Here is a 57671-nt window from a genome sequence, read left to right on the forward strand (position 1 = left end):
GGACGGCACGCCTTCAGGCTTGTCGTTGGTGGTGTGGACTCTCAAGCGTGAGGTAAGGGCATTTGGTGAATGCCTTGGCATGCAGAGGCGATGAAGGACGTGGCACGCTGCGATAAGCGTCGGGGAGCTGTGAGCAAGCTTTGATCCGACGATTTCCGAATGGGGAAACCCACCCTCACCATTTAATTTCGCTGCCGACTTGTCGGCATCGAAGGTTAAATGGGAAGGGTATCACCGAAGTGAATAAAATAGCTTTGGTGAAGCGAACCCGGGGAACTGAAACATCTCAGTACCCGGAGGAAAGGACATCAACAGAGACTCCCGTAGTAGTGGCGAGCGAACCGGGACCAGGCCAATGCCTTTGATTCAACTAGCAGAAGCTTCTGGAAAGGAGCGCCATAGTGGGTGACAGCCCCGTATGCGAAAGTGATGTCAAAGGATTTGAGTAGGGCGGGACACGTGAAATCCTGTCTGAACGTAGGGGGACCACCCTCTAAGCCTAAGTACTCCTGCATGACCGATAGTGAACTAGTACCGTGAGGGAAAGGTGAAAAGCACCCCGATGAGGGGAGTGAAACAGTACCTGAAACCGAATGCCTACAAGCAGTAGGAGGGCCCTTGAGGCCTGACTGCGTACCTCTTGCATAATGGGTCAGTGACTTAGTGTATCAAGCAAGCTTAAGCCGATAGGTGTAGGCGCAGCGAAAGCGAGTCTGAATAGGGCGAATGAGTTTGATGCATTAGACCCGAAACCCGGTGATCTAGGCATGACCAGGCTGAAGGTGCGGTAACACGCACTGGAGGGCCGAACCGTTCAATGTTGAAAAATTGTCGGATGAGTTGTGTTTAGGGGTGAAAGGCCAATCAAACCGGGAAATAGCTGGTTCTCCGCGAAATCTATTGAGGTAGAGCGTCGGATGAATACCTTGGGGGGTAGAGCACTGGATGGATGCGGGGGTCGCGAGATCTACCAATTCTAACCAAACTCCGAATACCCAAGAGTAATATCCGGCAGACAGACGGCGGGTGCTAAGGTCCGTCGTCAAAAGGGAAACAGCCCTGACCTACAGCTAAGGTCCCCAAGTCACGTCTAAGTGGGAAAGCATGTGGGAATCCCAAAACAACCAGGAGGTTGGCTTAGAAGCAGCCATCCTTTAAAGAAAGCGTAACAGCTCACTGGTCTAAATAAGGGTTCCTGCGGCGAAAATGTAACGGGGCTCAAGACGTGCACCGAAGCTTAGGGTGTGTAGCAATACACGCGGTAGCGGAGCGTTCCGTAGGCTGATGAAGCGGTCTGGTAATGGACCGTGGAGGTATCGGAAGTGCGAATGCTGACATGAGTAGCGATAAAGAGGGTGAGATGCCCTCTCGCCGAAATCCCAAGGGTTCCTGCTTAAAGCTAATCTGAGCAGGGTAAGCCGGCCCCTAAGACGAGCCCGAAGGGGGTAGTCGATGGGAACCACGTTAATATTCGTGGGCCTGGTGGTGTGTGACGGTTTGCGTAAGTTGTCTGTCCTTATTGGATTGGTCAGGCTTCGAAGCAGATCCAGGAAATAGCCCCACCGTATAGACCGTACCCTAAACCGACACAGGTGGGATGGTAGAGTATACCAAGGCGCTTGAGAGAAGTCTCCTGAAGGAACTCGGCAAATTGCCTCCGTACCTTCGGAAGAAGGAGGCCCCACATTTGGGCAACCATTTGTGGGGGGCACAGGCCAGGGGGTAGCGACTGTTTAGCAAAAACACAGCACTCTGCTAAGTCGGCTTCAAGACGACGTATAGGGTGTGACGCCTGCCCGGTGCCTGAAGGTTAAGTGGAGGGGTGCAAGCTCCGAAACGAAGCCCAGGTAAACGGCGGCCGTAACTATAACGGTCCTAAGGTAGCGAAATTCCTTGTCGGGTAAGTTCCGACCTGCACGAATGGCGTAACGACTTCCCCACTGTCTCCAGGAGATGCTCAGCGAAATTGAATTCTCCGTGAAGATGCGGAGTACCCGCGGTTAGACGGAAAGACCCCGTGCACCTTTACTGCAGCTTCAGAGTGGCATTAGGAAAGAACTGTGTAGCATAGGTGGGAGGCTTTGAAGCGTTGGCGCCAGCTGACGTGGAGCCATAGGTGAAATACCACCCTGTTGTTTTCTGATGTCTAACCTCGATCCATGAAACTGGATCAGGGACCCTCTGTGGCGGGTAGTTTGACTGGGGCGGTCGCCTCCTAAAGAGTAACGGAGGCGCGCGATGGTAGGCTCAGGACGGTTGGAAACCGTCTGCGAGAGTGCAATGGCATAAGCCTGCCTGACTGCGAGACTGACGAGTCGAGCAGAGACGAAAGTCGGTCATAGTGATCCGGTGGTCCCGAGTGGAAGGGCCATCGCTCAACGGATAAAAGGTACGCCGGGGATAACAGGCTGATGATTCCCAAGAGCTCATATCGACGGAATCGTTTGGCACCTCGATGTCGGCTCATCACATCCTGGGGCTGGAGCAGGTCCCAAGGGTTTGGCTGTTCGCCAATTAAAGTGGTACGTGAGCTGGGTTCAGAACGTCGTGAGACAGTTTGGTCCCTATCTGCCGTGGGCGTCGAAATTTGAGAGGAGTTGACCCTAGTACGAGAGGACCGGGTTGAACATACCTCTGGTGTACCTGTCGTGGCGCCAGCCGCGCAGCAGGGTAGCTATGTATGGACGGGATAACCGCTGAAAGCATCTAAGCGGGAAGCCTCCCTCAAGATAAGATTTCTTAGAGCCGTGGAAGACCACCACGTTGATAGATCGGATGTAGAAGTGCGGTAACGCATGGAGCTAACCGATACTAATTGCTCTATTCGCGCTTGAAGAGTCCCACCATCAACGACAATCCTGTCAGGATTGTCCGCGATAAGTGGATGATTGATCAGACAGTATTGCACGGACATCGATTGAAACCCTTTTTGACCTACGCCGGCTTCATTGCTTGGTGACCATGGCGTCAGTGACCCACCCGATCCCATCTCGAACTCGGCCGTGAAACCTGACAGCGCCGATGGTACTTTGGCTTAAGCCACGGAAGAGTAGGACGTCGCCAGGCATTGCAGCCGGCGTAAGGTCGAAAAGAAACCCATTCACAAAGTTAGAGGCCGGCAGCGATGCCGGCCTTTTGCTGTTTTTGCGGCCCCAAACGGCGCCGCGCTCTGGTTGACGCGGGATGGAGCAGCCCGGTAGCTCGTCAGGCTCATAACCTGAAGGTCGTAGGTTCAAATCCTACTCCCGCAACCAGTAACCCCTTTGATTTCCATGATAAAGTTCCCCTCGGGGGAAATCTGGAAGCACGCCTCTGCATCATCGGTTAGCACACCCTACGCAGACGGATTTAATTTCATTACAATCCGGAAGCACCACGCCGAGGCGGCGCGAGAAGCGGCCAACGACCGCCGGTCAGCGGCCGAGGTAAGCAAACCTGTCAGGTGCGTGCTGCAGCAAGAATCTGCGAATCCGCTCGCGCTCCTCCGGCGCGCATCGAGCCATCAGGGCACGAAGTTCACCATCAATCGCCTCACTCGGAGCGCCGAGTTCTTCTGCTTTTTCGTACCAGCTGTGACCAGCGGCTAGATTACCGGCCTCCATATGCAGCGCGCCCAAGAGCGTGCATGGTCGGTAGCTGCTTCGTTCCAGCGCATGCGCTTCGAATGCAAGCGCCATCGCCTCTTCGTGCCGCGCCAGATCTCGCATCGCTCCACCGCGCGTGGTTGTGAGCGCTGATCGCAGTTTCGATTCCAGATTTGGCCTTTTCAACGCAGCCGCGGTCAGATCTAGCGATCGCCTCGGTTCTCCTGCCTTCCGCCAGTGGCCGCTGGCATTCACCGCCGTCCAAGGGTCTTGGCTTCGTTCCCATTCTTCGGTGAAGGCTTTCGCTTCGGCAGTGTGCCATGCGTGACTGACCGCATCGGTCCAGCAATAATCGGCCTCGGTTCTCAGCCATGCTACGTCGCTCGGTGAGAGCCGCCGCCCGGCAGCAAGCTCCGAAAGCAGCCTCATGATGCGACGGTACTGATCGGCATCAACATTTCCGATTCCGAAACGATTCCGGAGCTCTTTGGACTCGCGCCGCCGACGAAATACAGGGTCATTTTCGCGCTCGGCAAAATATTGTTTAACTGTCGCGGCTCTGCTTTCCGCAGCCTGCGCAAGGGCCACTGCGTCGTCTGCCGCCTTTTGCTCGGCACGTTCGATCCGCTCTCTACGCTCGGCCTCGGCTTGCTCCGAAAACTCTGACCAATCCCGCTGGCTGATCACGCAAGCGCGAATAGCTTCCAGGCCCCTTTCTGCAAGAAACTGTAGCGTTGCTGCCGAGGGTGACTCGCCGGCTTCGATCTTGCAGAGAATCCCATTAAGCCGTGCGCCAACTTGCCGCGCACCTGGAAGGTCGTCGACCAGATACCGAGCGGCCAAACCGAGATTAGTATTTTGATCGATCATGCTTAAGGCCGGAGTGTGATGGTGCCGACTAACGCCACGGCTATCGAGGCCCAATATGCCTCTATGTCGTTGTGAATATCTTAATCTCAGGCTCGTCGTCGCCCACGAGCTCCGCCAAATTCCGACTGGATTCCAGAGCATCGATCGCTGCCTGGCGGTCAGCTCCGTGGAAGCTTCGGAACAATTTTCACAGCCGTTGCGCCACGGCTTCGCGGCCGACCGGCCTCGAAAAAGACAGAGGATCCAAGAGCGTCACTCAGGTCAGCGAGGCGCGTGCAGATGACGCCGACCGAAGGCCCTGTGGCAAGCTGCGGGCTACCCTTCACCCGCCGCCCCCCGTAGTCGACACCTTCGGCATCGAGTTGAACGGGGATAATCTCTGCACGGGCTACGCCGCCATCAATGACGTCAAGTTCGGCAATCACCGACTGCCACGCTTCCGGGCCATAGGCGCCGTGAGGCTTTTCGGATTGGAAGATAAAGGACGAGAGGCCGTGGAAGAGCGGCGCCCCACGGTAATATTCGATGCCCTGCAATTCAGGCACGCCGTGGGCAACGAATGTGACGGCGCCGGCATCGATCGCTCGGCGGGCGAGGTCGCGCTGCGAAGCCGGCGTATCGGACTTGCGCGGCTCCCAATAATGGCTGTGCAGATAGGCAATCACTGTCGCCCCGCTGGCTGCGGCAATGCGGATGGCGGCTAGATAACGTTCGACGTCGCTTCCGACCAGCGCTCCGTCTGCTCCGCGGCGCAGCTCGTTGACGCCCGGCCTTGTGTCGGTGGCAGCCGCACCATCGCGGATTGCACCCGCCGCCGCCGCGACAAGCGCCACCCGGGCGCGCGCCTGCAACAAGCCGGGAGCGCTCGCTGCAGCGAGGTTGCGGCCGCTTCCGGCATAGACGAGATTTCGGGTCTCCAGCGCGTCAATGGTCGACAATATCCCGCCGCTGCCCAGGTCCCAGGCGTGATTGTTCGACGTTGCGACGATATTGACCCCGATTTTCAGGAGGCAATCGATAACCGTAGGATCGGCGACGTGCAGCACCTCGCTATCGGCAGGCCGCGTCGATTCCCCTGCGAGTGGGCCGGCAATTACCGTTTCAAGATCGGTGAAAACGGCGTCGCGCCCTTTGAACAGGTGCCCGAACGCCTCGAGCTCGCTCCAGCCAAGCTTGCGCAGGTCGGTTTTGATAAGTGATTGGCCGAGCAGGCTGATCCGCAGAGGCCGCTTCCCGGCTCCGGCCAGAACCGGCAGAAGGACGACGGAAACGCCAGCGCCGATGAGGTGTCTGCGGGTAGGCGTGAGCCGGTAGGCTGATGACATGAGTACCGTTCCTCCGCTTCACTCCATACCAAGTGCGTGCAAAGCAGGGCAATGTCATGCACTTTCGGTATGAGCGCATTTGCGACCGTCATAATATTTTTTGGGGGAACAGTTGGCCCTAAGCCAGTGACCGAATCGCAATTTGGGGGGACAATATGACCATCGCATCCGCTCGTTTCATCCGGCGCCGACAGGCCGCGAGGTTTGCCGCCATCGCCGGCATCAGCCTCGCCGCGCTTGCATGGCCTGCGCTCGCTCATGCTCAAGACGCAGAGGATGAGGCGGCAACAGATGCAGCTGGCAGCGGCGAGATCATTGTCACCGGGTCGCGCATCGGGCGCAAGGATGCAGACTCGGTCGGTCCTATTCTGACATTGACGTCGGAAGACATCACCAAGTCGGGCAGTTCGTCGATCGGTGACCTGCTGCAAAAGCTGCCGTCGGCAGGTGTCAGCCTTAATTCCAACGGCACGCAGGGAACCTCCTACGGCGCCAGTTCGATCAACCTGCGCTATCTGGGCGGCGCCGAGGGCAGCGGCAACCGGGTCCTTGTGCTCGTTGACGGGCACCGCTGGGTCGATGGCGTCGGCCAGCGTGGCTTCCGTGACTTCGTCGATCTCAACACGCTGCCGCAGGGAATGATCGACGGTATTGAAATCCTGAAGGACGGTGCGTCCGCCATTTATGGCGCCGACGCAATCGCGGGGGTGGTAAATATCAAGACCGTCCAACCGTTCGACGGGCTGCGAGGATCTGTTCGTGCGGGCGTGACCAGCCACGGCGACGGCGCCGAACTCGGGGGCAAATTGACCGTCGGCAAGACATGGGACCGGGCTTCGGTCATCCTGTCGGGCAGCTATTTTCGGTCGCGGCCCATCCGTACCGACGCACGCGAGCTGACCACGCAGACTTTGGTGCCGGCGACTTCGGTTGGCACCAATCCCAACGGTCTGTTCATCCTGCCGGGCCTGTCGAACAACGCCTATTTCGGCACCGCGACCGGCTTCGCCAATTCTTCAAACCCGATCATCCTCAATAGCGGCGCGACGATCGGCGCCGGGGCGCTCGCCGACAATGCATTTCATGTCGGAGCGCTGCCAGGCGATTATTACAACACGCAGGCGCAGGGCATCTATTCGGCGGGTCCCTCGGAACGTTACGGCTTTTATGGCCGCTTCGACTATGAGCTTTCGGACAATGTTTCGATCAAACTGGACGGCGTTTACAACCGCCGCAAGTCGAACCAGCTCTTCTCGCCAGTCCTGCTCGATATCGGTGGCTCATCGGGAACCGTGCGCGGATTTTCGATCCCGAACAATCAGGCCTTTAATCCGTTTGGCACTGCTAACGGGGTACCGACCGCCAACGCCATCGGCTTCGCTGCGAACAGCGCCTGGCGCATTCGCAAGGTCATGACCGACGTCGGCAACCGCAACAATCTGCAGGACGTTGAAACGATCCGGGTGTCGGCAGGTCTCGACGGAAGTTTCATGATCGGCGACGGCGAATGGCGCTGGGACGTCTTCGGATCCTATTCGAAAAATGCCATCCACACGACCGCCGAGAATGGTATCAACTACGACAATCTGTTCTTAGGCCTCGGCTCGCCCGCGACCTGCGCAGCGAATGCCGGCTGCGTGCCGATCAACCTGTTCGCGCCGATGACGGACGCACAGGCGGCCTATATCCGCTTCACGACGCGCGAATATAACCGCACCGAGCTCTACAATGCCGCATTCAACGTGACGGGCAATCTGTTCGACCTGCCCGCCGGACCGGTGGCGCTAGCGGTCGGCTACGAATATCGTCAGAACCGCGGCTTCGATGCGCCCGATCCGGTGGTCAACGCACCCTCGCTCTACCTCGCCTCCCAATATGCGAAGACGACCGGGCAAACCCGGACCGCGACCGTTGGCAGCTACGACCTCCATGAAGCCTATGCCGAACTCAATGTTCCGGTTTTCCGCAACCAGCCATTTGCCGAGAGCCTCGAGCTCAGCCTCGCCGGGCGCTATTCGGATTACTCGACGGTCGGCAACAAGGTTACCTTGAAGGCAGGCGTCGGCTACCGTCCTATCGAGGACATATTGTTCCGCGGCACTTACTCGCAGGGCTTTCGCGCGCCTTCGATCCTCGAACTATATCAGGGTGCCCGCCAGACAAGCTTCCAGGGGACAGACCCGTGCAACGGCGGCGCATCTGCGAACCCCGGCCTGCCAGGCTGCGCCGGCGTGCCGACCGGATATAACCAAGCCAATTACAACCTCAATGGCCTGATCCCGGGCGTCATCAGCGGCAACCCCGGCCTCAAGCCGGAAACAGCCGACACGTTCAGCGCAGGCATCGCTATCTCGCCGCGCGCGGTGCGCGGCCTGTCGCTGACCGTCGATTACTACAAGATCAAGATCAAGGACGCGATCGCCTCGCAGTCGGCGACCCAGATCCTTCAGCTTTGCGCCGTTCGCGGCGGAATATTCTGCGACCTCGTCAGCCGCGACAGCGGGACCGGCGCGATCCTCGAACTGCTGCAGGGCGCCCAGAACCTCAACTCGATCACCACCGATGGGGTCGACGCCACGCTGCGCTATGATTTCAGCACCAGCATCGGCCGCATCTCGGCGGTCGTCGATGCGTCCTATCTCCATTCGTTCAAGACCACCGCGCCCAACCCCGCGGGAGGCGACCCCATCGTCGACGAGCGCGCCGGCCGCGGCGATGCTCCGCGATCAACCTATCCGCACTGGAAGGGGCAGGCGTCGCTCGGCTGGACCGGCGACACGGTGGATGCGACCTTGCGCGCGCGCTACATTGGCCCGACGAGCGATGTGGTCAACGCGGTCAAGGACGACCGGACCCGGTCGATCATCTACACCGACGTCGAACTCGGCTTCAACATCGGCGACGATACGGCGCGCTTCGCGATCGGCGTGAACAATCTGTTCGACAAGGCGCCGCCTGCTTCTTACGCCAATGCGCCCATCAACTACGACATCTACACCTATGACGCGCGTGGCCGCTTCCTCTACGCCAGCTTCTCGGTGAAGATGTAAACCGATGCGCCGCGCCGGAACCGGCGCGGCCATCACGGAATCAGCGATGCGGGGCGGTTCGACGATGTCAGGCAAGACGCAAAAGTGGCTCGACCGGGTCGAGCGCTGGGGCAATGCCCTGCCCGACCCGGTCTTCATCTTCCTTGGTCTGATCGCGCTGCTGGTCGCCGTATCGGCGGCTGCGGCAAGCTGGGGCTGGAGCGCGGTCAATCCGGTGAATGGCGAAATACTGGTCACCAAAAGTCTGCTTTCGGCGGAAAATATCGGCAAGCTGCTGACCGCCATGCCCGACACCATGGCCAGCTTTCCTCCCTTGGGGCTGATCCTTGTCGTCATGCTGGGGGCCGCCGTCGCCGAGCGATCGGGACTGTTCACCGCCCTGATGACGCGCGCGATGCGCGGCGTGCCAAGCCGCTTTCTCAGCCCGGCGATTTTTCTGATCGGCCTGTTGTCGCATCAGGCCGCCGATGCCGCCTATGTCGTATTGATTCCGCTATCGGCGATCATCTTTGCCGCCGCCGGGCGGCATCCGCTGGCGGGCATTGCGATCGCCTATGCCGGGATATCGGGCGCTTTCGCCGCCAACCTGGTGCCAGGTCAGTTTGACGTTCTGATGCTCGGGATCACGAAAACGGCGACCGCGCTGCTCGTCCCCGATCATATGCTCAACCCGCTCGGCAATTGGTATTTCACCGCCGCGCTCGGATTGCTGCTCGTGCCGATCACCTGGTTCGTCAACGACCGGATCGTCGAGCCCCGGCTCGGTGTGTGGCGCGATCCGCCGCCCGAGGGTGAGATCGACGATCATGCCGATCCCGTGTTGCAGCGCCGCGGCCTGCGCCGCGCGGGCTTCGCTGCTTTCGCGGTGATTGCCCTATTCGCAGCCTTCCTCTTCTGGCCCGGCTATACGCCGCTGGTCGATGCAGGGGCATTGGGGCCGGCCCGGTTCGAACCATTTTACGCCTCGCTCGTGGCAGGCTTCATGCTGCTCTTCCTCGTCAGCGGCTGGGCTTACGGCGCCGCGGTCGGCACCGTCACCTCGCACCGCGACGTGGTCAAGATGATGACCGACGGCCTTGCGACCATGACTCCGTTTCTCGTCATCGCATTCTTCGCCGCGCATTTCATCGCGATGTTCGCCTGGTCGAACCTTGGTCCGGTGCTCGCGATCAACGGCGCCGACTGGCTGCGCGCCCAGCATCTTGCGACCCCGGTGATGCTGATTCTACTGCTGCTAATGTCGTCGATTTTCGATCTCGTCATCGGTTCGGCCTCGGCGAAATGGAGCGCGATGGCGCCGATTGTCGTCCCGATGCTGATGCTGCTCGGCGTCTCGCCGGAAATGACCACGGCCGCCTACCGGATGGGCGATTCGATCTTCAACATCGTGACACCCGTTGCATCGAACTTCGTCCTCGTCCTTGTCCTTGCACAGCGCTGGCGCCGCGATTTCGGGGTCGGGTCGCTAATCGCGCTGATGCTGCCCTTCTCGATGGCAATTGGACTGACCGGACTTTGCCTTGTCGGATTCTGGACCGGGCTCGAACTGCCGGTCGGCCCCGGTGCACCGGCAACCTATATGATGCCTGCGCGGTGACCGCGGCCATGACCGCCCAGGTGATCGCCAACGTCATGGTGCCGATGCGCGATGGCGTGCATCTCGCGACCGACATCTATCTACCCGCAGGCGCCAAAGACAAGGCCGTGCCGGTGCTGCTCGAACGCACGCCCTATGACAAGTCTGGCACGAACCACGCCGATTTCTCGGTCGCCGATCCGGTGCCGCGGTCGAAGCCCGTGATTGCCGCCGATTTCGCAGCGCACGGATACGCCTTCGTGTTGCAGGATTGCCGCGGGCGCTATGGCTCGCAGGGCGTGTTCCGCAAATATATGTCGGAGGCGGAGGACGGCGCCGACACGATCGCCTGGATCATGCAGCAGCCGTGGTGCAACGGCCGGATCGGCACGCTCGGCCTGTCCTATGGCGCGCATGTGCAGGCCGCACTCGCGACGCTCGATCCGCCGGGCCTCGCGGCGATGTTCCTCGATTCGGGCGGATTTTCGAGCGCCTACCACAGCGGCATCCGACAAGGGGGCGCCTATGAACTCAAGCAACTGACCTGGGCGCTCAAGCATGCGCTGCTTGCGCCGGAAACGCTGGCTGATCCCGCGCGGCGCGCGGCGCTCGAGGCATCCGACATTCGCGAATGGATCGGCGTCGAGAAATGGCGCCCCGGCCACTCGCCGATCGCGGCGGCGCCGGAATATGAGGATTTCGTCCTCGAACAATGGGACGAGGATCGTTTCACCGACTTCTGGAAACAGCGGGGCCTTTATGCGCGCGGCTGGTACGAGGACTTCGCCGACGTGCCCATGGTGCACATGTCGAGTTGGTATGATCCTTACGCGCTGACCGCTGTGGAGAATTTCGTCGCTCTGTCGAAGCTCAAGCGCGGCCCCGTAAAGTTGATTCTCGGGCCGTGGACGCATGGGAAGCGCTCGCTTACCTATTCGGGGGATGCCGACTTTGGGCCGCAGTCGACCCTCGACCATCTGTTTGGTGATTATGGCGCGCTGCGAAAGGCGTGGTTCGACCGTCATATGAAGGCTAGCGCTATCGACCCGCTGCCCGAACCGGTTTACTTCTTCATAATGGGCGGCGGCACCGGCCGGCGCCTCCCGAGCGGGCGGCTCGACCATGGGGGACGTTGGAGCACCGCCGCTTCCTGGCCGCTGCCGACGATGCGCCTGACGCCATTCTATTTGCATCCCGACGCCGCGCTGCGCGAAGCGGCACCAGCCGGTTCCCACACGTCGAGCTTCATTCACGACCCCTATCATCCGGTGCCGACAATCGGCGGCGCGATCGCATCGGGAGCCCCGGTGATGGAAGCAGGGGGATTCGACCAACGCGAAGGACCCGATTTCTTCGGCGCGCGCGAACCCTGGTCCCCGCTTGCCGATCGGACGGATGTGCTGGTGTTTGAAACCGATCCGCTGGGTAGCGACGTCGAACTGACCGGTCAGGCGGTTGCCGAACTCTTCGTAAGCTCGACAGCCCTCGATACCGACGTCATGATCAAAATTGTTGATGTTTATCCGGTGAGCGCCGACTATCCGGAGGGCTATGCGCTCAATATCGCGCATGGCCTGTTGAGAATGCGCTTCCGAGACTCCTTTGAAGTGCCAGAAGTGATGGAGCCCGGAAAGGTTTATCGCGTGCTGATCGCCTCGTTCCCGATGAGCAATTGTTTCGCGGTCGGGCATCGCATCCGTATCGAGATCGCGGGGAGCAATTTTCCCCATTTCGACATCAACCCGGGCACCGACTGGCGCGTCGAAGGACTTGCCCCCATCGTGGCAGTTAATAGCGTCCATGTGGGCGGCGACTGTGCCTCGCGCATACTGCTGCCTGTCGTCGTAGCCGGTACCGATTGACGATGCGAAAGCCGCTCGCACCCGCCGGCGTCGAGCCCGACAAGGATGTCAGCTTCCGCGCGCTGCGCGTTTTTGCCGAGATAATGCGCACCGGATCGGCGACCGCCGCTGGCAAGCAATTGTCCCTGTCCCAGCCCGCGGTCAGCCGCCTGATAGCGCAGCTTGAAGCCCAGGTTGGCTTCGATCTCTTCTATCGCGATCGCGGTAAGCTGGTACCGACCGCCGATGGCACCAAGCTGATCCAGGAAGTCGAGCTTTCGCTCTCAAGCCTCGACCGATTCAACAGTCTGGTGCGTGACATTGCGGGCTATTCGGCGGGTACCGTCCGGATTGTCGCGCCGCCGAGCTTTGCCGAAGGCGTGCTGCCCGACATCGTCTCCCGCTTTCGGGAGCGCTTTCCGGGCGTCGAGTTCAGCATCGATTCGCGCAGCGTCGAAACCGCGCGGACGATGATCGCGATGCGTTATGTTGATTGCGGTTTCGTCAAGCTGCCGACCGACGAAAGCGATCTAGCGATCGAGCAGATAGTTTCGAGCGGATCGGTTTGCGTGATGCGCGGCGATCATCCGCTTGCCGGACGCGGCGAAATCACGCCGTCCGACATCGGCCGGCATCCTTTAATTCTGCTCGGCGCGGGGCGCCACTGGCGCACGCAGGTCGATGCCGCGTTCGCCGCCTTTGGCCTCCGCCCTACAGTGGCGATCGAAACGCACACGCACGGTTCAGCCTGCGCGCTTGCCGCACGCGGGAACGGGATGGCGATACTGAACGAATTGCTCGTTAAGCCCTATCTTCACCATCCGCTGGTCGCCCGACCCTTTGATCCGCCAATCGAGCATGAATATGCCTTTGCCGTGTCGAACGTGTCGCGGCCTTCGCGGCTGACGCTGGAATTTCAGAAGGAGGTGCGGGCCTATTTTGCGGCAAGGATGTTGTGAGTGGCACTCTTGGCCTGAGACGGCGGCGGGTACGCGGGGCATGGAGGCGCTTGTTCTTTCGCTCCAGCGCATGGGCTTCGAATGCAATCGCCATCGCCTCTTCGTGCCGCGCCAGATCGCGAATCGCTCCACCGCGCGTGGTTGTGAGCGCCGATCGAAGTGTCGATTCCAGGTCAGACCTGTTCAGCGCGGCCGCGGTCAGATCTAGCGCTCGCCTCAGTTCTCAGCCAACCTAGATCGCTGGGTGAGAGCCGCCGCCCGGCAGCACGGTGCGGTCGTCTCGCGGGGCCTATTGCAGCGCAAACGGGTCGGCAGATATTTCCGTCGCAGCCGGGGGGACCTTAGCGAACCGCAGCGAACCGCTTCCGTCTAGCTTGGGGAACTGCGACCGCGTTCGACGGACCGCAAAGCGACTATGCAGACTTCGAACAGAATCTTTAATGATGTTCATACTGTTTGAGCGCAGTCGCGCGATCATAGGGGGTCAATTCGTCGATGCGATGCTGTTCTATTTTCTCCAGCCAGTTGGGGTCGGCGAGGAGGACGCGACCGAGCGCGACGAGGTCGAATTCACCGCGTTCGAACATCGCAACCAGATCTTTCAAACGCCCCAGCATCGGCGAGGAAATCCCTTCGACGAAATCCTGCATCAGGTCGCGGTCCATGCCGATCGACCCCACGGTGATTGTCTGTCGTCAGAACATTTGGCGCAGATCGCGGCGTTGATTAGCGGAGCGCGGGCCTCGTCCTGGGGTTGATATTAAGCGGCGAGCTTGCGGTGCTGCAAGCGTCGGTGTTCGATGGTCTTCCGTTTGATCCTTTCGCGCTGTTGGATGATGGCGTCTGCCCTGCCGAAGTAGGTGTCGGCGGGCGTCACATTGCCGAGGCTTTCGTGATATCGGCGGTGATTATAGTGGTCGATGAAGGCCTCGATCCGGGTCTCCAGATCGCCGGGCAGGAAGTAATTTTCCAGCAGGATCCGGTTCTTGAGGGTCTGGCGCCAGCGCTCGATCTTGCCTTGGGTCTGGGGATGCATCGGGGCGCCGCGGACATGGCTCATACCGTTGGCACCGATCCATTGGGCCAGCTCCTCGGCGATGTAGCTCGTGCCCATAGCACATTGGGAAGCAGCCTTTCGAAGGGCCGCGATGCCTTGATGGAGACAAGGGCGCGTAGCGCCCGCCGGCTTCATCAAGGCAGTCATGACCTGCCAGCAGGTCTCTAAAGAGAAGTTGTCGACACAACCCTTTGGAGGCTGACCGATCATGACCAAGCTGTATTCTACGCCACCCGACGCCGTCCTGGTAGCCATCGATATGTCGAAGCACCGCCAGGAGGTTCTCCTCGAACGACCGGAGGGCGGCCGCCGACGCCGTATGACCGTCATGGCAACGAAGGCGGACTATGACCGGCTGGCGGACGATCTGACGACCATCGGTAGGCCCGTGATCGTCGGCTTTGAAGCAACCGGCAACTATCACCGCACGTTGGCGCATCGATTGCTGTCCGCCGGGTGCGAACTGCGCCTGATTTCGTCGGTCGCCTTGGCCCGGACACGCGAAGCGCTGCACAATGGCTGGGACAAGAATGATTCCAAGGACGCGCAAGTCATCCTGCACATGCTGAAGATCGGCGCGACCCAGCGCTATGTCGATCCGCTGGCGGCAGGGATCAACGATCTGCAGGAGATGTCGAAGACGCATGAAGCCATATCGAAGGCGAAGACCCAGACCTGGCATCGGATCCTCACGCATTATCTGCCACTGTATTTTCCGGAGATCGAGCGTTTCGCCGGCAACAGCCGGTCCGACTGGTTCCTGGCGTTGATCGAACGCTTCCCGACGCCGGGCAGCATCACCTCGATCGGACGCGAGGCGTTCACCGAACAGGCCTGGCCGCTGATCGGTCGCAAGGTCTCCAAGGCCCGGGTGGTCAACGATATTTACGAGACCGCCTGTGCATCGATCGCGCTGCCGATCGACGAAGATTCCACGGCGGTCGCCATGTTCCGCATGGTCATCGCCCAGGCACGCACCCTGATTCAGCAGCGTAACGAGATCGAGCGGATCGCCCATGACGCGCTGGCGACGAACAGCGATTATCAGCTCCTGCGCATGATCCCCGGTATCGGTCCGATCAACGCCCTGACGATCCTGGCCGAGGCCGGCGATCTGCGCCGGTTCAGCCACCATCGCCAGTTCCTCAAGTTCTGCGGCCTCGACCTCGCTACCTACCAGTCAGGGATATTTCGGGGGCGGACGAAGCTATCAAAGTACGGCAATGCCCGGCTGCGACGCACCTTCTGGATGGCAACGCAGGTCGCGATCCGACAACCCAACAACAGCTTCCGTGACAAGCTCTCCCGCTATGTCGATGGCCATGCCGACGACCCCGATCGCCGCCGCAAGGCGATGACCGCTCTCACCGCCAAGATGGCGCGCGTCGTGCACGCCGTCATCAAGACGGGAACCGAGTACCGCCCGTTCGTCGAACGGGCGGACACCAGATGGAAGGACCCCTCTCTGCTGTGCCGTGAGGGCGCTACGGCGACCCTGTAGATAATGTTCGGGCCTTCCATCTGGCATGCGTATCTCATCTTAAGGACGGTGAGGACCACGATCCCGATGATCGATGGATTCTATGTTTGCTATGGCCGAGAGCGCCTTCCTTGACGATGGAAGCCATCTGGATCATAAAATCATCAGCGCCGATCACATTCGGCGCAACGAGATCTGCTGGCCTGTTCCCGCCGCTGCTTCCCAACATAGGACGTTATCGCTGAGCAGCCTGGGCTTTTGCACGACCCTGGCCGACGAACAGCCCGAGGCTTCAAGCGCCAGTTCCAGCGTGTCGGTGACGTCCCCGGCGCGCATGGTGGTGCAAAGCTTCCAGGCGATGACATAGCGGGAGAAGTCGTCGAGCACGGTCGACAGATACACCCAGCCCCAACCGATGATTTTGAAGTAGGTGAAGTCGGTCTGCCACATCTCGTTCGGCCGCGTCGTCTTGGTGTGGAACGCATCGGCCGCCTTGATCACGATGAAGGCCGGGCTGGTGATCAGGTCATGGGCTTTCAGAAGCCGGTAAACCGTCGATTCCGACACGAAGTAGCGCTTCTCGTCGGTAAAGCGCACAGCCAACTCGCGGGGCGATAGCTCGGACTCGTCCAGCGCCATCTCGACGATCTGCTGCTGGATATCGTTGCCGATGCGATTCCACACCCGGCTCGGCGCCGATGGCCGATCCTCTAGCGCCTCCGGCCCGCCTTCGAGGTAGCGGTCATACCATCGATAGAAGGTCCGGCGGGGGATGCCGAGCTGGTCCAGCGTCCGCTTGGCGGGCAGATGCGACTGCTCGACGATCCTGATGATCTCGAGCTTCTCAGATGCGGGATACCTCATTCTTCGTCGCCCCCATCCGCGATCATGCTTTTTTTGAGCAGACGGTTTTCCAGCGTCAGGTCGGCCACGCATTCCTTCAGGGCACGGGTTTCGCGGCGCAGATCGTGCACCTCGCCGGTGGTCGCAGCTCGGGCGGTATCGCCGGCCAGACGACGCTTGCCCGCTTCCATGAACTCCTTCGACCAGGTGTAATACAGGCTCTGGGCGATGCCTTCCTTGCGGCACAGCTCGGCGATGCTGTCTTCGCCGCGCAGCCCCTCCAGCACGATCCTGATTTTGTCCTCTGCAGAGAAGTGCCGGCACGTCGCACGCCGTATGTCCTTCACCACCCGCTCAGCTGGGGCCTTCGGCGCCGATTTTTTCAAGGAGGATTTGGGCTTCATCTTCGTTCCTTCGTCACTACGACGAAGCCCAAATCCTCCTTAAATCACAACCTCAAATCTGTGCCATTGGCGCTGACGGCGGACAGTCCGCAGGCGCCATTCGCCAACCTGCCGACCTCAATCGAGCAGAATGCCATCTGGATCTCGCGCTGCATCGCCAAGATGGAAAATGAAGAGTTCGATATCTTCGAACCACGGGAAGCTGCGGAACGCGAATGGACCGCTGCGACCGCGAATATCCATGGCCAGACACTGATGGCCGAAGGCGACAAGGTCAATTCATGGATGATGGGCGCCAATCGCGACGACAAGGGTGCACGCGTGCTGATCTATTTCGGCGGCGCCAACCTATATTATGACGCGCTCGATCAGTCGGCGGCCGAGGGTTTCCCGGAGTTGGAGTTCAGAAGTCGCGCCTAGGCGGCGCGGGCAAATTTGAAAAAGTATTCGGCGGTGGCGAGATGGAACGCTCCGTGAGGCAGTCACGCATTGGCCGCTTGGAGTTGATTGAAGCTATCGGCGATCGCCCGCCAACGCTCGACGTCCAAGATGTCGCGCGTCATGGCCGAGACATGCACCCGCTCAGCGATGAACTGTGGCCTGCGCGCCCACGTGCTCCTTCTCGGCGTGGAGCGCACAGGCCTACAGTTCATACTCGGGCGACATCACTCGCAACCGATGCCGTCGCCATCGCGATCGAGCCGCGGCGCATAGCCGGGATCGCCGATGCGAACAGGAGCAGCGCCAGCCGCGCGTGCTTCCCGGCAATTGCGAAAGGGCCGACTTCCGAAGGCCCGTTGCGGTTCGTCCGAGACAAAGCGCTGCGGCTGGAGCGCAAAGGGCTCGCGCTCGGCATAAGAGGCGCTGGGATCGTAATTGGCTGGCGCCTGGCCAACAAGAGCCTGGGGTGCCTCGTATGCGCTGCGCTTCGGATCTTCACTCGACAGCTTGCCGGCAACGAACGCAAACAGCGCCACGAGCGCAATCGTTCCTATGTTGCTGTTGCCCCTCTTGCCCATGTCGGAAGACTGCCACGAAGGGGTTAAAGAGTCGATTCAGCCGAAGAGCCGCCTTCAGACAGCGTAGGCGAAGGTCCCGACTGCGGCGGTCGCGAGCGCCAGGCCGATAGCGACGGTGGCGCGATCCTTCATGGGCAGCGATGCCCCTGCCAATAGCGGTCCCACTTGGCAGCATATCCGTTCCGCACCATTGCGCACGAAAGATCCCCCGACTTCGGCGAAACGCAAAAGGCCGCTGTCCGGTTTCCCCCGGCGCCGCCCGCGGAGCGGCAGTGCATCGTCGGGCCGCTGACTTTCACATGGCCGGTTCGCAACTTGCCCTGCGGCGTGCCAACGAGCTCGGCGAGATGATCGCGGGCGGCAACGGGGTCGGCGGCCGGGCAGGGGTGGCCGGGACGGCATGAGCCGTCCATTTCGCGCGCCGCGATGCCCGACAGGCGAATGTGCGGCCCTTCGGCGCACCAGATCGGCCCGTCGCCATCCCAAACGGCCGTGGGCGTGCAATCGAAGGATTGGCCCGCAGGAACGACCGCGGCCGCGAGAACAAGCGCAATTATCATTTCGGCTCGCATCCTTCCGGCCAAGGCTCGTCAATGCCCCAGACATCGCACACGCCATGGCTTTGGGGCTTCACCTCGGTCGATATCACCATGCGGCTGCTCTCGTCCACGATCTCCACGAGCAAGGCCGCAAGCATGCCGGCAGCATAATCGTCGCTCCGTTGGGGCTCAGGGCGACCGCGACCATTCTTGCCCTGCCGCCTTGTCTTGATATTAATTCAGACGCTGTCCCGCAGTTGCTGGCGATCGATCCGGCGCATGTCAGGGCTCGACCAGGCCGGCGCGGCTGTTCCCGGCCTCCGGAGCTCACGCCGTTGACCGCGAACGCTGAAACATCCAATTCCGGTTCCGGTTGTCGTTGCCAATCGACCATATAATCCTGAATAAAAACCCGCACTTCGAAATCAATGAGGTGTGTGACCGGGTTCCGCTACGCATGTCCAGGCGAAAGCTAAAGGTAGCGGTATGCGCCCCGACGTGTATTTCCCTAGCTCGGTCGCTTTTTACGTGGATCCATGTTGCCAATAATAATTGAATTATAAGTTGGAAACGGCTTTCCGCAAAACATACTTTTCTCATGCGACTCATCTCGGTCGCAATGCTGAAAAGGAATGTGACATGAACACGCATGACGACATCATCGACCTCGGCGCCGCCCAGGACGAAACCCATGGCGCGCTGCCGGCGGGCCAGCCGGACGTGCAGCCTGGCGATCGCTTCATCCTTGGCGGTATCAGCGCCGACGATTGATCGATGCGTGGCGTGCGGTCTCGGCACTGCACGCCACTTTCGCTCGGATACTTTCTCATGGGAAAGCCTGCCTCCGCCGCAACGTACTGGTGCCGAACGGGCAATGGTTTCATATTTCTGGATTTGGCTTCAGATCGCTATTTCACACTTGAACCAAGCGCAGCGGATCGGTTCTCTCTCATCATTCATCGTGGACAGGAGGCCGCAGACGAAGATTGGCTTGCTGCTCGAGGATTGCACAATCTGGCCCGGCCGGTGGATCAAATATTCCCCGAAGCAATCGCACCGACGTCAAGCTATTTGGATTCTCCAGGCGCGGAGAAGGCGTCCGCAGTCGATACCATACGCGCCATATACGCCCTGGCCCTAGCGCGGCGGCATGTTCGAAAGCTTCGGCTGGGACAGATTTTGAGCACCTTCCCCCAAATCGAGCCGTTGCCGACAGAGGAGCAACGCTCGGCCGGGCGCAGCGCGGCGGCCGCGTTTAAGCGCGCAAGGCGCTATTTTTCCGGTGTGGACGAATGTCTTGGCTGCGGCGTTGCAATGCGCCGAGTGCTGGCCGGAAAGGGCTGCGACGCCCGGTTGGTGGTCGGCGTGACCTTGCCATTTGCTGCGCACTGCTGGGTCCAGCTCGGCTCGGCGGTGCTGACAGATCCGCTTGATGTCGTGCTTCCCTACACCCCCATTTTGATCGCCTGATGGCAGCCTATTTTCGCCTTGAAGTTCCCAGACGTTCGGATCGCAACGGCGGCAATAAGGCCGAGGTGGACCGGTCGGCACTCCTGCTCCACGGCGCTCGGCTTTGGTGCGACGAACATCCGCTGGAAGTTGGCGGAGATGGATATCTGATCGGTCATCTGTTCGAGCGAGGTGCCACGAGCCGGGTGCTCGACCTGTGCGAGGCGGCGGCCGAAAAAATCCTCGCATCTGGCGGCCGATCGCTCGCTACCGACTATTGGGGCGGTTATGTCGCAATCCTGGCGCGACCTGATGGACATATTGCCGTTTTTCGCGATCCTTCAGGATTGCTGCCCGTCTATTACCGCGAAGATGATCGATGCTTGATCGTGTCGAGCGATGCTGCGGAGCTCGGCAGACGCGGCGGGGTCGATTATCCTGCAATGCTGAGGTTCCTGGCCAGCGCCGGCGCGCCGAGCAGGGAAACCTGCCTCGAAGATGTCCGGCTACTGCTTCCCGGAGAAGGGCTGATAGTCGCCGGAGGCTCCCATCAGCTGGAAAGCTGGTGGTCCCCTTGGGATTGGACGCAGGTCAGACACAGATCATATGCTGCAGCCGCCAAAGAGCTTCGCGCCGTCGCGCTCGACTGCATTGGAAGCTGGACGTCCTGCTTTGACTCGATACTCGTCGGCGTGTCTGGAGGTCTCGATTCCTCTATCGTCGCCCGCGCCGCCGCTCACCGCGCAGTGGCACTTCATTGCCTCACGATGGTCGAAGACGACGCTATTGGAGATGAGCGTCGCTATGCTTCCATTCTCACTACGGCACTCGGCATTCCATTGCTCGAAGCGCATTACAACCTCAGTGCGGTCGATATCGGCCGCGCCGTGGCTCCGCACCATCCATGGCCCCATGCCCCTTTCTACATGCAGGCGATCGAGGCGGTGCATGACGGACTCTGCCGCGAGCAGAAAATCGATGCATTTTTTTCGGGTAATGGGGGAGACAATATCTTCTGTTCGATCCGCAGTGCCGCGCCGTTCGTCGATCGCTTCATGGCGCAGGGGCCGCGCCATGGGCTCTTCGACACGCTGCGCGACTTGAGCGATTTGACGGGCGCGAGCGGCACGACCATCCTTCGACATGCCTGGAACCGCTATCGCGATGCCGCTCGTCCCCCGTCCCTTCATCGTGACTATTCGGGACTCTCCGCTGCTGCGATTGCCGAATTGGAGCATTCCCCTCCCTCGCACCCCTGGATGCAGGCGCCCGAAGGCACCCTTCCCGGCAAGGCGGCGCACGTCAGACTGCTGGCTCGCGCGCAGCGCAGCATTGAACTCTATCCCCGCCGTACCCATCCGGAGCATGTCCCGCCCCTGCTTTCGCAGCCCATCGTCGAGACATGCCTGTCCATCCCGACATGGCAGTGGGTGGCTGGAGGCAGGGATCGGTCCGTTGCGCGAGCTGCCTTCAGATCCGTCGTGCCAGCCGAACTTCTGCGCCGCACCTCGAAAGGCGGACCGGGCGGCTTCATGCATCGTATCTATCAGGCAAACGCCGAACGCGCTGGCGACCTGCTTCGCAACGGCCTGCTCGCGCGCGCAGGCCTGCTCGACTTGTCGATATTGGAAGCGGCATCCCGGCCGACAGCGCAAGGCTTCGAAAAGGCGCAGCGTGTACTCGAGCTTTGCGCGGCAGAAAGCTGGGCCCGTTGGTGGAGCGATGCCGCCCGGTCATGACGGCTCGGGCTGCAGGGCGCTGGGCGGTCGCGAGCAATCCCGCAATTGCGCTGCCATCGTTGACCAGCGGTCATATGTGCTAATGGGGGCCATGTTCGGATCGCGTCGCCCGCGAAGCCAGAAATCGAACCAGGCCATATTCTCGCGCATCGCGCGCAGCCGGTTCGATGGGATGTGAAACAAATGCGTTTCGTCGGTGGCAATATCCTCGCCGGGATAGAGGCTGATCTGGGCCGGCACCTCCGCATCGCGAAGCGCGGTATAGAAATCGATCGCTCCCGCAAAGGGAGACGCCATTTGCTGCAACACGGGCGCGCAGACCTTCTCTGCGCGAAGCGACGGCGACAGCTGACGATAGGAAGCGAGATGGCGGCCCGACGGCGGGCCGCCGAAAATGGCGTGATACCCCTCTTTCGGATCGGCATAGGATGCCGGCTCAAGATAATTGCCGTCCCCGCTGGATGCCGCTCCAAATATGGTCGATTGGGTCACAGCGACATTCACCATCTGCGATCCGCGGCTGTAACCCGCGATCCCAATCCGTTCGCGATCGATAATGCCTTTGCCGACCAATTCGTGGATCATGTCCTCGAAACTATAGACCCCGTTGAGCCAGATCAGTTCGCGGAGCCGCGACGGCCCGAGTACACCCGGGCCGCCGGACCATTCCATATAGGCATTCCAGAGCTCTGCCTGCTGCCGCGCCGAAGGATCATTCTGAAGGATGACAAGAAAACCGCGCTCGGCGAACAATTGGGCGGGATAATTCCATTGCAAGTCCGGGCTGGCGAAGCGCTCGTCGGCGTCGCTGCCATGCGTGATGAGGATCGCTGGATAGGCCTTCCCTTGCTGATAATCGCGCGGCCAGACTATGAAACCCGTCGACCGATAGCCTAGCCGGTTCGTCCATTCATGCGCGGTCACGCGGAGCGGCGCTATTGACTCATGAACAGACGAGAGCGAGGCGAGCGCCCGCACCTCCCCGGATTCCGGAGCGACATGCACCAACCGCGGGGCTTGATTGAGGGATTCTTCTACGCAAACACCCCACGCGAGGTCCTGGCGGAAATCGCAAGCGGTTAGGCTACCTGCGACGAGGAGTGGCTTGACCTTCCGGCTGCCGAGCAGAACCAGCCCATAGCGTGGGTGCGGTATCGTCCGCACGCCAAGCACCGCCTTGCGCCCGTCGTTCGCCAGCCAATTGCCTGCCGCACGCGGATCGCCAATATAATAGGGTTGTGGGCCATAATGGATTTTGCGGCCATCCGGGCGCGTCTCCGTGAGGTCGAGCTCGCGGCCAAAGCCTTCGCTCGCGAGCACGCCGCCATGCGGACCGCTGACCAGGCCGATCGACGGGAAACCCGGTTCCTGCTCCGCGGGATGGCTTGATCCTGTTGCAAAGCTCCAAATGAAGGTCCCGGTGCCACCCGAACGCTCCGCATCGCCTTGCTCCAATTGGTAGCGGGGGCCCTCGCGCGTCCACTGCACATTCGCACCATAGTAGAAAGCGAGACGATCTTGAGCTGGCCGCGATGCCACCAGCCACTCTTCGCCCGCGGCCGATCTCAGTCGCAATTCCACTGTTGCCTTTACCGGCGCGCGCCGCCGGTAGCGCTGTGCGACGACCGTAGCGTCGATCGACATGGCGAGCGGTTCGGGACGCGGCCTGAGCGTCGCATACCAAAGCCATCGTCCGTCAGGAGACCAGTCGTGATATAATATGCCGATCCGGCGCGGTGCGCCGCTTCGTACGGCGAAGAGCCCGCCTTCCGTCTGCCCGACGGTAACGACGGCCTCTCGCTTGAGCAGCAGCGTGAGCGTCCCGCGCGCGTCCAGCTTATAGAGTTGAAGCCCATCTCCGCGATCGATCAGGAGGCTCCAGCCTCGGCCATCCGGCAGACGTCTGAGCTGTTCGGCGCTTGGCGCCCGCAAAATTTCGCGGGACCTGTGCGAGTCGAGATCGTACAGATGAAGGATCGAGACGCTTTTATCGGTTTCGATATCCGCTCGCCGCTCGAGATAGGCGAGCGACCTGCCATCGCTCGCCAATCTCAGATCGAAATCGGTCGGTACGATCGCGATATTCTCGATCGTCCATCGACGGCCTTCCGTGGCTTCGATCGGACTGCCAGTGCCGAGGATCGCCACGAAGGCAAGCGCCGACGCACGCGCCTTACCAGTCATGTCGGACCGTCACGCTCAAAAAGCGTCCAATAGCCGACCCGTTGGTTGTGTCGAACGGCGTGTCGAACGGCGACGTCGTGAAAATCGGCGCGGGCTTGCTGTTGAACAGATTCTGCGCGCTCAACGCGATTTCCGTCCCCTTGGCCAGCTTTATGCGGCCGGTGAGATCGATCGTCGTCGATCCCTTTATCTGGATAAAAGCCGGACGGCGGTTGTCGGTGACGGCGCCGCTGTGGTTGAGGAAGGCGGAGAGCGAAAAGTTATTACCGCTCAGCGTCAGCCCGCCGCGTGCCCGGAAATGCGCCGGATGGAAGATTGTCCCGGCAAGGTCGGTTACCGGCAGGCCAGTGAGAAGCTGCTGGCTGCTATCGAGCCAAGTAGCACCGGCATTCAGACTTAGCTGACGGTTGCTGCCCAGCGCGGCGTCGTATCGCACGGCCACATCGACCCCACGATATTTTTGCCGTGCGACATTGCGGTCGCGCGCATCGAGGAAGGCCACAACGCGCGCGGGATCGTAGGGCGCGCCCGTTATGTTCTGGAGCCCGCCATCGGCGCCATCGAAGATGGTGTCCAGCAGTGCCGGTGCCGGATTGCGAGTCACGAGATCGGCATAGATGGGGTTGTCGAGAACCCCGGCACCCGAAGCCAGCGGCGGCGCGACCCGATCCTTGTAGTCGATCCGGAAATAGCTCGCGGTTAGCGCGAGCCCCGACAGTGGCCGCACGGTTGCGCTGAAAGTCCAGTTTTCCGATCGCTCGGGCCCGAGCCGATCATTTGCGCCAAGCGCGTAAGCAATGGTTGAACCGGCAGGAAAGCCTTGGCCGAAGCCGCCAACCGGGACGAGCAGTGCCGAATAGCCCGAGTATTGCTGATAGAGCGTCGGGAGTTTGAAGGATCTGCCCCACGACACCCCGAGCCGGAGCTGCTTTATCGGATCATAGACGAAACCAAGCTTCGGAGTGACGATGTCTCCGGAGTCGGAATAATCCTCGTAGCGCAGCGCCGCGGTGATCGAAGCGCGGTAGGCGAGCGCGATATGCTGGTCGGGACTCGTCAGAGGAAGCAGCAACTCGCCATAGGCGAAGTGATTGCGGCGCGAGCGGGCAAAGCTGCGCGTGCCGATCTTCGATGAGAAGCGATTGATCCGATAGCCTCCACCCAGCGCAAGGCGCGCGGCGCCCGCGGGGAGGTCGAATAGCCGACCCTCGAGCCCGGCCTCAACGGCGATGTTCCGGTTGAAGAAATGTCGTGCGGTCGCGCTGCTCGGCGCACCGCCGCTGTAATTCTGACTGAGGCCGTCGGTCGTGTCGGTTCCGAAAAATGCTCCGACATTGAGTTTCCAACTCCCCGACAGGTCAGCGGACAGGGTTGGGGCGAAACCGAATGTCTCAAACTCGGTGCGCGCTTCGAGCCCCGCGTTGCGGAGTGGCTGGGCCACTGTGAAGCCCGTGGCCGATTTCATTCTTCCGCGCTTGTAGATGAGGTCGGCTGCCAAGGTCACACCGCCTCCGAGCGACTGGTGCCCGCTCAAGAGAAGCGCGTGCCTGCTCAAGTCGGGATATAGCGTGGAATGGGGATTATTCGCGCCGGCATAGCTGCGATCCTTCGCCCGGATCGCGGTACCGCGCGAATAATCATAAGCCGCGATGATGCCGCCCTCCGACCAGGCCGAGCCGCCAAGAAGATTATATTGCTGCTGGAAATTGCCGCCGTCGGTCGAAGCCCCGAGCCGCACGCTGGTCGACACGCCATCATAGTCTCGCTTGAGCAGAATATTGACCACCCCGGCCACCGCGTCGGCGCCATATATCGCGGATGCGCCATCCGCCATGATCTCGACGCGATCTACAGCGGCGATCGGAATGGCGCTGACGTCAATGACCGAGTTTACGCTGCTATAGGCAAAGCGCTTGCCGTTGATCAGCGTCAGCGTGGCATTGGGACCGATCCCGCGCAGGTTGAAGGTCGATGCGCCATTGGCGTTGACATTCTCATTGGCCGCGCCCTGCGTATTGCCGATCCCCGGATTCTGCCCACCGCCGAAATTCTGAGGCAAGCTGCGCGCAACCTCTCCGAGATCGGCATGCCCGGCATTGCGGATATCCTCGGCGCTGATGTCGATCACTGGCGCTGCGGCGGGCGCGCCGGCGATGCGCGAACCGGTGACGACAATCGCAGCGGGCTCGCTCGTGGGGGCTGCCGGCGCTCCGGCGGAGCTCAGGATGATCACCGACCCCTCCTCGAAGCGGGCGGTGAGGCCGCTGCCGGCGAGAAGCGCCTCGATCGCTTCGCGAAGCGTCAGTTCGCCGCGCAGGGCAGGCGCCGTCTTCCCCGCGATGCTAGGCGCGCTCACATAAAGCTCGATATCGGCGAGCAGAGCGACGCGGCGCAGCGCATCGCCGAGGTCCTGCGCCGGTAGATCATAGGACTGGCGTGGCGCCTGCATCGCCTGCGCGGCTTGCGGCGACAGGCAGGCGGCGGTCCCGGCAAGCAGGACGCCCAGCGAACGGATTCTGATCGACATTTTCACTCCCCCAAAGGCTCGGCCGTGCATCAGGCAGGCGGTCAGTGGGGTGCGTTGACGGAAGAAGCCGAGCGACCTTAGCCGCGCGATGAAAAAATTATCGGCGGCTGAGGTGGATGGCGTCCGCCTGGCTGTCGACCGCTAGGTCGAGCAGCATTGCGATCCGTTCGGCAAACGCCTCGGTCTCACTGATGTGGAAGCGGCCCGACACCTCGCGTGCGGCTATCGCGCTATCGTCGATGACGATTGGGACCGCCGCATAGCGATTGGCCTCGGCGACGAGCGCGCCGAGCCTGATCGACCGATAGTCCGCCCAGCCCGCGGGCCAGCCGGCCGGAATGACCGTCGCCGGCGCCGCGACAGGCGCGAGCCGCTTGCCCGGCCCATAGGCAAGCGCGCTTCCCGCCTCGACTCGCTTCGCCTCTCCGCTATCCCCATCCGCGCGCACCTCGGCCGCGCCGCGGCGCAGCGATGCGACGACGGTCCCCTCCGCGTCGAGACTGAGATCGATCTCGGCATCATTGGCTATCGCCCCGCCGCGCCCCGCCTCGATCTTCAGCGGGACATCGCCCCGCACGACCGAAAGCCGCACCCGTCCCCTGACCAGACGAACGCTGCGTGCGTCCTTCGCGAAGGCGACGTCGAGCCGGCTGTCGGTGTCGAGCGTCACGCTCGAGCCGTCGGCGAGCTGAAAGGTCCGGATCTCGCCGCGCTGCGTCTCGATGGGTTCGGCGGCGAACGCCCTCGCTGCGCCGCCAGGCTGGCCGGGAAGCGGGGCGCCTGCGGCTCCGATCGCGATGATCAGGAGCGCGAGCGCGGTGGCGGCAGCGCCCCATGCGAACCAGCCGCGAACCCGGCCGCGCCGCGCCTCGGCATGCGCCGTTCCGTGGCGCGGTGACGTCTTGAGGATCGCGAGCGCGGCCATGCGCTTCTCGGCGCGCCGATAGGCTTCACGATGCTCGGCCGATGCCTGCAGCCACGCATCGAACTCGTCGCGGAGTGCATCTCCATCACCGCCGCGCAGTTTAACGAGCCAGGCCCGTGCGACTTCATCGACCGTGTAATCATGGCCGCCGGGTCCGCTCATTGTTCGCCGTCCACCACCTTTGCGATCAGACCGAGTGCTTTCATCATATGATATTCAACCGTCGCGATGCTGATGCCGAGCTGCTCATGTATCTCGCGATAGGAGAACTCGTCCACCCGGTGCATGAGAAAGACACGGCGTGTCTTCGGCGGCATGGCGTCAACCGCTTGCTCATAAAGTCGCAGCAGATCAGCGGCTTCGAGATTCCATTCCTGGGTCGCCGGAGTTGCCGCATCGCTTTCTTCGCGCAGCGAAAAGAGGGCCGTGGGCGCAGACTTGCGGCGGCGCGCCCGGTCGATCAAGAGGTTCTGGGCAATGCGGCGCAGAAAACCGCCCGGGTTGGCGAGCCGGTCGCGCTGCGCGCTTCCTGCGGCGCGCGCAAAAACTTCCTGTACAAGATCGGGCGCTTCCTCTGCTCCCGCCTTGCGGCGCAGGAAATAAAAGAGCGACGCGCGGTGAGTACGGTACGCCGTCTCCAGATCTTGCCCGGATACGCATTGCTGTTCGGTCGGCACCGGACGATCGTCGGGATGCGCGTGGCACGCTGACGACACCGAAAAGGGATGGCGCGACGGGGCGCGGTCGCCGCAGGTACAGGAGGGCACGGCACAAAATCCCGCAGGCACGAGCGGCGCCATCCCGCCGCGGCCGGATGCCCGTCTCTCCATGCTGCGCCGCCGTTCGGTCGCGGGTGCGATCCAGGTCCGGTTCGGCCGCCGGTCCGGTCAGGGACTGGCGCATTTAATGCCTGGCGAAAGATTCCGCGCAGGAGCTGCCAGCGATGCTTCCGCGCCCCTGAATCATGTCAAGTGCGAGGGGCGCTGACAAGCAAAAGTGTCGGATGCGGTCTCGCGCATCAAGCCTGGCCGCCCTGGTGAGCGCCAAGCATCCGTGCAAAGCGCGCCGCCTCGTGCGCCCGTCTCTCATGATAGCCAAGCAGCAAATTTCGGACCGCGGCCTGCGGTTCGGCATCGGCGACTGCGGTCTCGATCCGGCGGTACTCGCTCTCTACGTCGCCGAGGATTGCCGCATCGAAGTGCCGTGAGAACTGCAGCCGGTCGCCGATCGCCGCTATGCTCGCGACGATCTCGCCGTTCGAAGTTCGTTCGGCGATGGCGAGGAACAGATCGGCGATCCGGTCGGGATAGGGCTGGTCGGCAGACACCGGCGCTGCGGCCGCATTCGGTGCCGCCGCAATCGCGGCGAGCAGGAGCACCTGATGCAGTTCGAGAAGGTCGCGAAATTCGGTCTCGGTGAGGCGATGCACATGAAAACCCTCACCCGGTCGGAAGTCGACCATGCGTTCGCCATCCAGCCGGAAGAGGCTGTCGCGCACCGGAGTCAGACTGACGCCAAGTTCATCGGCGACGCGCGCGGCTTCGATCCTCGCGCCGGCCGGCCACACACCCGTCATCAGGCGCCGTTTGACCGCCTCATAGGTCGGCTCGAACACATGCGCGGGGCTCATTGGGCGTTCCTCTGGCCGGCGGCAAAATCGGCGACGGCATCGGCCTGGTCGGGACGAAGCGCATCGACGGCGCCGACTGGACCAGGCGGATCGCCTTGCAGGAGGATGGAAGGGCACTGCCCCTCATAATTGCCAAGGTTGGGGCGGTGCTGCGCATAGCCCGCTAGCGCCGCGAGCCCGGGCGGAAAATCTCTTGCGACGTGAGGTGGGTAAGCCAGCCACAGATTTTCATAGGGCTTCAGCCATCCTAAACTGTAGCTCACGAGCACGCCGCGCCGGACGTTCTCGCTGATGTTCGCGCCAGCGCCATGCGCGGTCGATCCCAGAAAGCAGATCGCCGCCCCGGGTTCGCATTCGGCATATATGGGAGGGCCGGTATCCTCTTTGGCCATACCGCTGACGCCATGGCTTCCCGGATAGATTTCGGTCGCGCCATTGTCCCTGGTGAAGGGCGTCAGGGGCCAGAGGACATTGACCAGATATTCCTGGCTGCCGTCTGCCCCGCGCCACATGTCCTGATCGCGATGCGGAAACTGCCGCACTTCACCGGGGTGGATCTCGATCGCCTGCGTGAGGTTGAGCTGGATGCGTTCGCATCCCGTTCCAAGGATCGCCTCGACGGCGGGCAGAACGAGAGGGTCGAGCACCAGATCGGCCATGTGCCGCGAGCGCCGCAACAGGCTGCCGAACCGCTTCGTTCGCCGTCCGTAGAAGTCGCCCTGGCAAAAGGGCGTTTCGGCAAAGACCGGCTCGAGATCCTTCGCGAGGGCGTGCACAGGCGCGGGCGCGGCCCCATGCAGGATGCAATATCCGTCGCGGCGGAGCTCGCTGACGAGGCGCCCAAGGGCGGCGTGGTTGATAGCCCTTCTCATGGTGCGAGCTCCCCGCTTTCGAGTCTGAGCCCGAGCGGCGCCCATGTTCCCGTCCGCTGCAGCCCGGGAAGCGTGTCCTCATCGATCCGGATGCCGAACGCGAGGATCGGGCATGCCCCGTCGGGCCGCGCAGGGCCGAACGCGCGGCAGGACCAGCCGAAGCTGCTGATCTTCGCGAACCAGCGCGTGTCGGCGATCCCGACATATTCGCGGATGCCGCTGTGAAGGGCATGGTCCGCAAGGGCGCTGACGAGCTGATTGCGCGCGTCGAGACGCTCTGCCGCCGTTTGCGCCGGGTCGAGGCAGAAGCGGCTGACCTCCCAGATGCTCTCGTCAGAGGGCGCGCCGTCCGGACAGAGGTGCGGGTAGATGTTGCCGAGAAGATGCGGCGATGTCGTGGGCAGCAATCGCGCCGATGCACGGTGACGCAGATCGTCGGGATCGAGAAGGATAAGATATCGGGCCTGCGGATTATCGAACTGGTCGAGCTCGAAGCGGTCGTCAAGGGCAGGAAGATCCCATTTTAACCGGTCGATGAACACGTGTTTGCGGGCGGCGAACATGGCGCGCAGCGCCGCGTCGCCGGGCGCAGTTGGCGCCCGCGGGGATTGATCGGTCATGAAATGTCCTTTGTTGCTGGAAGCTCATTTCAGACCACCAATCCCGCGGGGCGGCTATTCCCATTTATGGGCAAGCCTTTTGCGATTGGACCGCCGGATCAGTCGGGGCGCCACCAGTCGTAGATGTCGGAGAAGCCAATCAGACCGTCGAACAATGCACAAAGGATCAGCATCGAGCGGCAATGGACCGAATAGCGATCGCGCGCCATCTTGAGGTGGCGCACCACCGTCTCCTCGCTGATCCCGAGAATGTCTGCGATCTCGCCCGCGGTCTTGCCGCGCGCCGACCAGAGCACGCATTCGCGCTGCCGCTCGGTGAGGATGGAACGTCCTCTCAGAGGCGCCGCGCCGACGAGCTCGCGCGCCTTCGCGATCGCGACGGCACCGATGATCTCTGCGACATGGAGCATATGGCCGGGCGTGTCGGCGCGCGGCTTCACGGCAAAAGAGCAGGATCCGCTCGCCTCGCCGGGCAGATGACGCGGAACGGTGAATCCGTCGCCGACGCCGCTCTCTCGCGCGACGCTGAGAAATTGCCGATCGCCGCGCGACAGCGGAATAAAATGGTCGACATTGCGCCATTCGAAGCCGGTGAGCGATCGCTCGCCGGCGCGCCGGATCGGGTCGGTTGAGCGGAGGTCGAGGCCGATATAAATCCGCGCCCAGGCCTCGGGATAATTATGGACAAGGATTGACGCGTTATCGCCGCCGCGTCGTTCGAAGGCGAGTGCGAAATGGTCAAAACCCATACGGTCTGCGGCTTTCGCGAGCGCCGAAAAAAGATGGTCTTCATGCCCGGCGCCTGAAATTTCCCGGGCGAGTTCCTCTGTCAAATAAAACTGCTTCACGTCGATAATCGGCCGCTGGCGCGTTCCCGACCCGGCTGCCCGCGATCCGCTCCCTGGGGTCGAGCGCCGCCGGTTCCTCTCCGGGACGCGCGAGATTGGGACAAGTCACCGACGGGTCCTGATATCGCGCGCCGGACGGCAGTCTTCGCTGCCTCGGCGCGGCGATCTATCGGTTCCAACGGTCTAACGTCCCGAGAAGTGACGTAAAGCCTGTGCAAGTAGAAGATGGGACCATTTTGACATGTCATTGGCCTGACGGCCATGCGATGCGATGTCCCCGCTGCGCGAGCTATGCAGTCAGTCGCCGGTGAGCGACCGAACCGCGCCGATAATTCCAGCGATGAAGGAGCCCGCCACGATCACCGCGGCGAGCCAGAACTCGATAGCAACGGCGCGACGCTTCCACCTGGGTTTATCGGTCATCGGAACCGCATCACGGAAAGAGGTTTGGCGCCTCAGCCGGCGGGGCCTTGCGGCTGAACCATGGCACGTCGGTCCGCTCGACGGCGAGGCGGTCTGCGGGAAATTTGGCGACCAGCGCCATCGCCTCTTCGGCAGGCGCCTGGAGCCAGGCTTCATGATCTTCGGGGTGCAGAATCACGGGCATGCGGTCGTGAATATGAAACAATTCCTCGGTCGCATCGACCATCACGCCCGTATAGCAATCGCCCCATTCATCGCTCGGACGCCAGAGACCCGCCCAGGCGGCGAGCGGCTGGTCGGTGACGCTGATCCACGTCCGCGTCATGCGTCCTTTCTCGCCTTCGGCTTCGGCGAAGGAGGTGAAGGGAATGAGGCAGCGATGCGCCGGGTTGGTAAACCAGGGACGCCAGAAGGACATCAGCTTGTCGTCGCGGGCATTGTTGACGGGTTTCGGCTTGCTCGTGGGCTTCATATGCTTGAGCCGCACCGGAAAGCCCCAGGTCATCGCCTGCAGGACGCGCTCGCCGCCGTCCTGGCGGACCACGAAACCCTGACCGCCGGGATAGACGTCGCCTGGCGAGACATTGGTGGCCTGCGGCCGGCGCGCCCTGAAATAGGATGCCACTTCGTCAACCGAGCTGTTCAGCGTCACCAGATTGCACATTGACGGCTCCAGGTCAGGGACGGCTCACGGTCAGGCTGCCCCCAGCAGAGCCCCGAAGCTCTGCTGGATCGGCGGCGCGATTCTGAAGCTATTCTTGGGGAAGCGGCGCAACATGTCCAGCGGCGGTCGCGCGCGCTCGAGCCAGTCGAAAAGATCCTCGGGGTGAACCACCGCCACATGGCGGTCCTTATAAGGTGCGAGATCGTCGTAGGCAGCGACGGTGAGCGCCGCGAAACTGCCCGGCCATTCGCGGTTCTCCGGTCGCCAGACCGCCGCGATGCCCATCAACGGTTCGCCGATCAGGCTGGCCGAATAGATTGTCTTGCCCTGCTTCACCAATCCGAAGGCATCGGCAAGCAGCAGACAGGGCCGATCGATGATCGCAGTCTCGGACTTGAGCAGCGGAATCTGGATGACATCGGGATCGCGCGAAGGCAAACCCCAGTGGAGCTCCTTCTCGCGCTCGCGCACACCGTCCCAGATCATCACGCGATGCGACCTGCCGATGCCGATGAGGGCGTCGTCGCCTTCTATATCCATCGGTCTGCCTTTCGCTGGCTAGGCGCGGAAACGGCTCAGCGCGCGCTTCCATTCGCGCTCGTCGGGCATCGGCAGCCGAATGTCGTCCTTGCCAGGCTCGACCAGGTCGAGCCGGACCGGGCGTATACGCTTGCCCGTTCGCGCCTTGCAGCGCGCGCACCAGAATTTCTCGCGGGCGCGCCTAAGATCATCGTCCCACATCTTGCGCTGGAACAGCCACCAGAGGCCATAGGGATCGAAGCTTGCGCCATGCCCGCAGCGGCAAACGGGCCTGACCGCCTGATACCAGGCCGCCGCTTCGAATAAATGTGTGGCGCGCCGCTGCCCGTCTTTGGTCCAGCCGCCCACGTCACAGCGACAGCCCGAGCTGGTCGATATGCGCGGGCTCGCCATTCTCGCCCAAGCTTTCTGCGATCGCGCGCGCCAGCTCGAATGCTGCCTCGACGCGGACATGGCGGGTGGGTGCGGTAAGGCCCACGCGCGCCCAGCCGGGCGCAGTGAGCAGTGTTTCGGCGACTCGGGCGGTATCGATTCTGTCCATGCATCAATGAGAACATAGGAAGAACATTTTGGCAAGTCCGCGTGCATGTCCGCCATGCCGACATGGTCTTCCGCCACGGCGCGGCCCCGACCGGCGCGCCGCCGCCTGCTGAGCCGACGCGCGCAAAATCCCGCAGGGGCATTCCGCCCCGACCGGACCGCGATCGCAAAGCCGCGCCCTTCAAGCCAACGAGTGGCTGATCGACGCCATGCCCACCGGGCTCATCGTCTTCTCCGGCACCGGCATCCGGGACAATCTCGTCGACAAGGCACGGGCGTTCGGCATCCCTGTCTGGGATTTTCGTATCCGGGATCCGGCATCAGGTGTCGATCTGGACATGACCGCGCTTGCCATCGGGCAAGCATGTGCCCACAGAAGAAAGGAGCGATGCGGAACGATCTCGACCATCTCCCGGCCAACAAGCAGCGCGAGCTCGAGCGCGTGAAGGCGATCATCTTCGAAGAATTCGAGGATGCATTGGCGCTCGGCACGATGAGCTGGAAGAAGAAGGGGCGGATCGACAAGATCATCCTCTACGGCAGCTATGCGCGCGGCGGCTGGGTCGACGAACCGCACACGGCGAAAGGCTATCGCTCGGACTTCGACCTGCTCATCATCGTCAGCGACAAGCGGCTCATCGACAAGGTCGATGTCTGGTCGAAGCTTGACGACCGGCTGACCCGGGAACTTCTGATCGACCGGACCCTCAAGACCCCGGTGAATTTCATCGTCCACACCCTGCAGGAAGTGAACGACGGGCTCGCGCACGGCCGCTATTTCTTCATGGACGTCGCGCGCGACGGGATTGCGCTTTACGAGGCCGACGACAAGGCCTTGCATCAGCCGAAGCCGAAGACGCCTGACCAGGCGTTGGCGATGGCGAAGGAATATTTTGAGGAGTGGTTTCCTCTGGCAATGCAGCGGTTCGAGCTGTCAGCCATGGGTCGGGAGAAGGGCTATCTTAAGCCCGCGGCATTCGACCTCCACCAGAGTACCGAGTTCTTGTACCACTGCGTCCTGTTGGTGTGCACATTCTATTCGCCCCACGTTCACAATCTCGGCTTTCTGCGGACGCAAGCTGAGCGGATCGATATGCGTCTCGTCGACGCGTGGCCGCGTGAGCTGAAGGCCGATCGCGCTCGCTTCGAGAAGCTCAAGGAAGCCTATGTGAAGGCCCGCTACTCGAAACATTATCGGATCAGCGAAGCGGACCTGCTGTGGCTTGCGGCACGTGTCGAGGAACTCGGCCGGGCTGTTCATAAAATCTGTTCGGAGCGCATTGCCGAGCTTGAGGCAAACTGTCGCGCGGCGGGATAACCTCTCCCCGATCAAATTCGTACGCCAATTGGTTGCGCCGGAAACAATGTGTTGCCTGATAGCACCACACTGCAAGATTCCGTTACGGAATCCTGAATCCGCTGGCGTTTGATGTCGGCTCGACTATTGCGCGTTCCGCGACCCAAATGGAGGGCTCCTCCATTCTCCTGCGGCGACTCCTTGGGGGTCGCCGCTTTTGCATGGAAGCTTTGCGCCTGATGTCGGTCATTGGGCTGGCCCCTCTAGGATCCCAGAAGCTGCCGTAACATTAGGCCGCAGTTGCTGAAAGGATTCCACGCCCAGTAGAAATCGCTGGAGGAACTGATCACCGTCATCGGTCACAAAGCCCGAGCACAGCCCCGAATTGCACCGTACCCGCAAATTGCTGCAAGAGGGTGTCGGGGATCGAGCCGATGGAAATGGAATTCCCAGCGAAGACCTGTCCATCATGCAATCGGCGTGACAATCCCTCCGCCAGATTATAGCTTGGTGGCATGGCGCGTATTGGCCGATCCTTTCGATGAAACGAGACGCGCTCACCCAGCCGCAACGCTTCGTCGCGTTCGTGCTCAACACCGCCATCTTCTATTTCGCCTATATCTGGGCGACCGGCCACTGGCATGTCACCGGCAACGGCGAAACGCTTTGGCTTGCCTCGGCGGTCGCCTGGTGGACGCTCGGACTGCTCTCGGCGCCTTGGTACCGCCCGCCGCGCGACGCGCTGGGCGCAGCGGTTGCCGCGCTCGCCGCCTTGTTCACGCTCGACCTGAGCACTGCGCCGGCGGCGAGCTTCGAGCTCGAACTCGCCCGCGGCGCGTCTATTGGCTATGCAGGATTGGTCGGGGTCGCGGCGCTGGTCGCCGCGCTTGTCGAGCAGAACCAGCAATCGCCGCTGCGCCGGTTCAGCTATCTGCTCGCCGAACGCCTTTCGAGCGGGCCGTTCATCTTCGGCACCGCTGCGCTAATCAGCATCTTTGGTTTTTATACCGAACCGCGTCATCTGCTGATCCTCACCACCTTGTGGTTGCTGTTCGCGCTAATCCGGCCGATCGAGTTCCTACTGATATTGTGGAATGAATGGCGCGCAGAGCGAACAATTGGCAATCTTTATAGCGCCGGGCGCATCGTCCGTGTCGACGACCCCGATATCGTTCGTGTCCAGGTCACCAGTGCGGAGGCTTGGGAAGCGGGGCTGCATGTGGCTGCCCTGGCCGGCGGCACCCACCGCTATGTTATCCCGCTCTTCTCACACATCCAAGACGAGCTGATCATGGGCACGGGCCTGATCGTCGCCGAGACTCCGACCGGCCAATTGCCGCACCTTACCGGCCTAGTCTTTACTGTGGACGATGTGACGACGCGCAAAAGGCTGATCGGCGATCTGTGCGGGCAGGGCGAGGATGCCGAACTAGTCGGGTTCGTCGTCGAAGGCTCCGATATCGCCAGCATCCGCTTTGAAGTGTCTAAGCGCACTGGCATCCAGGAAGGCTCGGTAGTGTTCTGCTCGATCGACGGCAATTCCGTATTCTACCAGGTGATCAACGCCAGCACGGCCGAAGAAAGCTTCCAGCAGAACCCACGCGGCACCCATATCGTTAACGCAGCTCAACTCGGCACATGGGCGCCCGACAAGGGTTTCCAGAAATTCGCCTGGCTGCCACGGATGAACGTGCCAGTGTTTAAGCTCGCGGAAGGGGCACAGCACCCGGTCGAGATGCACCCCGGCGAGTTCATCATCGGCGAAATCCCCGGTACTGCTATGCAAGTCAAAGCATCGCTGCCCCAGATGATTGCTTATCATACTGCCATTCTCGGCGTGACCGGCACCGGTAAGACCGAGCTTGTCCTCGACTTGATCCGCGAGGCCCATGCTCAGGGTACTAAGATATTCTGCGTCGACCTGACCGGCGAGTATCGCAAGCGCCTCTCCGATCTCGCGCCTGCAGCGATCGGGCTGCGCAAGAACAAGGCCGACGAGCTCGAGGAGAAACTGTTCGCGGTGGAAACAGGCGCGTTCAAGGCGGGCGACGAGAAAAAGCTGCTGCGCAATTTCATGGAGTCCATCCGGGAAGATGCCCGCAAGCAGGTCGACAATTTCCTGCGCGAAGCCGGTTCGGCGATCGGCTTATTCGAAGTCGCCGAGGTCACGAATACCCGGGCAACCTTGCTGGCCACCGAGCTCTTCCTTTCGGAGATCATGCTCTGGGCCCGCGCGAACCGCAAAAGCCGCCGCATCCTGATCGTGTTGGAGGAAGCGCATACGATCATCCCAGAAACGGCCGGCGCTGGCTTCGACTATGACACCCAGCACGTCGTTAACAAAATCGGCCAGATTGCGTTGCAGGGCCGCAAATACGGGGTCGGGCTGTTCATCGTCTCGCAGCGTACCGCTTTGGTGAGCAAGACCATCCTGTCCCAGTGCAATACCTTCCTGACCCATGCCCTGGTCGATCAGACCAGCCTGCAATTCCTCCTCAATATCTATGACAGCGCCTATGTTCGTAGCATTCCCAACCTGCGCTTTCTTAACTTCCTTGCCTTCGGCAAGGGCGTGCTGAGCGAGCGGCCTTTGTTGCTCAGTCGGCCGCTCGACCCGACCAAGGCCGAGGCCAGCGCCGCGCTCGACGACTTTATTCCGATCGAGGAGGCGGTGCCCATTCTCGGTGCAGCACCGTCTTTGCCGGCAGAAGTCGCGGAGGATGTCGGGCTGGCGGACGGAGGCGGCGGAAAAGCTGCCGCTACGCCGGCTGGCTAGGGGCTAATGACCGTCCTGACGTAGCCTGACTTCTTGGTGCTCCATCATCCGGTCGATCAGCACGCAATAGATTCGCGGCTTTCGCATTCGAACTGATCACAAGCAGTGAGGCAGTAACCGGCCAGTACCGTCCGTCGAGGACCATCTGAGCCAACGTCCCCTTGTGGAGAGCCAGCACTCGGACCGGAATGTCGGCTTGGCTCAGTCTAATTGCCCCGGAAAGTTTCTGCGGCGGCCAGCTTCAAGATTGCGCACCATGTTGTCGACGCTGATCGCGTAGAACTCGGCTACACCGATGGCTGCGCTTTCCTTCAACTTCCACTGGTGCTCGGTGACCACCCCTATCACGGCATTCACCAGTGCGATCACGTCGTCCGCTTCGAGCGGATAGTCGGCGTAGATACGCGCTGGCTCCTTAAAATACCTCTTGTCCAGATGAGCGAAAAACTTGTCGCGGCGCCCCATTATAGCATTGATCGTTTTGCGCCGCGATTCCAGTGCATTGAGCTGCCCCTCCAGAATTTCGACCGTCGGCTGTCCGGACTTCCAAGTGATGTTCGCGCGGTTCGTTATGCAGAAATCCAAGAACGCGAATAAGCTTCCCGCTGCCCGACGCGGTTCCTCCAGCAGTCGCGCCGTTGCAAGATGCAGGTCGGTCTCAGCCGAGAAAATCAGGGGATGAAGGACTGGCTCTATCTTCCAAAGGCGGTCTCCATGGATAGCGTGCTGCCGGAGAAGCTCGCGATAGACTGCCAACTTAGGAACCAGGCCCGGAGGCTCCGTACCTTGAACCAGCGAGACATAGCGGGAAAGCCGCTCTTCATAGTTCGCCTGAATCTTGTCCTTCACGTTCTCTCCTATCACTCGTCACTGCAGTTCGATTGTCAGGCGCCGGCGGCTGGGTTGAACCGCCCCGGGATTGCCGGAGGCCCTAACTCCTGAGAGGAAGGGCCTACGATGAGTAAGACAACGAACAAATTTGCACCTGAGGTTCGCGCACGTGCGGTCCGGATGGTCCTAGATCACTGATCTGCCCCCTTCTGAGTGGTCCAAAATTGATGATATTTTGGACGACGAAGGAGATATAGAATGCCGAGCAAGAAGCATCGCCCGGAAGAGATTATCGGCAAGCTACGTGAGGCGGAGGTTGTGCTTGCGCAGGGCGCTACGACCGCCGAGGCGTGTCGTCGGATCGCGATCAGCGAGCAGACCTATTATCGGTGGCGCAAGGAATATGGCGGCCTGAAGACCGATCAGGCGCGTCGGATGAAGGATCTGGAGAAGGAGAATGCGCGGCTTCGTCGTGCGATCTCGGACCTGACGCTGGACAAGCTGATCCTGCAGGAGGCTGCCCGGGGAAACTTCTGAGCCCCGCACGCCGCAGGCGCTGTATCGACCACATCAGAATGATGATGCCGGTGTCCGAGCGGCGGCTGTGCCGCGTGCTCGGGCAGCACCGATCGACGCAGCGCAAGGCGCCACGCGGGGCGGATGACGAAGCGGCCCTCACTGAGGATATCATCGCACTGGCCCGGCAATATGGTCGTTATGGCTATCGCCGGGTGACGGCGTTGCTACGCGATGCGGGGTGGCATGTGAACCGCAAGCGGGTTGAGCGTATCTGGCGCCGCGAAGGGCTGAAGGTGCCACAAAGGCAGCCGAAGCGCGGGCGTCTGTGGCTGAACGACGGATCGTGCATCCGGCTGCGGCCAGAATATCCCGGCCATGTCTGGTCCTACGACTTCGTCGAGGGCCGGACGCACGATGGTCGCAAATACCGGATCCTGTCGATCATCGACGAGGCGAGCCGGGAGTGCCTGGCGTTGCCGGTGGCGCGTAAGCTCAAGAGCGACGACGTGCTCGCGGCACTGGCCGAGCTGTTCGTCACGCGTGGGCCGCCGGCGCATATCCGGTCGGACAACGGCCCGGAGTTTATCGCGACGGCGGTGCAGCAATGGCTCGCCCAGATCGGCGTGAAGACGCTGTATATCACGCCCGGATCGCCATGGGAGAATGGCTATTGTGAAAGCTTCAACGGATCCCTGCGCGATGAGCTGCTCAACGGCGAGATCTTCTACTCGCTCGCGGAGGCCCGGATCCTGATCGAGGCTTGGCGGCGGCATTACAACACCGTCCGGCCGCACAGCTCGCTGGGATATCGACCACCGGCGCCGGAGGCCGTTCCATCGCCAGTGTCGCCCGCCGGTTCCGCTTCGCTCCACCTGCGGCCAACACTGGCGATGGACGCGTCAATGCACTAACAATCCCAGCGGACCACTCGGTGGGGGCCGGTCAAACTGGAACGAGACATTTTTGGTCTACCGCGTCCCCATTGAGGACAATTCCGGGCTACTGCTCCCAGTCGATTGCGAAGAGGCGGATTTCCAATGCGCGGACCGGGACGATCAGCGAGCCATCACGGGCCACCGCAAAGGGGGAGGCGCGGCTAAGGTCGGCAGCGCTCCCGATCGCTTCATCTCGGCCGCTCGGTAAGTGGTGACGTCGCAACGTGCCGAAGGGAAGCGCGGTCGGCCGTGCAGCATAGTAGAGATAGTCGCCGTCGATCGCCCAATTGCGCCAGTCGGAGGGCGCGAAGTCTTTAACGAGCAGCCGTTCCCCGGCGGTGGTCGCCGGGAGCGCCGGGGGTAAAGCATGGCTCCAGATGCCGGCGCGGCCGGGATATAGATAAAAAAGCGTGTGGCCATCGGGCGACAAGCGAAAGTCGCCTGGTCCGGGAGGGGTGACAGGAACCGCCGCTTGCGGCCTCGGGTCGGCGGCAAATGTTATGGGCAGGCGCCAAATGCGCGACTGTCCGCCGCGCCGCGACGAAAAAAAGATCGACCGGCTATCGCTCGCCCATTGCGGCCCCGAATCCTCGCTTGCATCCGCTGTGAGACGGCGCAGCTGGCTGCCATCGGCATTGACGAGATAGAGATCGCTCATTCCGTCCCGCATCGCTGCGAAGGCAATCCATTGCCCGTCCGGAGACCAGACTGGATCGCTGAGCTGCCAGCCATCGCCGTGCGTTAGCTGGCGGGCTGGCGCATCGGACCGGTCGGCGGACCAGAGCTGATCCTCGCCCGAGCGCCGCGAAACGAACAGGATTTGTCCCTGCGGGCCGATGCTCGGAAAACGGTCGCTGGGGCCAGTCGAAGCCCGGATGGACTGTAGCCGCCCATCGACCAGCCGCATCAACCTGTTGGAGTCGAGCGCCGTTTCGACGACGGCACGGTTGGCGTCGCGTGCTTGCGAAACGCGTCGATAGTCGAGAAGCCCCGACGAAATGCGCTGCGGCTGGCCCCCACGCGCGGCTATCCACCACAGGCCGGCATCGCCGCCACGGGTCGATGCGTAGAAGAGGCCATCGCCGCTACGGTCCCAGGCAAGGCCGCTTACGGTCCCGCTGTCTTGTGTCAGACGCCGCCCCTTGTCTCCGCGCGCATCGAGAGTGAAGACGTCGGCCCTGTTCGCGCCGAATTGCCGGGCGAAGGCAATCCGGCCACTCGAAGAAATCTGCGGAAAGTCGTCACCGAATGATCCGGCTGGAGGCTCTGAAAGCGAACGCGTCGCTCCGCTTTCAATGTCCATAAGGTAAAGGCGGAGAGGATCGTCGCTGTTGGCCGCATCGGTGAACAGCAGGTGACGTGGATCAGCCCATGCAAGCGCCGCAGTGCCGGCGGTAAGGCATCGACCGATCGCGCGCTCCGTTGCAGCTGCAACGGTCATGACATGGATCGTGCAGGGCTTGCGTCCACCGTCCACCGTTCGTGTGAAGGCGATTTCGGTTCCTGCGGGTGACCAGGCGGCATTGTCGTCAACCTCGGGCGCGTCGGTCAGGCGTCTCGCCTGCGCCGAGCCGAGCGACAGCATATAGAGATCGACATTGTCGGAAGACCGTGGGCGGGCGGTGACGATGACCCGGGTACCATCGTTTGACAGCGCTGGCCGACCCGAAACGACAAGCTCGGTTTCAATCGGCGAAAGGCGCGCCACGCGCGGCGCCTTCGGTCGATCGATGGCGTACCAGCCTGCCGCCCCTAGCGCGCCGATGACCAAGAGCGAGGCAATCCAGGGCCAACGCCGCTTGCGGGCGAGGGGTTGCGCCGGGCGAGCCATTTCTGAGCCAGGCTGGACCGGTGGCGGCGCCCGGCCGGCGGAGTCGAGGACCGGCTTGCTCTCGGCCTGCGGCGTTCCGCCGGTGCGGCGGCGCCCGGCAATATCTTCGAACAGCGCGGTGGTTTCCGCTTCCGGCTCGACGCCGAGGTCGCCTGCCAACCGGCTTCGAAAGTCCTGATAATGCGCGATCGCTGCAGCAGCCCGCCGCTGTCGCCGATGCCCATCCATGATCGCCCGGTGCGCCTTTTCGTCATAAGGATCGAGCGTGACGAGCCGCAGCGCCGTCGCCAAGGTCGATGCGTCGGCCGGCTGCCTTGCGTCCTGCAGATCGAGCAGGCGGCGCAGCGCCCAAATGGCGATGTTGCGCAGCCGCTGACGCTCGATCGCGACCCATTCGTCAAAAGCGGGTGCATTACGCAAGGCGAGATCGCTCAGAAAATCGCCGGTGTAGAGCGTGCAGGCTGCGTCGAGCAGCGCCGGGTCGTCGCCAGCACTTGCCACGGCAGCTTCGAAAATGGCGCTGTCAGCGCTCCAGTTTTGCCCAAGACGGATGCTGTCGACGTCGGCGGAGATCGGCGTTTCGGCATCGAAGCCGTCCAACTGTTTGCGGAGCGTCCAGAGAACCTTGCGGACATGGAGCCGGCCCTGCTCGGCATCGGCATTCTCCCACAGCAATGCGGCAAGCCGTGCGCGTGCCGCGGCGCGCTCCGGACTGCACGCCAGATAGGCGAGCAGCGCGAAACTCTTGCGCGTGGGAAGGCTGATGGGAGTCCCGTCCGGCGCGCGCAATTCGTTGCGCCCCAGGAGGGACAAAGTCCAATTCCCCATGGGACGGCACCACTCCGGAAATTTCTTGTTGTTTTGTCGAAGTAACACAGTCGTTCGTCGGATTCCACGGCAATTCCACGCGCCGGGAACGGCTGCGGCACGCCGATCTGGAACTGGCGATCCGTCGGTCCCGGCGGACGACACGAGATCGAGGAGCAAAAGAGGCATGCCGATGCAAAACCGGCGCGAACTGATGAAAATGGCAGCGGCCATGGGCGCCACCCTGGCCTGGCCTGCGCCTGTGCGTGCGGCGGACGCAGGGGTCGAGGACCGCAGCGCCTTTCCGCAAGGCGTCGCGTCGGGCGATCCGACCTGCGACAGCATATTGCTGTGGACGCGCCGCCCGCCGACCGCGGGACGCAAGGCATCGCGTTTAACGGTAGAAGTCGCGGAGACATCCGATTTCGACAATATTCTGGTATCGGGGACTCGTTCGATCGACGCCGACGGCGACTGGACGTGCCGGATACTGGTCACCGGCCTGCACTGCGATCGCACCTACTGGTACCGCTTTCGCGATGAGCATGGGCGCTTGAGCCGAACCGGTCGAACCTTTACCGCGCCGAGTCCCGACGCCGAGCGCGAGGCGCGCTTTGCCTTCGTCAGCTGCCAGAATGTCAACATGGGCTATGCGACGGCCTTCCGGCGCATGATTGCCGAGGACTGCGCGAGGCCTGCGCACGAGCAGCTGCGTTTCGTCCTCCATCTCGGCGACTTCATCTACGAAATGCTCTTCTATCCTGAGGATTTACCCGGCGGGATGCTGCAGGGCCGGCCGATGAGAGGCCATGTCCGGGTGCCCGAGGGTGAAAAAATCGGTGTCTATCATGTTCCGCGCGGAGTCGACGACTATCGCGCGATATACCGCGCCTATCTGGAGGACCCAGACATTCAGGATGCGCGGGCGCGTTGGCCGTTCATTTGCGTGTGGGACAACCATGAGTTTTCGAACCGCGGCTGGCAAAGCGTCGCCGTCTATGATCGCGCCCGGGCTGCGCAGCGGCTACGCGTTGCGGCAAACCAGGCCTGGTTTGAATATGTGCCGGCACGCGTGTCGCAGCCCGGCGAGGCCGACCCGATGCGCTTTCGGGCGCCCGCCGTTGCAGACGTACCGCTTGCAGAACCCATTCGCGATAGCGCCGCTAGGGAGCCGAATAATCAGCGCGCCATTCACAGCTTGCGGATATATCGCGACTTGCGCTGGGGCGCGCTGCTCCATCTGCTGCTCACCGACACGCGGTCCTTCCGGACGCAGCCGGTCTATGAAGCCGATTTCGCCGCTCCTTTCCGCCGCGGGATGCCTCCCTATTTCGCCCCGCAGAAGGTGGTCGAGATTCTTGACGCCGGGAAGAGTTTCGCGGGCGGGAATCCGCCCGCCGAGATTGTTTACGGCGGCATCGCGATCGCGAATCCCGCTGCCGGGATGGAAGCGGGCACCATGCTGGGCGAAGAGCAGAAGCGCTGGTTTCTCGATCGCCTTCGCGGATCGACCGCGCGATGGAAATTCTGGGGTAACTCGGTCGCGATGACCGACATTCGCGCCGACCTGGGCAATTTGCCGGCATCTCTGGCGACATCGGCCAAGCTCGACGGCTTCGCCATTACCAACACCCACGACTGGGGCGGCTATCCGACCGAACGCGCAGAGATATTAGGCGCGGCGCGAGCGGCGGGGGTGAGCAATTTCGTGTCGCTGGCGGGCGATCGACATGCCTTTTGCGCAGGGACGGTCTCGGCGTCGCTGTGCCCCGGAAAATTTGCGCCCGTCGCCGCCGAATTTGTCGTGGGATCGATCGGAACGCCCACGCTCGCCGAAGCCGCGGCGCATGCGGTTCCCGATGATCACCCGCTGCGCCCGCTCTATCTGCAAGGCGACGATGCTGCACCCGCGATTAATATGACCGTCACGCACGGCGTTGCCGCCAGCCTGCAGCTTGCCGAGGATGGCGATCGGAGCGCGGCGCTGGCGCTGCGAAATCCCGACGTGGCGCCGCATCTCGCCTTTGCCGATATGGCCGGACACGGATTTGCCACTGTTCGGGTCACCGCATCTGCGATCGACGTCGAATTCATCTGCGTCCCGGCGCCGATTACCGATGCCGACCCGGATCCCCTCTATCGCGTGACGCATCGGGTGGCCGCCTGGGCGCCGGGCGAGCGGCCCGGGGTCGGGCGTCTGGATGCAGACGGTCCCGCGCTTGCGGCACGCTTTCTCGATCTTGACCCGACAGGCCGCGAATAATCGACCTCCAACTGACAGGAATGAAGATGATGACGAAAATCGAACTGCGGCCGCTTCGAGCGGCCCTGATGCTCTGCGCGGCCATCCCCGGTGCCGTGCAGCCTGCCGCCGCGGATACGGCCTCGCCAAGCGAGCCCGCCGCGGCGGCAGATGCGGAACTTGACGCGCTGATGCTCGAAGTGTTCCGCACGACGGTCAAGGAGCAGCCGCAATCGATGACGCTGCTTGGGCTGGACAGCGGCAAAAACAGCTGGGCGAGGTCGGCGCTCGACGATCTATCGGCTGAGGCGCGGGCCGCCTCGCGTCTGCGCAGCGCGGCATTGCTTACGCGTCTGAATGCCGTCGACCGTAGGGCGCTCTCGCCGCGTCAGAGGCGCAATTATGACGCCGTCATCTTTCAGCTTCGCGTTGCGGGCGAGGGCGAGCAGCGGTTCGATTATGGTGCCGCCGCTTATCCTGCGCCCTATAGCGTCTCGCAGCTCGACGGTGCCTATCGCGACATACCTGACCTTCTCTCCGAGCAGCACCCGCTCGAGACCGAAGCCGATGCCGAGGCCTATCTTGCGCGCCTTGGTGCCTTTGCCACATCACTTGATCAGCAGAGCGCGCAGGTGCGCCGCGAAGCCGCGGAGGGCGCTGCGCCTCCGGACTTCATACTTGCGCGCACGCTTGAGCAGCTGGGCGCACTGCGAGCGGCTGATCCGGCGGCTTCGATCCTCGTGACGGCCTTCGCCAAGCGATTGGCTGCCGCCAATCTCGATGCGGCGCATGTCGGCCGTGCGGTCGAGATCGTGCAGACTTCAGTAACGCCTGCTCTCGATCGTCAGATCGCACTTATTCGGTCGCTGCAACCTGCCGCGACGCACGATGCCGGTGTCTGGCGCTTGCCCGACGGGGACGCCTATTATGACTTCGCGCTCCGCTATTTTACGACCACTGACCTGTCGGCCGAGGAAATTCATCGGATAGGTCTGCGGCAGGTTGCCGAAATTAGCTCGGAAATCGATCGGATTCTCCAATCGCAGGGTATGACGGAAGGCAGCGTCGGCGCGCGGCTGGCAAGGCTTCAGCGCCAGCCTGACCAAATCTATCCCAACGATGCGGCGGGACGGGCGCAGCTGCTCGACGATCTCAATCAGCACGCAGCTGCCATGCGAACGCAATTACCCCGCTATTTCGGCGTTCTGGCAAAGGCCCCGCTCGAAATTCGCCGTGTTCCGGAAGCGATCGAGGCGGGCGCGCCGGGCGGCTATTATTATCCGCCGGCACTCGATGGCTCGCGCGGCGGCATCTATTATATTAATTTGCGCGATACGGCCGAATGGCCACGCTGGCGTCTGCCCACGCTCAGCGTGCATGAAGGCGTTCCGGGCCATCACTGGCAGCTATCAATTGCCGCTGAAACGCCGAAGATGCCGCCGCTGCGCCAGATCATGAGCTATTCGGCCTATTCGGAGGGCTGGGGGCTTTATGCCGAGCAACTCGCCGACGAGATGGGAGCCTATCGCGACGATCCGCTCGGACGTGTCGGCTATTTGCAGAGCCAGCTATTCCGGGCGGCACGGCTCGTTGTCGATACCGGTATCCACCGGATGCGTTGGTCGCGCGAGAAGGCGATACGATATTTCATGGATACGCTGGGCGAGGCCGAGAGCAAAGCGACAACCGAGGTCGAACGCTATGCGGTTCATCCCGGCCAAGCGACTAGCTACAAGGTCGGGCATAACCGGCTAGTCGAGCTTCGATCGAAGGCCGAGCGCGCGCTCGGCGAACGTTTCGACCTCAAGGCCTTCCACGACACCATATTGCTCGCCGGTGCGATGCCGCTGGCGGCGCTGGAAACCGTTGTCGACGAATGGATCGCCGATTGCCTTCATGGAAAGAGCGCATGAAGCGGTCGATGACTCTCTTCGCCGCGTTGTGCCTCGCTCTCTGCTCCACGCTGCCGGCATGCGCATCTCAAGTAGCAAATGCACCGTCCGACATTTTCGAGGCCGTTCGCAAGCTGCGCTATCCCACCGCCATTTACGTGTTGCGCGACGATGGTGACAGCGTAGCGGCGACAGGCATGGCCGACGCCGATGCAGGCCGTCCGCTTGGGGTCGACACCCCTTTGCGGATCGCATCCAACACCAAGACGTTCACCGCAGCCACCGTCCTGCGGCTTTGGGAGCAGGGACGAATTGACCTCGACGCGCCGATTGTCGAGCTGATAGCGCCCGAATTCGACAGGCTTCTGCGTTCCGACGGCTACGATCCCGGGCGGATCACCGTTCGACACTTGCTCAGTCATAGCGCAGGGCTTTCCGACCACGGCAGCGATCCGCGCTTTGCCAAGCGCTTTCTTGCCGATCCGGCGCGGGTGTGGAAACCCATCGAACTCGTCGCGTTGATGACTGAATATGCCGACCCCCAAAGCGAGCCCGGCACCGAATTTCGCTATTCCGACGACGGCTATATCTTGCTTGGCCATATCATCGAGCGCATAACCGGACAAACGCTTGCAGCGGCGGTACGCGAGCAACTCGCTCTCAATCGCCTCGGGCTTACCGATAGCTGGTGGGAAATCATGGAAGAACCGCCGGTGGGCACTCGTCCGCGCGCGCGACAATGGCTTGGCGATCATGACGTAACGGACGTCAACGCGTCTATCGACCTTTACGGCGGCGGCGGACTGCTCATGTCCGCGCGCGACATGGCGCGTTTTTTCAAGGCGCTTTTCGAAGGCAGGGTGTTCGCGCGATCAGAAACCTTGCAAGAGATGCTGCGTCCGGGACAACACAAAGGCAGCGATCAGTACCGGTTGGGGATATTTGTCGGCCATATCGGAGGGCGCGATGTCTATTGGCACAGCGGCTTTTGGGGAACCTACGCTCTCTATGACCCGGCGACGAGAACCGCTGCTGCGGGTGTGACGACGAACCAAGAGGGGTACGGCGACTTGGTGTCCATCGTGCGCGCGAAAGTGCCCATGCGGTGATTCTGCGCGAAGATGCCGCTGCGCTGATCGGCTAGTATTCCGACCATCCGAACCTGACTATTCGTTGTACCCGTCAGATGCTCGCGAAGGTCAGCTGTCTCAAGCTGACGCCCGGAAGCCGCATGTCTGGAATCGGCCATTGATGCTCTCTGATAAGCTTTCGAATTGCTAATTCATGGTGAACTCTTGCCGGGCAGCGCCGCTTTCGGCGCGGGCCCGGCTTCCGGATTGCGGATGATCCAGCCGCGACCCTCGCGCAAGTCGAGCGTGATGATCCAGTCGTGCAAAAAGGGCATGCCCAGATTGCCGTCCATGATCATGTCGGGTGTGAACATATGCTGTGACTCGATTTCGACGCCATCGGCCACCTTGAAATGCCCCGATTGAGGTCCCTCTGCGTCAGCCTGCAAGCCGAATAGCGAGGCGTTGTGCTTCGCCACCAGCACGGTGCCCCCATTGCCCGAGTCGAGTTCCATCCAGACGGGGCCGCGCGGCGTAGGCACTTCCGCCATCACGGCGAGCGCGGTGCCCTCCACCTCGCGCTTCAAGCGGATCGGGAAGGGATGCATCCAGTGTATGCGTTCAGCAAGGCTCGCCGGAGATTCCACGATGATCTCGCCTTCGCCAAGGTTCAAGGTAATGGCCCGCCCTTCAAACATGTTGAGCGCGGCGATTCCTTCCAGTTCGGCGTCGGCAGGATTGAGCTTCCCGAGATTGATCGCGCCGAGAAGCGGCGGCCTGAAAGCGCGACCGGCGATGACGATATCCATGGCATTGCAGCGGGGACCATCGCCCCGTTGCCCAAACATCCGAAAGCCTGTCACGCGGCCCCACAGCTCGCACTTTGCTGCCGCAAGAGCATCGGGATGGAGCAGCGTCAGACCAGCGCCGGAATCGAACAGCAGCTTGCGTTCCGCCCCGCCGAACTCGGCGCGAAGCATCCAACGCGTGCGCCAGCGTTCCAGCGGTATGACCGCGTCCGGAGACGCATCTGTGCGCGGCGTGACCTGCTCTCTCGCCTGCGCGGGCGAGGAGGTGGAAATCTGAGCCAGGGCTAGCGAGGCTCCCAGTAAAAGACTGCGAAATTTCATTCTGCACCTCATCGATAAGGCCCAAGTGCCGCCATCATCATTTTCGATTGAGCGGCTCTGCCTTCAACTTTTGGGTAAGGCGGCGCGCGGTTCGCCGGCTCCGTGTCTTCGGAAAGCGCGCGAGGAAAATCTTGATGCTTCATACGAATGTCAATGCTGCTGACTGCATCAGGATCGGCCGCCGAATGCACGCCGGCTATAGGAGGGGCTTCTCGCCGTGACTTGCATCAAGGCGCGACTTCCGCGGGCTTGGCAGGGCATCAGCGGAATATGAAGGGTCGCGGTGAAACCGGACTCGCTGGCCGACGTGTGCAATTGCCCCCTCTCTCCGTAAAGTACGGCCAGCCGGTCACGAATGTTGCGAAGTCCGACCCCTGTTCCATTTTCTGGTCCGGGCAGTTCGGCTCTCCCGTCATCGCTTACGCAGATTGTCAGCATATCGTCCGCGGCACGGGCCACGATGGAAATCGTGGCACCGAGCCGCGACGAAGCCACAGCATATTTGACGGCGTTCTCGACCAGCGGCTGGAGGATGAAGCCTGGAACACTCGCGTTGCCAAGATCGGCCGGGCAGTCGATTTCGACCTTGAGCCGCTCGCCGAAACGAATGGCTTCCATGTCGAGATAGGCTTCGATCGTCGCAATCTCATCGGCAAGTGCAATAGGCGTTTTGACATCGCCGCCCAGATTGATTTGGAAAAAAGTAGCCAGTTTCATAGTCATCGCATCGGCATCGTCGGGGCGGCCCTGCACGATCAGGCTCGATATCGCGTTCAATGTGTTCAGCAGAAAATGCGGGTTGAGCTGGAAGCGTAGCGCTTCGATCCGAGCATCCTGTGCGCGGGCTTCGGCTGCCGCGGCAAGCATCTCCTGCTTCTTGGCGCGCTCGCTGATGCCAAGGGCCCAGAACAGCGTGACGTTGAGGCAGAAAGTCCAGGTGTAGAGGATGAAGACAAAACCAATTCGCCTGAAATCGATATTGGTCCAGCTTTGCCACTCGGGAAATAATGTGTCCGTGAGCCACCGATAAAGCACAAGATCGAGGGCGCTCTGAAGGGCGCCGGCGCAAAGGCAGCCGACGAGGATTGACGGCCAGCGCAGCGCCGGCGCGGCCGGCTCGAGGCGTTGCCAGAGAAAAAAGAGCGCCATGGCCAGGCTCAGCGCGGTGAGGCAGAGGGGCAGCTGGATCATGGCCTGCACCAAAAAGCCTCGCCCCATCAGTCCGGCCAGTATCGCAACCAGCGCAAAGCCGAAACCCCACAGGATCAGCGAAACCCGCGCCGCGGGCGATGCTGCGGCGCATGCGATAAAACTGCGATCCTGCATGCTTCCTCCTTGCGAACCGGCGGATCCATTGCTGCGCATGTTCTTGCCGGGTTGCGGGCAGATTGGCGGGCGGGCGAGTCGGCCCAAGCGTCAGCGGTCAGGACGCCTAGCCGATATCGCGACAAACAAGCCTCTCGTCGCGACCAAGTCCGACATTTGCAAGACAAAGATCGCTTTACAGTCCCGGCGGGCGTTTCTTCGCTTGGTACTGCCAGTTCATTTCGATCGAATGCGCAGCCGGCCCGAACGCGGCAGGGGCGGGCTTGATCGCAATCGGCTCTCGCGATGGATAAGCTCGGGGCAAGCTCGGCCTTTGACCTCATCAATGTGCAAGGAGCCGATAATGCGTAAAATTCAATGGTCGATACTGGGCAGCCTGATCGCGGCGACATTGCTCGTGCCGGCGCCGTCCTATGCCAAAAAGCAGGCGGAGGCACCGGCCTTCCAAACGGTAAAGCCTGGAGACCGGGAAATGAGCTGCGAGGCGCTGGCTGCGGAAATCAATTCGCTCGACGGGCAGCGGCAGGCGGATGCGAGTGCCAAGCAGAAGAAAAAGAAGGGTCTTGGCTTTCTCAAGATGCTCGGTGCCGCCAGCCCGATCCTCGGGGTTGCCGGTAGCGGCGGCGCGGTCGCCTCTACCGCAATGGGCGCCGCCGGGTCCGTAGCGGGCGGGATGGGCGGCTCTGGTCAAGAGGATGCCGAGGCGATGCTCCAGCGCAACCAGCGCAAGCAGCGGCTGATGGGCATATTCGACGAGAAGAAGTGCTGATCATGACATCGGTGGGGCGTCAGAGGGCACCCCGCCGATGTCTTCCGACCCTCTGCTCTCTACTGCCTATCTGCAGTTTCAATATAGTCTAGCCAAGGCTGCCAGCTCTTCGAACCTCTCACGCCCGCCCAGGTCATGATCCCGAGGATTACGCATATCCACTGCGGGGGTGAGGCCAGTTCGCCCAGCCGGACATGAGCGCAAATTGCCCCGCCAAGAAAGCCGGTGATGCAAATCGCTCCGAGCAGCGCTGTCCGCGGGACGGCATAGAGAAGGATCGAGACGGCGAGAATGGCGGCAATCTGCGGCGCTTGCGCCGCTTCAAAGCCCGTCGCTGCAAATTCCGCCGCGAGGGCGTCTGGACGAAATGCCATCACGGCGGCATCCGCCCCCAGAATCAATATAGCCGATAGGCGCAAAGCCAGTGCCAGCCGGCGGCGCGTCGCTGAAGTGATCATCGCTTTTCTCCACGGCGCGACTGTCGCGCCCTCCATGAGCAATCACAGGGGCGGGCGGTATGGCGATGGATGCGCGACAAAGCTCGACGCGCAAGCGACGACGAAATCATCCCCGTCCGAAATTCGACCAACGCGGACCTTGATGCGACCAATCCGGTCGGCCGAAACGCCAGCCTGTGCTAAGACGCGCGCCGTGAACCGGCTCCCGACTTTCCGCCTCAAACTGAAGGGTTTTGCGCTTGGCGCAGCGATGACCCTGATATTTTGGGTCATGGTACTTCTACTATGGGCCGCGCAGGACATCGCCTCGGGCAAACCGATACCCGATGCGCTGAAAGTCCTTCAGGCGATGACTTTGGGGCTGGGCGTGATATTCTGCGGAGCGCTGGCCGGGTTCATCATGCTCGCCCGGAGGCTGCCCAATCCCGCAATGACGGCTCTTGTCGCGCTTGTCACGACGGCGCTCGCCCTGCTGCATGCGCTAATCGATGCGATATTGATGCAGATATTGGGTCCGTCGATGGGAATGCGGTCGATGCCGCTGGCGGAATTGTTCAACCGCAGCCTGATGCCTTTCGTCCTCATATACGGATTTTATGCCTTGGCGCTCGGCCTGCGGCTTAGCGAGAATGCGGTTCGGGACAGCGCGAGACGCTTGGTCGAGGCGCGCAGCGCGGCTCAAGGCGCTGAACTCGCCGCCCTGCGATTCCAGCTCAACCCGCATTTCCTGTTCAATACTCTCAATTCCATTTCATCGCTCATTGTCACGAATGCGTCGGCGGAAGCTGACCGATTGACGATGCGGCTGTCCGACTTCCTGCGCCTGACCTTCGAGGCCGACCCCGAGGCCGAGGTGACGCTGGTCGAAGAATGGGCGATCGCGCAGGCCTATCTGGATATTGAAGCGGCTCGCTTTCCCGGGCGGCTGCAGGTGACGTTCGACTGCGAGAGCGCTCTTCTCGACGCGCACGTGCCGACATTTCTTTTGCAGCCGATTGTCGAAAATGCCGTCAAGCACGCGGTGCAGACTTCGCGCCGGCTGGTTACGCTCAGTGTCCGTTGCCGTCAGGTGGACGACCGGCTGCATTTGATGGTCGAGGACGATGGGGGCAGAGCGGCCGCCCTTCCATCCGAAGATAGAGAAGGGAGCGGATCGGGGCTGCGAAACGTGCGGGGCAGGATGGCGGCCTTTTATGGCGACGATGCCGCGGTCAATATCTGCGCGAGCGACAGAGGGTTCGCTGTGGAGCTGACCCTTCCGCTGCGGCGGGCAATGAAAAGGGCGACGGCGTGATGCGTATATTGCTGGTCGATGATGAACCTCTTGCTGCCGCGCGGCTGCGCGTGGCGCTCGATAAGATGGACGATGTCGAGGTTGTCGGAAGCGCCTCCGATGGCGAGGAAGCAGGGCGTCAGATCGCGCAGCTCGATCCCGATATGGTCCTCCTCGATATACAGATGCCCGAAGTCAGCGGGATGGAGCTGGCACATCGCCTGGCCGATGCGCCGCGCCGGCCCGAACTTGTGTTCGTTACGGCCTTCAACGATTTCGCAATGGAAGCTTTCAACGTCGACGCGGTCGACTATCTTCTCAAGCCAGTCAGCTTTGACAGGTTGCGAATGGCGATCGATCGCGTCCGCCGTCGCCGCGCTCTGCCGGATCCCGACGCCTTCGTGCGAGCGGATCCCGCCGGGACGGATCGGGGTGATGGGGGCCAAGCTAGCTATGACGATGGAATATGGGTCCCTGGACGGGGAGGCGCGGTGCGTGTGCCTATCGAGGCGATCGACCGGATCGAAGCGGCGCGCGATTATGTGCTGCTCAACACGGCGACCAAATGCTATATTTTGCGGGCGCGAATGACCGAAATCGAACAGCGTATCGACCCGAAGATCATGATCCGGATCCATCGCTCGCATATGGTCCGCATTGATAGTGTTGTGGGTATCGAGCGGCCCGGCAAAGGGGTGTTGCGCCTGCTTCTGAACGATGGCGCCGCGCTTCAGGTCGGATCCAACTTCCAAGCCAACGTCGTCCGGGCCCTGCGGCTTTAGCGCTTGATCTTGGTCCCGCGACAATGCTTGTCGCGGGGCGAACGGGGCTGGTCGCAGCGCGGTTTACGTCGCGGCGAAAGTAAGGCCGGTTGGGGAAATGGCGCATGTCACCCCATTCCGAAGCGGCGTTGGATTATTCACGCGTACGCTGTCCTTTTCCGTCCTGCCGCTTGTCGTCGCATACGCTTTAGCCGCGGAGCCCGGCGCCGATCCTGTCGATCGGATGATCGCGACTGAGCTCAGTTTTGCGGCCGACGCGCAGCGGATCGGCATCGCACCAGCGTTCCGCCGCCATGCCGCGCCCGATGGCATATTGATGCGGCCCGACCCGGCGCCAGCGCTCGAAGTCCTGCAAGGCAATGTCGATACGCCGGGTGTGCGTCTCGAATGGAAACCTGCAATCGCGGGCATGTCGCTCTCGGGCGACCTTGGCTTCACCACCGGACCTTATCGTCTGTTCCAGGGTGCCGAGGTCATGAACGGCGACACGCTGACCGTCTGGGTGCGTGGCGCTGATGGCCGGTGGGGCTGGCTTCTCGATCATGGGCTGCTGCCGATCAAGGCGTCTGCGCCGGCCGGTCTGCCGGGTGAGGTCGCAATTATGCGCCAAGGGCAGCCCGGCCCTCGTCGACGACCGTCGGGTGTGATCGATGCCGATGCGGCGCTGAATGCGGAAGTCATCGCGCAGGGGACTGCGGTAATTCCTGGCCATCTCGCAGACGACGGATTCGTCTTACGGCTGCAGCGAGGAAGGGTTCCAAAAGCGGCGGCCGTCGACGCCGTCGGAGATAATCTGCGCGTCTCCACAGCTCAAAGATTCGGTATGCGGGTTTCGCGCGCCGAGGATTTGGCAACCACATATGGTCGATTGACCTTCGATGGCGCGCAACCTTCGCGCAACTATGTCCGCATCTGGCGCCACGACGTGAGCGGTTGGCAATTGCTGGTCGACCTCATCAACTGATTTCCCTCCCCGGGAAAGAAGGGTGCGCAGCTTGCCGCGACGGTGATCCGCGCACCCTTCATCTGTTCCTGCTTGAATTTGCGCCGGAATTTTCATCGCTGGCTCGTCCGGATCGGTCGCAAAAGCGCGGCCTGCACCCTTCGCTTCATCCTAGCGGCACGGCGAGCGCCTCGCGCGCGTCCAGCTTCAATGCAATCGAACCGAAGGATGTTTCCAGTGAACCGTATCAATTCCGCCGCCCTTTCTCCTCGCCGCGGCAGCGCAGCAATCCGCGGCCGGGCCGCGCTTCTGCTCGGCGGCGCGCTCGTCCCCCTGATGATGGCGGCGTCTGCCCGGGCGCAGGATCAGACGGTCGTTCTGGAAGAGGGGCAGGCCCCGGTCGCGGTCGAGCTGGGCGCGGGCAACGACCGGGTCGTCGTCGACATCTCGCGCGTCAATGCCGACACCGGCGTCCTCGACCTGACCGGCCTGACGACCGGCCCGCTTACCGATGCGGGGGGGCGCGACACGGTGTGGCTCCGTGCAAATTCCAGCCAGACGCAGAATGTCGTGTTCACCGAACCGAAGGGCAATACGACGCAGCAGTTCGTGCGCGCGGATTCGGCGACGGGCACGCCATTCGACGGCGGAACGGTTTATGAAGCGTCGGGGAATGACACGGTCCTCACGCTCGAAAATCGCTCGCGCTCGCCCATTCCCAGCGATCCGTCGAAGCTTCCCGACAACGCATTTATGAACCTGCGTCACGGGCCGCTTCAATTTGCCGGTGACGGCACGATCGTGCTGACCTTTTCGGTGGCGGCGGCCGATCAGCCCAAGGAAACACAGCAGGCGATCCGCGTCCTGTCGGGGTCGACGTCGCAGGACCAGGGAGCTGGGGGCGACGGCAAGCTCTCGCTCATTATCGAGGGCGACGTTGGTGGTGGAAGCACCTTCAGGGGTCTGATCGACGTGACCAACGCCGAATCGCTGCGGCTGAGGAATAATTCGCGCGTCCAGATTCTGGAAGGCACCGCGATTGTCGGCGGCAATGCGGATATCTTTCTCGAAGCCAATACCTGGGTCAATTCGACCAATGCGGCTTTCCCGAACGTGACGCTGATCAAAAGCTCGGGCCGGGTCTTCAATTCGACGAAGATCAGCGTGGGCGGGCAATCTGGCAATTCGGATGCCTCCGGCGTCGGGGTCCGGCTGGACGACGGGAAGCTTTATAATATCCTGACCGAGAATAGCAGTGGAACGGGCGCGGCCAGTGGCGGTTTTGGCAACATCATCGGTGGCACCAGCGGCGTTCTCGCCGCCAACGGCGACAATTATATCGAAAATGTCGGCGACATCAGCGCCAATACCGGCGCCGCGGTCGAAAGCCTGCGCGGCACGATGGTGCTTCGCAATACCGTATGGAACTTCTCGAAAGGCGGCACCCGCGCCGGAACGATCACTGGCGGCATGGTCGACGGCCGCCGCATCGCCGTTCAGGGCGGCGATGGCACCGACATGGTGGTCAATTCGGGCACGATCACCGGCGACGTCGATCTCGGCAACCGCGAAGACATGTTCCTCTATAACGGCGCGACCAATGGCGTGACCGGCACGATCGAGGGCGGCGAAGGCCTCGACGGCTATGGCCGTTCCTTTGTCGCAAGTGCGACCAACACGCTGTCGAACGACATTCTCGGCAACGGCAACAGCGGCTTCGAAATGCACGGGATCGAAGCATCGGGCGCCGATACCATCGTCACCGTCGCGGCGTCGCAGACGCTCGACGCCGGGCTGATGCTCGTCGGCGATGGCTCAGTCGTCAACACGGCGAAGATCAATGCCGATGGTTTCGGCGTCTATCTGCGCGACATTGCCAACGTGACGCGCGGCATGCGCTTCACCAACAATGCCGATGTGGTCAGCACCAAGGGCGTCTATGGCCGGGCAGGCGTCACCAGCTTCCTCAACACCGCGCTGATCCGCGCGACCGACGGCGATGGCGTTTTCTTCAATGTCGGCGACCTCGGCAGCTCGGTGAAAACGCTGGAGTTCCGCAACGAGGGAACGATCGAAACGACATCGGACTATGATCATGCGTTGGGGATGCAGTTCGATGCCTCGAACTCCGATGGTCCGCTTGCCAACGTCGTGAACACGGGGACGATCCGCAACAGCGGCGCGCAAGAAACATTCTATGATTACGAGCAATACGGCGTCCGCCTCTATGACATCAGCTATGAGGTCGACAACAGCCTGCGCTTCCGTAACGAAGGATTGGTTGAAACGACCGGTCGCGGAGTGAGCGGCGTTTCGCTCGACAGTGCCCACAATGAGGTGGTGAACAGCGGTACAATCCGGGTCGACGGGATGGGTGGTAGCGGCGTCCGTATCGTATCGCGCCTCGATCCGGACCAGCCTACCGTCGTATCGTCGCTGGTCAACAGTGGCCTGATCGCCGCCAATGGCGGGGCATGGACGAATTCGGATGATGGCAACGTCCGTTTCAATGCTGCCGTTGTTATTGGGCTGAATGGCGACACCGCCAAGGGACGTGTCGTCAACAGCGGCACCATCGAGGCGATGGGCGCCGGTTCCAGTGCCGTTATCGTCGGCGGCGACGGGGCGGCAGGCGCGGCCTTCGAGCTTGAAAATGACGGAACAATTCGCGGGCACGCGGAAACATTGTTCCGCGAGGATCAGGGCGTAGCCGAGGCCTATCGCCGCCTGGCCGGCGCCATTCACACGGTGGGCACGACCGACAGCATCACCAATCGCAACCTGATTCAGGGCAATGTCGATCTGGGCGATTATGACGACCAGTTCCGCAATTATGGCAAACTCGATGGCGATCTGCGGCTTGGCGAAGGCGACGACACCTATGTGTTGGGTGGCGGCAGCAGCCTGACCGGATCGGCCTATGGCGGCGACGGGAACGATATCATCGCGGTTGATCTCACCGGCGACGTGGCGAAGCGCATCAATGCAGGCCAGTTCTTCGGGTTCGAGGCGCTGACCCGGCTGCAGGGCACCGCAGGGTCGGGCAAGGTGTCGATCTTTGGCAATATCGACTCCGATTCGCTGCAGCTTGCCAATATCGCCGTGCACGTCGATGCCGGGGACAGCGTTTCGTCGGCAAGCGGCAACAGCGGCTATACTTTCACCGGAACCGACCAGGACGAACAGATCGTCAACGCCGGAACGATTGCGGGCGGCGTGTCGATGGGCGGCGGCAACGACAGCCTCGAAAACAGCGGCACGATCGGCTGGGACGTCGATACG

At 61.9% G+C, this 57671-nt stretch carries 42 protein-coding genes, 1 tRNA gene, 2 rRNA genes and 3 pseudogenes (1 of these 48 only partly in view); 23 read left to right on the forward strand and 25 right to left on the reverse strand.

Going from position 1 to position 57671, the window contains the following annotated elements; genetic code table 11:
• Positions 1-42 precede the first annotated feature (42 nt).
• The 3 genes from AOA14_RS08485 to AOA14_RS08495 all read left to right on the forward strand — a co-directional run bounded on the left by AOA14_RS08485 (position 43) and on the right by AOA14_RS08495 (position 3254).
• Positions 43-2835: ribosomal RNA gene (locus AOA14_RS08485) — 23S ribosomal RNA — on the forward strand.
• Positions 2836-2951: 116 nt separating this feature from the next.
• Positions 2952-3066: ribosomal RNA gene (gene rrf, locus AOA14_RS08490) — 5S ribosomal RNA — on the forward strand.
• A 111-nt stretch (positions 3067-3177) separates the two neighbouring features.
• Positions 3178-3254, forward strand: a tRNA-Met gene (locus tag AOA14_RS08495).
• A gap of 159 nt (positions 3255-3413) precedes the next feature.
• Here AOA14_RS08495 and AOA14_RS08500 read toward each other — a convergent pair.
• Both AOA14_RS08500 and AOA14_RS08505 read right to left on the reverse strand, forming a co-directional pair.
• Entirely contained in the window at positions 3414-4454 is a 1041-nt protein-coding gene (locus AOA14_RS08500; RefSeq protein ID WP_202988438.1) for a hypothetical protein, read from the reverse strand.
• 158 nt (positions 4455-4612) lie between these two features.
• Positions 4613-5779, reverse strand: coding sequence for a CapA family protein (locus AOA14_RS08505; RefSeq protein WP_062901469.1), 1167 nt, complete (start codon positions 5777-5779; stop codon positions 4613-4615).
• A 155-nt stretch (positions 5780-5934) separates the two neighbouring features.
• Between AOA14_RS08505 and AOA14_RS08510 the strand changes: the two genes are divergently transcribed.
• From AOA14_RS08510 to AOA14_RS08525, 4 genes are read left to right on the forward strand one after another with little or no spacing between them, the layout of a single operon-like run.
• Positions 5935-8829 (forward strand): TonB-dependent receptor, encoded by a 2895-nt coding sequence (locus AOA14_RS08510; protein ID WP_082819865.1) that lies wholly within the window; start codon positions 5935-5937, stop codon positions 8827-8829.
• A gap of 46 nt (positions 8830-8875) precedes the next feature.
• Positions 8876-10426 (forward strand): AbgT family transporter, encoded by a 1551-nt coding sequence (locus AOA14_RS08515; protein ID WP_082820039.1) that lies wholly within the window; start codon positions 8876-8878, stop codon positions 10424-10426.
• An 8-nt stretch (positions 10427-10434) separates the two neighbouring features.
• A complete protein-coding gene (locus AOA14_RS08520; protein ID WP_062903079.1) occupies positions 10435-12267 on the forward strand; it encodes a CocE/NonD family hydrolase in 1833 nt (610 codons plus the stop codon).
• A gap of 2 nt (positions 12268-12269) precedes the next feature.
• The gene (locus AOA14_RS08525; RefSeq protein WP_062901470.1) at positions 12270-13205 is read left to right on the forward strand and encodes a LysR family transcriptional regulator; all 936 of its coding nucleotides are present in this window, start codon (positions 12270-12272) and stop codon (positions 13203-13205) included.
• A 437-nt stretch (positions 13206-13642) separates the two neighbouring features.
• On the opposite strand, the gene AOA14_RS08530 is transcribed toward AOA14_RS08525, so the two are convergent.
• Positions 13643-13870, reverse strand: a complete 228-nt coding sequence (locus AOA14_RS08530) for a hypothetical protein (protein WP_202988439.1) — start codon at positions 13868-13870, stop codon at positions 13643-13645.
• Positions 13871-13965: 95 nt separating this feature from the next.
• Positions 13966-14316, reverse strand: a pseudogene (locus tag AOA14_RS19725) (integrase core domain-containing protein); the annotation flags it as partial.
• A gap of 154 nt (positions 14317-14470) precedes the next feature.
• Between AOA14_RS19725 and AOA14_RS08540 the strand changes: the two are divergent.
• Positions 14471-15767, forward strand: a pseudogene (locus tag AOA14_RS08540) (IS110 family RNA-guided transposase).
• A 209-nt stretch (positions 15768-15976) separates the two neighbouring features.
• Here AOA14_RS08540 and AOA14_RS19220 read toward each other — a convergent pair.
• Positions 15977-16989, reverse strand: a pseudogene (locus AOA14_RS19220) (IS3 family transposase); the annotation flags it as partial.
• A gap of 66 nt (positions 16990-17055) precedes the next feature.
• On the opposite strand from AOA14_RS19220, the gene AOA14_RS08555 reads away from it, so the two are divergent.
• Entirely contained in the window at positions 17056-17409 is a 354-nt protein-coding gene (locus AOA14_RS08555) for a hypothetical protein (protein WP_062901474.1), read from the forward strand.
• A gap of 245 nt (positions 17410-17654) precedes the next feature.
• On the opposite strand, the gene AOA14_RS19225 is transcribed toward AOA14_RS08555, so the two are convergent.
• Both AOA14_RS19225 and AOA14_RS08565 read right to left on the reverse strand, forming a co-directional pair.
• Positions 17655-18008: an excalibur calcium-binding domain-containing protein gene (locus tag AOA14_RS19225; protein ID WP_202988440.1), complete on the reverse strand. Its 354-nt coding sequence runs from the start codon at positions 18006-18008 to the stop codon at positions 17655-17657.
• A gap of 128 nt (positions 18009-18136) precedes the next feature.
• On the reverse strand, positions 18137-18568 hold the full coding sequence (locus AOA14_RS08565) for a thermonuclease family protein (protein WP_062901475.1): 432 nt from the start codon (positions 18566-18568) through the stop codon (positions 18137-18139).
• 618 nt (positions 18569-19186) lie between these two features.
• Between AOA14_RS08565 and AOA14_RS20260 the strand changes: the two genes are divergently transcribed.
• The 3 genes from AOA14_RS20260 to AOA14_RS08575 are packed head-to-tail and all read left to right on the forward strand — an operon-like array spanning position 19187 to position 21735.
• Complete coding sequence (locus AOA14_RS20260; RefSeq protein WP_267960734.1) at positions 19187-19318, forward strand: hypothetical protein; 132 nt, start codon at positions 19187-19189, stop codon at positions 19316-19318.
• 57 nt (positions 19319-19375) lie between these two features.
• Positions 19376-20017 carry a lasso peptide biosynthesis B2 protein gene (locus AOA14_RS19230; RefSeq protein ID WP_202988441.1) on the forward strand — a complete coding sequence of 214 codons (642 nt, stop codon included), beginning with the start codon at positions 19376-19378 and terminating at the stop codon, positions 20015-20017.
• Entirely contained in the window at positions 20017-21735 is a 1719-nt protein-coding gene (locus AOA14_RS08575) for an asparagine synthase-related protein (protein WP_062901477.1), read from the forward strand. Before AOA14_RS19230 ends, AOA14_RS08575 begins: the two co-directional genes overlap by 1 nt.
• On the opposite strand, the gene AOA14_RS08580 is transcribed toward AOA14_RS08575, so the two are convergent.
• The 13 genes from AOA14_RS08580 to AOA14_RS08635 form a co-directional block, all read right to left on the reverse strand.
• Complete coding sequence (locus tag AOA14_RS08580; protein ID WP_062901478.1) at positions 21730-23919, reverse strand: prolyl oligopeptidase family serine peptidase; 2190 nt, start codon at positions 23917-23919, stop codon at positions 21730-21732. The two genes, AOA14_RS08575 and AOA14_RS08580, sit on opposite strands and share 6 nt — an antisense overlap.
• Positions 23909-26446, reverse strand: a complete 2538-nt coding sequence (locus AOA14_RS08585; protein WP_062901479.1) for a TonB-dependent receptor — start codon at positions 26444-26446, stop codon at positions 23909-23911. The genes AOA14_RS08580 and AOA14_RS08585 overlap by 11 nt, the downstream gene beginning before the upstream one ends.
• A 97-nt stretch (positions 26447-26543) precedes the next feature.
• Entirely contained in the window at positions 26544-27533 is a 990-nt protein-coding gene (locus tag AOA14_RS08590; RefSeq protein WP_062901480.1) for a FecR family protein, read from the reverse strand.
• Positions 27530-28171, reverse strand: a complete 642-nt coding sequence (locus tag AOA14_RS08595) for an RNA polymerase sigma factor (protein ID WP_238929757.1) — start codon at positions 28169-28171, stop codon at positions 27530-27532. Before AOA14_RS08595 ends, AOA14_RS08590 begins: the two co-directional genes overlap by 4 nt.
• A 218-nt stretch (positions 28172-28389) precedes the next feature.
• Positions 28390-29001, reverse strand: coding sequence for a GntR family transcriptional regulator (locus tag AOA14_RS08600; RefSeq protein WP_062901481.1), 612 nt, complete (start codon positions 28999-29001; stop codon positions 28390-28392).
• On the reverse strand, positions 28998-29873 hold the full coding sequence (locus tag AOA14_RS08605; protein WP_062901482.1) for a phytanoyl-CoA dioxygenase family protein: 876 nt from the start codon (positions 29871-29873) through the stop codon (positions 28998-29000). Before AOA14_RS08605 ends, AOA14_RS08600 begins: the two co-directional genes overlap by 4 nt.
• Positions 29870-30493: an acyl-homoserine-lactone synthase gene (locus tag AOA14_RS08610; protein ID WP_062901483.1), complete on the reverse strand. Its 624-nt coding sequence runs from the start codon at positions 30491-30493 to the stop codon at positions 29870-29872. Before AOA14_RS08610 ends, AOA14_RS08605 begins: the two co-directional genes overlap by 4 nt.
• A 98-nt stretch (positions 30494-30591) precedes the next feature.
• Positions 30592-31242, reverse strand: coding sequence for a helix-turn-helix transcriptional regulator (locus AOA14_RS08615; RefSeq protein ID WP_238929758.1), 651 nt, complete (start codon positions 31240-31242; stop codon positions 30592-30594).
• Between the two features lie 396 nt (positions 31243-31638).
• Positions 31639-31764, reverse strand: coding sequence for a hypothetical protein (locus tag AOA14_RS20265; RefSeq protein WP_263587900.1), 126 nt, complete (start codon positions 31762-31764; stop codon positions 31639-31641).
• Between the two features lie 10 nt (positions 31765-31774).
• Entirely contained in the window at positions 31775-32428 is a 654-nt protein-coding gene (locus tag AOA14_RS08620) for an SOS response-associated peptidase (RefSeq protein ID WP_062901485.1), read from the reverse strand.
• Positions 32429-32458: 30 nt separating this feature from the next.
• Entirely contained in the window at positions 32459-32968 is a 510-nt protein-coding gene (locus tag AOA14_RS08625; protein WP_062901486.1) for an SOS response-associated peptidase family protein, read from the reverse strand.
• A gap of 18 nt (positions 32969-32986) precedes the next feature.
• Positions 32987-33316, reverse strand: a complete 330-nt coding sequence (locus AOA14_RS08630; RefSeq protein ID WP_238929759.1) for a hypothetical protein — start codon at positions 33314-33316, stop codon at positions 32987-32989.
• Between the two features lies 1 nt (position 33317).
• On the reverse strand, positions 33318-33509 hold the full coding sequence (locus AOA14_RS08635; RefSeq protein ID WP_062901488.1) for a DUF6771 family protein: 192 nt from the start codon (positions 33507-33509) through the stop codon (positions 33318-33320).
• 387 nt (positions 33510-33896) lie between these two features.
• On the opposite strand from AOA14_RS08635, the gene AOA14_RS08640 reads away from it, so the two are divergent.
• Together AOA14_RS08640 and AOA14_RS08645 are read left to right on the forward strand one after the other, a co-directional pair.
• On the forward strand, positions 33897-34826 hold the full coding sequence (locus tag AOA14_RS08640) for a nucleotidyltransferase and HEPN domain-containing protein (protein WP_062901489.1): 930 nt from the start codon (positions 33897-33899) through the stop codon (positions 34824-34826).
• Between the two features lie 520 nt (positions 34827-35346).
• Positions 35347-37581 (forward strand): ATP-binding protein, encoded by a 2235-nt coding sequence (locus tag AOA14_RS08645; protein ID WP_062901490.1) that lies wholly within the window; start codon positions 35347-35349, stop codon positions 37579-37581.
• A gap of 201 nt (positions 37582-37782) precedes the next feature.
• On the opposite strand, the gene AOA14_RS08650 is transcribed toward AOA14_RS08645, so the two are convergent.
• A complete protein-coding gene (locus tag AOA14_RS08650) occupies positions 37783-38430 on the reverse strand; it encodes an AbiU2 domain-containing protein (protein ID WP_062901491.1) in 648 nt (215 codons plus the stop codon).
• A gap of 240 nt (positions 38431-38670) precedes the next feature.
• Between AOA14_RS08650 and AOA14_RS08660 the strand changes: the two genes are divergently transcribed.
• A protein-coding gene (locus AOA14_RS08660; protein ID WP_095387322.1) for an IS3 family transposase occupies positions 38671-39842 on the forward strand; the annotation gives its coding sequence in 2 pieces (ribosomal slippage) (positions 38671-38935 and positions 38935-39842; 1173 coding nt in all).
• A gap of 88 nt (positions 39843-39930) precedes the next feature.
• On the opposite strand, the gene AOA14_RS08665 is transcribed toward AOA14_RS08660, so the two are convergent.
• A complete protein-coding gene (locus AOA14_RS08665; protein ID WP_202988442.1) occupies positions 39931-42510 on the reverse strand; it encodes a BTAD domain-containing putative transcriptional regulator in 2580 nt (859 codons plus the stop codon).
• Between the two features lie 13 nt (positions 42511-42523).
• On the opposite strand from AOA14_RS08665, the gene AOA14_RS08670 reads away from it, so the two are divergent.
• The 3 genes from AOA14_RS08670 to AOA14_RS08680 are packed head-to-tail and all read left to right on the forward strand — an operon-like array spanning position 42524 to position 47747.
• Complete coding sequence (locus AOA14_RS08670) at positions 42524-44767, forward strand: alkaline phosphatase D family protein (protein WP_202988443.1); 2244 nt, start codon at positions 42524-42526, stop codon at positions 44765-44767.
• A 26-nt stretch (positions 44768-44793) separates the two neighbouring features.
• A complete protein-coding gene (locus AOA14_RS08675) occupies positions 44794-46659 on the forward strand; it encodes a DUF885 domain-containing protein (protein ID WP_238929760.1) in 1866 nt (621 codons plus the stop codon).
• Positions 46656-47747 (forward strand): serine hydrolase domain-containing protein, encoded by a 1092-nt coding sequence (locus tag AOA14_RS08680; protein WP_202988444.1) that lies wholly within the window; start codon positions 46656-46658, stop codon positions 47745-47747. Before AOA14_RS08675 ends, AOA14_RS08680 begins: the two co-directional genes overlap by 4 nt.
• A 173-nt stretch (positions 47748-47920) precedes the next feature.
• Here the strand turns inward: AOA14_RS08680 and AOA14_RS08685 are convergent, their stop codons facing one another.
• Both AOA14_RS08685 and AOA14_RS08690 read right to left on the reverse strand, forming a co-directional pair.
• Positions 47921-48838, reverse strand: a complete 918-nt coding sequence (locus AOA14_RS08685) for a hypothetical protein (protein ID WP_202988445.1) — start codon at positions 48836-48838, stop codon at positions 47921-47923.
• Positions 48839-49006: 168 nt separating this feature from the next.
• Positions 49007-50164: a sensor histidine kinase gene (locus AOA14_RS08690; RefSeq protein ID WP_062901496.1), complete on the reverse strand. Its 1158-nt coding sequence runs from the start codon at positions 50162-50164 to the stop codon at positions 49007-49009.
• Positions 50165-50507: 343 nt separating this feature from the next.
• Here AOA14_RS08690 and AOA14_RS08695 point away from each other — a divergent pair, with 343 nt between their 5' ends.
• Positions 50508-50933, forward strand: a complete 426-nt coding sequence (locus tag AOA14_RS08695; protein WP_202988446.1) for a hypothetical protein — start codon at positions 50508-50510, stop codon at positions 50931-50933.
• A 59-nt stretch (positions 50934-50992) separates the two neighbouring features.
• Here the strand turns inward: AOA14_RS08695 and AOA14_RS08700 are convergent, their stop codons facing one another.
• Entirely contained in the window at positions 50993-51391 is a 399-nt protein-coding gene (locus tag AOA14_RS08700; RefSeq protein ID WP_082820044.1) for a DoxX family protein, read from the reverse strand.
• Between the two features lie 193 nt (positions 51392-51584).
• Between AOA14_RS08700 and AOA14_RS08705 the strand changes: the two genes are divergently transcribed.
• From AOA14_RS08705 to AOA14_RS08720, 4 genes are all read left to right on the forward strand, one after another.
• Entirely contained in the window at positions 51585-52685 is a 1101-nt protein-coding gene (locus tag AOA14_RS08705) for a sensor histidine kinase (RefSeq protein ID WP_062901498.1), read from the forward strand.
• Between the two features lie 8 nt (positions 52686-52693).
• Positions 52694-53446: a LytR/AlgR family response regulator transcription factor gene (locus tag AOA14_RS08710; protein ID WP_202988447.1), complete on the forward strand. Its 753-nt coding sequence runs from the start codon at positions 52694-52696 to the stop codon at positions 53444-53446.
• A 97-nt stretch (positions 53447-53543) separates the two neighbouring features.
• Positions 53544-54410 (forward strand): hypothetical protein, encoded by an 867-nt coding sequence (locus AOA14_RS08715; RefSeq protein WP_062901500.1) that lies wholly within the window; start codon positions 53544-53546, stop codon positions 54408-54410.
• A gap of 216 nt (positions 54411-54626) precedes the next feature.
• Positions 54627-57671: the 5' portion of an autotransporter outer membrane beta-barrel domain-containing protein gene (locus AOA14_RS08720; RefSeq protein ID WP_202988448.1), read on the forward strand. Its footprint extends 4203 nt past the window's final position; 3045 of the gene's 7248 nt are visible here — the first part of the coding sequence; it begins with the start codon at positions 54627-54629; the stop codon falls past the right edge of the window.

Source organism: Sphingopyxis terrae subsp. terrae NBRC 15098 (genome assembly GCF_001610975.1).
Taxonomy (GTDB): domain Bacteria; phylum Pseudomonadota; class Alphaproteobacteria; order Sphingomonadales; family Sphingomonadaceae; genus Sphingopyxis; species Sphingopyxis terrae_A.

What these genes read in the sequence shown, in the direction of transcription:
- AOA14_RS08500 (WP_202988438.1), bottom strand. Translation starts at nt 4,454, where the DNA reads ATGATCGATCAAAATACTAATCTCGGTTTGGCCGCTCGGTATCTGGTC.
- AOA14_RS08505 (WP_062901469.1), bottom strand. Translation starts at nt 5,779, where the DNA reads ATGTCATCAGCCTACCGGCTCACGCCTACCCGCAGACACCTCATCGGC.
- AOA14_RS08510 (WP_082819865.1), top strand. Translation starts at nt 5,935, where the DNA reads ATGACCATCGCATCCGCTCGTTTCATCCGGCGCCGACAGGCCGCGAGG.
- AOA14_RS08515 (WP_082820039.1), top strand. Translation starts at nt 8,876, where the DNA reads ATGCGGGGCGGTTCGACGATGTCAGGCAAGACGCAAAAGTGGCTCGAC.
- AOA14_RS08520 (WP_062903079.1), top strand. Translation starts at nt 10,435, where the DNA reads ATGACCGCCCAGGTGATCGCCAACGTCATGGTGCCGATGCGCGATGGC.
- AOA14_RS08525 (WP_062901470.1), top strand. Translation starts at nt 12,270, where the DNA reads ATGCGAAAGCCGCTCGCACCCGCCGGCGTCGAGCCCGACAAGGATGTC.
- AOA14_RS08530 (WP_202988439.1), bottom strand. Translation starts at nt 13,870, where the DNA reads ATGGACCGCGACCTGATGCAGGATTTCGTCGAAGGGATTTCCTCGCCG.
- AOA14_RS19225 (WP_202988440.1), bottom strand. Translation starts at nt 18,008, where the DNA reads ATGGGCAAGAGGGGCAACAGCAACATAGGAACGATTGCGCTCGTGGCG.
- AOA14_RS08565 (WP_062901475.1), bottom strand. Translation starts at nt 18,568, where the DNA reads ATGATAATTGCGCTTGTTCTCGCGGCCGCGGTCGTTCCTGCGGGCCAA.
- AOA14_RS20260 (WP_267960734.1), top strand. Translation starts at nt 19,187, where the DNA reads ATGAACACGCATGACGACATCATCGACCTCGGCGCCGCCCAGGACGAA.
- AOA14_RS19230 (WP_202988441.1), top strand. Translation starts at nt 19,376, where the DNA reads ATGGGAAAGCCTGCCTCCGCCGCAACGTACTGGTGCCGAACGGGCAAT.
- AOA14_RS08575 (WP_062901477.1), top strand. Translation starts at nt 20,017, where the DNA reads ATGGCAGCCTATTTTCGCCTTGAAGTTCCCAGACGTTCGGATCGCAAC.
- AOA14_RS08580 (WP_062901478.1), bottom strand. Translation starts at nt 23,919, where the DNA reads ATGACTGGTAAGGCGCGTGCGTCGGCGCTTGCCTTCGTGGCGATCCTC.
- AOA14_RS08585 (WP_062901479.1), bottom strand. Translation starts at nt 26,446, where the DNA reads ATGTCGATCAGAATCCGTTCGCTGGGCGTCCTGCTTGCCGGGACCGCC.
- AOA14_RS08590 (WP_062901480.1), bottom strand. Translation starts at nt 27,533, where the DNA reads ATGAGCGGACCCGGCGGCCATGATTACACGGTCGATGAAGTCGCACGG.
- AOA14_RS08595 (WP_238929757.1), bottom strand. Translation starts at nt 28,171, where the DNA reads ATGGCGCCGCTCGTGCCTGCGGGATTTTGTGCCGTGCCCTCCTGTACC.
- AOA14_RS08600 (WP_062901481.1), bottom strand. Translation starts at nt 29,001, where the DNA reads ATGAGCCCCGCGCATGTGTTCGAGCCGACCTATGAGGCGGTCAAACGG.
- AOA14_RS08605 (WP_062901482.1), bottom strand. Translation starts at nt 29,873, where the DNA reads ATGAGAAGGGCTATCAACCACGCCGCCCTTGGGCGCCTCGTCAGCGAG.
- AOA14_RS08610 (WP_062901483.1), bottom strand. Translation starts at nt 30,493, where the DNA reads ATGACCGATCAATCCCCGCGGGCGCCAACTGCGCCCGGCGACGCGGCG.
- AOA14_RS08615 (WP_238929758.1), bottom strand. Translation starts at nt 31,242, where the DNA reads ATGGGTTTTGACCATTTCGCACTCGCCTTCGAACGACGCGGCGGCGAT.
- AOA14_RS20265 (WP_263587900.1), bottom strand. Translation starts at nt 31,764, where the DNA reads ATGACCGATAAACCCAGGTGGAAGCGTCGCGCCGTTGCTATCGAGTTC.
- AOA14_RS08620 (WP_062901485.1), bottom strand. Translation starts at nt 32,428, where the DNA reads ATGTGCAATCTGGTGACGCTGAACAGCTCGGTTGACGAAGTGGCATCC.
- AOA14_RS08625 (WP_062901486.1), bottom strand. Translation starts at nt 32,968, where the DNA reads ATGGATATAGAAGGCGACGACGCCCTCATCGGCATCGGCAGGTCGCAT.
- AOA14_RS08635 (WP_062901488.1), bottom strand. Translation starts at nt 33,509, where the DNA reads ATGGACAGAATCGATACCGCCCGAGTCGCCGAAACACTGCTCACTGCG.
- AOA14_RS08640 (WP_062901489.1), top strand. Translation starts at nt 33,897, where the DNA reads ATGCGGAACGATCTCGACCATCTCCCGGCCAACAAGCAGCGCGAGCTC.
- AOA14_RS08645 (WP_062901490.1), top strand. Translation starts at nt 35,347, where the DNA reads ATGAAACGAGACGCGCTCACCCAGCCGCAACGCTTCGTCGCGTTCGTG.
- AOA14_RS08670 (WP_202988443.1), top strand. Translation starts at nt 42,524, where the DNA reads ATGGGACGGCACCACTCCGGAAATTTCTTGTTGTTTTGTCGAAGTAAC.
- AOA14_RS08675 (WP_238929760.1), top strand. Translation starts at nt 44,794, where the DNA reads ATGATGACGAAAATCGAACTGCGGCCGCTTCGAGCGGCCCTGATGCTC.
- AOA14_RS08680 (WP_202988444.1), top strand. Translation starts at nt 46,656, where the DNA reads ATGAAGCGGTCGATGACTCTCTTCGCCGCGTTGTGCCTCGCTCTCTGC.
- AOA14_RS08685 (WP_202988445.1), bottom strand. Translation starts at nt 48,838, where the DNA reads ATGAAATTTCGCAGTCTTTTACTGGGAGCCTCGCTAGCCCTGGCTCAG.
- AOA14_RS08690 (WP_062901496.1), bottom strand. Translation starts at nt 50,164, where the DNA reads ATGCAGGATCGCAGTTTTATCGCATGCGCCGCAGCATCGCCCGCGGCG.
- AOA14_RS08695 (WP_202988446.1), top strand. Translation starts at nt 50,508, where the DNA reads ATGCGTAAAATTCAATGGTCGATACTGGGCAGCCTGATCGCGGCGACA.
- AOA14_RS08700 (WP_082820044.1), bottom strand. Translation starts at nt 51,391, where the DNA reads ATGATCACTTCAGCGACGCGCCGCCGGCTGGCACTGGCTTTGCGCCTA.
- AOA14_RS08715 (WP_062901500.1), top strand. Translation starts at nt 53,544, where the DNA reads ATGGCGCATGTCACCCCATTCCGAAGCGGCGTTGGATTATTCACGCGT.